This is a genomic window from Alloalcanivorax marinus (assembly GCF_016785095.1).
Lineage (GTDB): Bacteria > Pseudomonadota > Gammaproteobacteria > Pseudomonadales > Alcanivoracaceae > Alloalcanivorax > Alloalcanivorax marinus_A.
Genome location: NZ_JAEKJB010000009.1, coordinates 1 through 57,671, shown reverse-complemented (window position 1 = coordinate 57,671; position 57,671 = coordinate 1). Strand labels below are relative to the sequence as shown.

Below are 57,671 nucleotides of genomic sequence, written 5' to 3'. Positions count from 1 at the left end.
GGGTTTGAGTTCGCCGTTCTGTTCCGCCACCGAGCCGGAGAAAATCGCCATGATGGTCGGGTAGCCGTCCTGGGCATGGAGGCTGGCGCCGATGGCGCCCGGCGCCATTGGCGGGGTGGTGGCGCAACCGCTCAACTGGGCGAGCAGGAGGACAGCCGGCAGGCAATGGAGCAATCGGAAAAGGCGTACGGTCATCGTCGTTCCTTGGTGGTTCATTTATTTGTTCATTTTTTCCATGGTGCGCAGGGCCAGCTCGCGGCCCACTTCAGCCAGGGCCAGTGGCTTGTCCCGTTTCTGATACCCGTTGGCGGTGGCCACCCACTGGTAGTCGCGCTGTTCCTCCGGGGGCCGGCCACTGGTCACGAAGGTGGTCAGTACCCGGGCGTTGTCGGTGGCCAGCACCCGCACCCGGTAGCTGGGCTGGTCCTCGAAGCGCGGGCCGGCGGTGAGTTCCAGCACGTAGTCGGCGTGCTCCGCCAGGGCGCGCATTTCCAGCCGCGCCCGGTCCGGCGACAGCCGTGAGAAGGTGCCGTCCTCCAGGGCGTTGTCGGTGAGGCGTTGGGCCAGGCTCTGGTCGATCACCCGCGCGCCGCCTTCCTGGAAAGCGCTGATCAGGCCGTCCTGAAGTTCGAAGGCGGCGCCGGGGCCGGTGACCGCCGGGCGCGGGCCACGGGTTTCCGCCTGGGCGCCGGCGCTGGCCCGGCCTTTCAGGTCCACGGTCTCGCCGTTGGCCTGGCCGCTGATCGAGGCGCTCTGGCCGAGGCTGGCGCGGTAGTGGCCGTACCAGTCACTGACCCGGTCCGGCAGGGCCCGATTCCACAGCACCGCGATGCGGGGCGCGTCGAAGCGCTGGCGAAAGGCGGCGAGGATGGCTTCGGGCTGCCCCTGGCGGCCTTCCGGCCCCTGGCCTTCGCGGTAGGCCTCTTCGGTGAGCGGTGCCTGGGCGGGGGCCATCATGGGCGCCGCGTCATGGTCCGAAGCGGCGAGGGCGGGGCCACTGATCAGCACCAGGGCCAGTAAGCCGGGCGCTTTCATCGGGTCTGCCTCACTTCCACGACGTATTGAAGCCGCTCGGTGCCGACGGATTTTTCCCGGTATACGGCGTTGCCGTTGGCGGGCACCGTCAGCCGCCGCCACACCGGCTCCGCGTCCGTGGGCATGCCGCCCTCGGTGTAGAAGCGGGTGCGCGCTTCCACCCGGTAGTCGTAGTCGGTGTGGTTGCGCAGCTCCACCCACACCTGGGAGGTGCCGGTGTCGGTGCGCTGGATGCCATGGCCGGTGCTGGTCAGGCGGATCACCTTGTTGGGGCCGATCAGGCCGTCCTTGAAGTCGCGGTTCAGGTCGTAGTCGGTGAACAGCACGGTGTTGTAGCCGTGGTCCTCGGTGCGCTGCTGGTATTCCTTCTTGCTCATGCCCGACTGACAGCCGGTGATGAGCGCGGCGCCCAGCAACAGGGCGGCCATAAACAGGTTGGGCATAAAAAAGGGCTTCGCGGTCATGGCGCGGTTCCTTCCTCCGGGGGGCGATGGCTGGCGAAGGCCAGGCCGTTGCCGTGGTCATCGAAATGCACGGGGGCTTCCTGGTCGGCGCCGGCCAGGGGCTGGCCCTGCTGGTCCAGGAAGCGTATCCGCAGCGGGCCGTCCGCCGGCGCATGGTGCACGGTGGCCAGATGCAGGCCGTCCGGCAGGCGGTGCCAGTAACGGGTGTCGGCGCGGGTGCGCGAACGGGCGGACAGCCCCTCCGCCGCCACGCCGATGGCGGTGATGGTGTGGAAGCCGGCGGCCACCGCGCCGCCGGCGGCGGCGCTCAGGCCGGCCACGGCGCTGTTCTGGCTGGCGGCGGTGAGCACGTCGCCGGTGGCCTGGGTGTTTTTCTTGAAGCGCACCTGGCCCTCGATGATGCGGTCCACGGTGCGCCCGCCCCGGGTGGAAGCCTGGAAGAACACGTCCTCCGCCGGGAACAGCGGCTGGGAGTCATCGCCGGCCAGGCGGGCGCCGTGAGCGCGGATGTTCTTGCCGCGCCGGTACACCAACTGGTAGTGGCCGACGCCGTCGGCCAGCTTGCGTGGGGCGCTGCCGGTTTCCGCCACCACCAGCAGGTTGTCGCCGGCCTCCGGGATCGGCCCGTCCGGGCGGAACAGCCGGTATTCCTGGAAATGCCGTTCGGCCAGGGTGGCGTTGCCATCCAGCCGTGCCGCCCAGCCGGCCAGGAAGATCAGCGAGGCGAAATCCGTGGTGTGTTGTTCTTCCTCGGCGAAGGCGTCCTGCAGCAAACCGCTCAGGAAGCTGGCCCGGGCGTTGCCGTAATCGCCATCGCGCAGGAACAGCAGCCCCCGGTAATAGAACACCATGGCCCGTTCATAGGGCTCGCCCTTGAAGTCCTTCTCGCCTTCCTCGTACCACAGGCTGCGGGCCCGCCGCGCCGCGTCGTTGTCGGCGTAGACGCTCTCGATATTGAGGATCGCTTCGTCCAGGGCGGCGCGGGCCAGATCGTAATGGCCGGTGCGCCAGGCGGCGGCGCCGATTTCCATCAGGTTGAGCACTTCGTTGCGGCGGCCCTCCTCGAACAGCTCCCGGTACAGGGGCTGAAGCTCGGCGGGCTTGTCCGCCACCAGGTCCTGTTGCCCGGCGGACAGGTCACGGGTCTGGTACTGGGTGGGGCCGGTGGCGCAGCCACCCAGCAGCGAGGCCGCCACCAGTGCCGCCGCGCCCCGTTTAGCGATAGAGCACATTGTCCTGGGCCGCCTTGCGCATTTCGTAGGCGCCGCTCCAGACGATGGTGCCGAGCTCGAGATCCACCATCTCGAAGGTCACCTGGTGGTAGCGGGAGCGGGTCTGGGTGTTCCGGTCGATGGCGTCCAGGGAGGCGATGCGCCCGCCCAGCCGGTAATCGCCGCCGGCGGTGGCCTGGGTCTTGCGGATGGTGCCGCCGTCCACGGCGCCGTCGCGCTTGAGCTGGCGTTCCTTCTCCACCATGTCCGCGTAGTGGCGGCCCACGAACACCATGCGGCCGTTGGCGGCCCGGTTCAGCTCCACCCGCAGCCGGTCGGTAAGCAGGTTGGTGTTGATGATCGAGCTGCTTTCATTACGGAAGTATTCGTTGTCGATGATGATGCGCGGCGGCGTGGCGCGGGCCGCCAGAATCTGGTTGGCGAGCATGTCGCGCATCATTTCGTCGGTCATCGCCACCACGTCCTGGGATTCGATGCCCACGCCTTGCACCCGGCCGGCGGACTGCGGGTCTTCGTACACCGTGGCCTGGCCACGTACATTGTCCACCTGGCTGGGCGCGCAGCCCGCCAGCAGGGCCACGGCCACCGCCGCCGCGCTCAGGGTCCGGATCGTCATGCTCCGCCTCTCGTCGTCTTCGTGTTGGGGGAAGGGTCAGGGAGGATGCTAGACAGGCCGCGCATCGGCGGCATGCCCCATATGGGGTATAAGGCCCGGCCGGTGTGACCCGGGGCGGCCGCTGTGCCATACTCCGCCGGCTTTTTGACCCCCCATTCCTTACCTGGCTGGACTCCAACCTTGCTCACCACCGCCAACATCACCATGCAGTTCGGCGCCAAGCCGCTGTTCGAGAACGTTTCCGTGAAATTCGGTGACGGCAACCGCTACGGCCTGATCGGCGCCAATGGCTCCGGCAAGTCCACGTTCATGAAGATTCTCGGGCGCGATCTGGAGCCGTCCGCCGGCAATGTGTCCAAGGACCCCAACGAGCGGGTCGGCAAGCTGCGTCAGGATCAGTTCGCCTACGAGCAGTACTCGGTGGTGGACACCGTGATCATGGGCCACGAGGAACTGTGGGCGGTGAAGGAAGAGCGCGACGCCATCTACGCCAAGGCGGAGATGAGCGAGGAAGACGGCATCCGCGCCGGCGAGCTGGAAGCGGAGTTCGCCGAGCTGGACGGCTACACCGCCGAATCCCGCGCCGGCGATCTGCTGCTCGGCGTGGGCATTCCCGTGGAGCAGCACTTCGGCCCCATGAGCGAGGTGGCGCCGGGCTGGAAGCTACGCGTGCTGCTGGCCCAGGTGCTGTTTTCCGACCCGGACATCATGTTGCTGGACGAGCCCACCAACAACCTGGACATCAACACCATCCGCTGGCTGGAAGACGTGCTCAACCAGCGCCAGTGCACCATGATCATCATTTCCCACGACCGCCACTTTCTGAACAGCGTGTGCACGCACATGGCGGATCTGGACTACGGTGAGCTGCGCGTTTACCCGGGCAATTACGACGAGTACATGACCGCCGCCACCCAGGCCCTGGAGCGCAAGCGCGCCGACAACGCCAAAAAGAAGGCGCAGATCGCCGACCTTCAGCAGTTCGTCAGCCGCTTCTCCGCCAACGCGTCGAAATCCAAGCAGGCCACGTCCCGCGCCAAGCAGATCGACAAGATCAAGCTGGAAGAGATCAAACCGTCCAGCCGCCAGAACCCCTACATCGTGTTCGAGCAGGACAAGAAACTGTTCCGCAACGCCCTGGAAGTAAAAGGGCTGGCCAAATCCTTTGACGAGGAGGAGCTGTTCTCCGGCCTGGACCTGCGCGTGGAAGTGGGCGAGCGCATCGCCATCATCGGCCCCAACGGCGTCGGCAAATCCACCCTGCTGCGCTGCCTGGTGGGCGACCTGGACCCCAGCGCCGGCGAGGTGAAATGGTCCGAGAACGCCACCCTGGGCTACTACGCCCAGGACCACGCCGCGGATTTCGAGCAGAAGCTGAACCTGTTCGACTGGATGAGCCAATGGGGCAAACCCAGCGACGACGAACAGGTGATTCGCGGCACCCTGGGCCGGCTGCTGTTTTCCTCCACGGAGATCAACAAAACCGTGGATGTGATCTCCGGCGGCGAGCAGGGCCGCATGCTGTTCGGCAAGATCATGCTGCAGCGCCCCAACATCATGCTGCTCGACGAGCCCACCAACCACCTGGACATGGAGTCCATCGAGTCGCTCAACCTGGCCCTGGAAAACTACCCCGGCACGCTGCTGTTCGTCAGCCACGACCGGGAATTCGTGTCGTCCCTGGCCACCCGCATCATCGAGCTGACCCCCACCGGCATCGTCGACTTCCACGGCAGCTACGAGGACTACCTGAAGAGCCAGGGCGTGGCGTAAGCGGCTGGAAAGTGTTTGATAGGCAATTCATGAATTGCTTTTGGCGATTCTTGCCTCTCTGCTTTTTGGAAAGCAATAATTAAATTGCTTGATATGTAATAAGAAACCTATATATTTCTTATTAAGCAGAAAGCAACCCAGGAGACGCTTTTATGGCTTCTCTCCGTCAGCAGATCAAACAGCGCCGTAAGGCGCTCGGCTTGCGCCAGGAGGACATGGGCCAACGGATTGGCATGCTCCGGCAGCAATATCAGTACCTGGAAGCCAAGGGTAACCCCCGCCTGGACACCCTGGAGCTGGTCGCCAAAGGGTTGGACAGTGAAGTGATGCTTATTCCCAGGGAAAAACTCCTTGAGGTGCGGGCATTGCTGGACGGCAAATTGCTGGACGGCAAGGGGCGGTTGACCCAAAGCGAAGTGTATGGCCAAGTCGGCAAGCCCACCCTGTCCATCGTCGAGGACCCGTGGGCGGGGCTTCTGGACGACGACCCATGAACGAGGCCCGGGTCCTTGCGCTTTCGTTGCATGGCCGCCTGGTGGGTTATCTGGTGGGGGCCAGGGACGGTCGCAATATCCTGGCCTTCGATGCCGGCTTCCGGGACGATCCGCTTCGCCCGACCCTTAGCTTGATCACCAGCCCTGTCTTCCCAAACTCGCAGCCATTATTGTCCACACCCTGGGTGACCCGGCAGAGGCTTCACCCGGTGTTGTCCAACCTGCTCCCGGAAGGGGCGTTGCGGGCCTTCATCGCGCAATCGCTCAAGATTCACGAGAACAATGAATTCGAGATGATGGCTTATCTCGGTGCTGATCTGCCCGGTGCCCTCGTTGCCGAGCCCGCCGATCCGGATGATCTGCCGCCGGGGCTGAAAGCGGCGTTGGGTAAGGTCGCGCCTTTGACGCTGGTGCCGGGGAAGGGCGAAAAAAAATTCTCGCTGGCCGGCGTGCAAATGAAGTTTTCCATGAAGGAGCGGGATGGCCGTTTCAACGTGGCGGTCGGCGATGAACTGGGTGATTGGATTATCAAGACACCCTCGACCGCTCATCGTCGGGTTCCCGAGAACGAATACAGCGCCATGACGCTGGCCGCGATGGTCGGCGTGGAGATTCCGGACATTCGACTGGTGTCGCTGGATAAACTGGACAACCTTCCCGATATCAACCTGCCCGATGAAGAACTGGCGTTCGCCATCCGCCGTTTCGACCGCGACGGCGCGGAGCGAATCCACATGGAGGACTTCGCCCAGGTTCTGGTCAAGTACGCCCACGAAAAATACCGGTCCGCCAACTACGAACAGATTGGTCGTATCCTGTATCAGTATTCCGGGCAGGCGCTGACGGATGTTCAACAGCTTGCCCGGCGCCTGTTGAGCAACGCGCTTCTGGCTAACGGCGATGCCCATCTGAAGAACTGGAGCCTGTTGTACCAGGACCGGCGGACGCCCATCCTCGCCCCTGCCTATGACATCGTCACCACCCGGGCCTATATCGCCAACGAGAGCGAGTTCGCCTTGAACCTGGGCAAGACCAAATCCTGGTACGAACTGACGCTGGTGCATTTTCAGGCCTGGGCATTGAAAGCCGGGGTGCCCTGGCGCGCGATCCGGCCGGTGTTGCTGGAGGTCATGGAGAAAGCGCGAACTCTCTGGCCGGCGGCGCTGGATGAACTGCCCATGGACGAAGGTCATAAAAAAACGCTGCGGGCCCATTGGCGCGCGCTCCACGACGACTTCCGTCTTTGACCAGGCACGGTGCCCGATAACATTTGCTTGGGCGCTCCCGGCGGAACCTGTGTTAGGGTTCCCTGAAACAAAGGTTTCACGGCCACCGTTTCAGAGAACCCGATGCAATCACTGGATGAGCGCCTGCGCGCCCACTACCAAAGCCTGTCCCCCCAGGAGCGCCGGGTGGCGGACTTTATCCTCGACCACTACGACGACCTGATCAGCTACAACAGCGCCGAGCTGGCGCGGCTGAGTGGCGCCTCCAAGCCCACCGTCAGCCGCCTGTTCAAACGCCTCGGCTACAGCGGCTACAAGGCCCTGCGCGACGAGCTGCGCGCCCTGCGCCAGAGCGGCGTGCCGCTGGCGGACGCCCGCACCCTGGCGGACGGCGACACCCTGCCGGCCCGCCATTACCAGCAGGAACTGGCCAACCTGAACCGCTGCCTGGCCGGGCTGGACGCCACTCGTTTGGGGGAGGCGGCGGCGGCCCTGGCCACCGCCGGCCAGGTGCTGATCATCGGCCAGCGCAATGCCTACCCGGTGGCCCTGCACCTGCGCCAGCAGTTGATTCAGGCCCGTGGCCGGGTGCGTCTGGCGCCGCAGCCGGGGCAGACCCTGGCGGAAGAACTGGTGGACCTGACCCCGGACGACGTGGTGGTGGTGGCGGCGTTCCGCCGCCGGCCCCGGCTGATGGCGCCGCTGCTGAAAAACCTCAAGCAGCGGCAGGTGCCGGTGCTGCTGCTGTGCGAACCGGAAGCCCGGGAGCTCACGGCCCTGGCCCGCTGGCCCTTCCCGGTGCCGCTGGACAGCCTGTCCGCCTTCGACAGCTACGCCGCCGCCATGAGCCTGGCCAGCCTGCTGGCCAACGCGGTGCTGCACCAGGCACTGGCCGTCGGCCGCCGGCGCATCCACGAAATCACCGACCTCTACGACGACCTGGGCGAACTGGAAAAACCCTCCCCCTAGCGGCGCCGCCCGGCGGCCCACGGCTTTCCCGCCACAAGCGTTGGAACAATCGTTTCTTGTGTGTATTATTGAAACTATTGTTTCTTTAATCCGAGCCGCCACCCACTTTGTTGTAGGAGCGGCTTCAGCCGCGATGCCGCTACCCCCACAGAGGACGCCATGCTGGACATCAGCCAGTTCGACCAGATCAACCCACCGGCCCGTCTGCTAATGGGGCCCGGCCCGATCAACGCGGACCCCCGGGTACTGCGCGCCATGGCCGCCCAACTGGTGGGCCAGTACGACCCGGCCATGACCGGCTACATGAACGAGGTGATGGCGCTCTACCGGGCCCTGTTCCGTACCGAAAACCGCTGGACCATGCTGGTGGACGGCACCTCCCGGGCCGGCATCGAGGCGATCCTGGTGTCGGCGATCCGCCCCGGCGACCGGGTGCTGGTGCCGGTGTTCGGGCGCTTCGGCCATCTGCTCTGCGAGATCGCCCGCCGCTGCCGGGCAGAGGTGCACAGCATCGAGGTGCCCTGGGGGGAAGTGTTCGAACCCCAGGCCATCGAGGACGCCATCAAGCGCGTCAAACCCCGGCTGCTGCTCACCGTGCAGGGCGATACTTCCACCGGCCAGTTGCAACCGCTGGCGGAGCTGGGCGACATCTGCCGCCGCCACGGCGTGCTGTTCTACACCGACGCCACCGCCTCCTTCGGCGGCAATACTCTGGAAACCGACGCCTGGGGCCTGGACGCGGTGTCCGCCGGCTTGCAGAAATGCCTGGGCGGCCCCTCCGGCAGCGCCCCGGTCACCCTGGGGCCGAACATGGAAGAAGTGATCCGCCGCCGCAGGCATGTGGAGCAGGGCATTCGCACCGAAGCCCACCAGGACGGCGAGGACGAGATGATCGCCTCCAATTATTTCGACCTGGGCATGGTGATGGACTACTGGGGCCCGGAACGCCTCAACCACCATACCGAAGCCACCAGCATGCTGTTCGCCGCCCGCGAATGCGCCCGGCTGATCCTCCAGGAAGGGCTGGACCACACCATCGCCCGCCACGCCCTGCACGGCGCCGCCTTGCTCCACGGCGTCCAGGGCATGGGCCTGGAAACCTTCGGCGATCTCAACCACAAGATGAACAATGTGCTGTGCGTGCGCATTCCCGACGGCATTCCCGGTGAACAGGTGCGCGGCCTGCTGCTCAATGATTTCGGCATCGAGATCGGCACCTCCTTCGGCCCGCTGCAGGGCAAGATCTGGCGCATCGGCACCATGGGCTACAACGCCCGCAAGGACTGCGTGCTGCAAACCCTCACCGCCCTGGAAGCGGTGCTGCACCGTCTCGGCTTCCGCGCCCCCCAGGGCGCCGCCGCCCAGGCCGCCTGGGACTACTACGACCAGCAAGCCGGCGGTGCCTCATGAGCGCCGCCGCGATGACCCCGGACCAGGCCCGCGCCGCCGCCGAGCGGGTGATGGCCCACTGCGATGAACTGGCGGCCCTCAGCGAAACCCCGGACGCCCTGACCCGCGTCTACCTGTCGCCGGAGCATCAGCGCGCCAACGCCCTCACCGGCGACTGGATGCGCGAAGCGGGCATGACCGTGTGGCAGGATAGCGTCGGCAATATCTGCGGCCGCTACGAAGGCACCACCCCGGACGCCCCGGCGCTGTTGCTCGGCTCGCACCTGGACACGGTGCGCGACGCCGGCCGCTACGACGGCATGCTCGGCGTGCTCACCGCCATCGAAACCGTGCGCCACCTGCACCAGCAAAACCGGCGCCTGCCCCTGGCCGTGGAAGTGGTGGGTTTCGGCGACGAGGAGGGCACCCGCTTCGGCATCACCCTGCTGGGCAGCCGTGGCCTGGCCGGCACCTGGCCGGGGGAGTGGCTGGAGAAGGAGGACGAGCAGGGCACCCGCGTCGTCGATGCCCTGCGCGACTTCGGCCTCGACCCGCACCGACTGAGCGACGCCGCCCGCCCGCTGGGCGAGATCGCCGCCTACCTGGAGCTGCACATCGAACAGGGCCCCTGCCTGGAACAGGCCGACCTGGCCCTGGGCGTGGTCACCGCCATCAACGGCGCCCGCCGACTCAACTGCACCTTCACCGGCCAGGCCGGCCACGCCGGCACCGTGCCCATGGGCCAGCGCCGCGACGCTCTGGCCGGTGCCGCCGAATGGATGACCGAGATCGAGCGGACCACCCGGGCGGCCGGCCAGGACCGGGTGGCCACCGTGGGCGCACTGCAGTGCAAACCGGGAGCGGTCAACGTGATCCCCGGCCAGGCGCGGTTGAGCCTGGACATCCGTGGACCGGAGGAAGAACCGCTGGAAGCCCTGCTCGAAGACCTGCTGGCCCGCGCCCACGCCATTGCCGAACGCCGCGGCCTGACCTTCGACGCGGACGAGTTCTACCGCATCGCCGCCACCGCCTGCGACACCAGCCTGCAACAACACCTGGCCAACGCCGTCACGGACGTGCAAGGCAGCGCCCCCCACCTGCCCAGCGGCGCCGGCCACGACGCCATCGCCCTGGCCGACCACTGGCCGGTGGCCATGCTGTTCGTGCGCTGCAAAGGCGGCATCAGCCACCACCCGGCCGAGTCCGTCACCACCGAGGACGTGGCCCAGGCTATTCGCGCCTACACCCAGGCCGCCACCGATGTAGCCACCCACTCCCCAAGGAGCCCGTAGGAGCGACCGGGCGGCGTACCGCTTCAGTCGCGACCCACCGCCTTTCGTCGTGATCGATCCGATACAACAGGCTTGACCTGAACCACGCTTAAGGTCCCAGACTTCCCGCTCTTTCACCCAGCGAGGAAGCACCATGACCACCCCAACCCCGGCGCCGCTACCGCGCCGCGCCCTGGCCGGCATGATCACCGTGGCCGTACTGGTGGGCCTGAACCTGCGGCCCTCCATGGCCGCCGTCGGCCCCCTGGCCGACCGCATCCAGGCAGAGCTGGGGGCCAGTTATACCGGCCTGGCCCTGCTCACCACCCTGCCGGTGCTGGCCATGGCCGCCGGCTGCTTTCTCGGCGGTGGCCTGGCGCGTCGCTTCGGCGATCCGGTCCTGGTGGTGGCCTCGCTGCTGATGATCCTGCTGGCGGACCTGGCCCGCCTGGCCAACCAAACCCTGGCCGGCCTGATGCTCACCGCCCTGGTCGCGGGCTTCGGCATCGCCTTCCTGCAGGTACGCCTGCCGGCCCTGATCAAACACCGCTCCGGCGGCTACACCGCCCTGGTCATGGGCTGGTACATCGCCGCCGTCATGGCCGGCGCCGCCCTGGCCTCGTCCCTGGCGCCGTCGCTGGCCACCCAGGCCGGCGGCTGGCGCGCCGGCCTGGCGGTGTGGGCCCTGCTCGCGGTGCTCGCCCTGCTGGCCTGGTGGCGGGGCAGGGCCGTGTTCGGCGCGCCCCCGGCCCGGGGCAACGCCGCCTCCACCGCCGGTCTCTGGCGCCGCCCGCGCACCTGGACCCTGGCCCTGTTCTTCGGCCTCGGCACCGCCGGCTACACCTGTGTGCTCGCCTGGCTGCCGCCGTACTACGTGGCCCGTGGCTTCAGCCCCAGCCAGGCCGGCGGCCTGCTCGGCTTTCTCACCGCCATGGAAGTGGTGGCCGGCCTGCTGCTGCCGCCCCTGGTCCTGAAAAGCCCGGACCGCCGCCCTGCGCTGCTGCTGGTACTTGCCAGCGCCCTGGCCGGATTCATCCTGCTGGCCGGCTGGCCCCTGGGCTCGCCGCTGCTAGTGGCCACCCTCCTGGGCCTGGGCATCGGCGGGCTCTTCCCGCTCAGCCTGATCGTCGCCATGGACCACCACGACAACGCCGAAATCGCCGGCGCCCTGGCCGGCATCGTCCAGGGCATCGGCTACCTCATCGCCGCCTTCTCGCCCTTCCTCGCCGGCCTGATCCGCGACCGCCTCGGCGACTTCGCCCTGGCCTGGATCGGGCTGGGCGCGCTCTACGTGCTGCTCATCGCCATGGCGCTGCGCTTCAACCCGCGCCGCTACGCCCGGCACTATCCGCTACGGCTGGCAATGGATCAGGCTTAGATGCGAACCATTCTCGATATGGCGCGTCCAAACGGGTTCATGCATCCACGGACCAGGACCCGCCGCCATGCCCGCTCCCGCCCTCAAACTGCTGGACCCCGATGATTTTCCCCTTGTGTACCTGGACGCCACGGACTGGCGCCCGGCCCACGGCCGCGCCCTCATCGACGATCTGGAAACCCTGATCGAACACGGCCAACCCTTCGTGCTGATCATCCAGAACAGCGCCGGCGGCAACCAGAAGCGCACCGAGGACGACAAAGCCCGCATGCTCTGGTTCAAGGCCAACAGCCCGCGCCTCGCCGCCTGCTGCCGGGGCATCTTCACCGTGCTCACCGACCCCACCCAACAACCCAAAGCCGAAAAACAAACCGCAGGCCTCAGCGCCGCCATGGGGCTGCGCTTCCAGGTCTTCGCCGACGCCGAGGAGGCCGAAACCCAGGCCTGGCGGGCGCTGGATCGTGCCTGACATCAAGAGACCCGGTGTGTGCCGGCTAAACCTGCGAGCCAGAGCAACCAATAAAAAGGGGACAAATAAGCTCTTTGCTTGATGTCCTCCTTGTCTTGCATTTATTTGCGGCACAGGTAAATTCGGAACTGTTTCACATAAAAAGCCGGCCTGGAGAGCCCGGCTAATAAGGGGATAAAAGGGGAAACGGATGTCTGATTACCTAGGCCCGGACTGGGCTCCGCACGGGGGATAAACCGCATGGCGACGGTGATCCCAAACCTCGGCACCCTCCGTAATATGAAGCCCGGTGAGCGCCGTCTGGGTCAGCGCGATGATTTGAAAATGATTGTGACACCAGTACGTCGCTCCCGTATATCCGTCGGTATGTCTTTCTGCGGTGAACGATCTGATATCCCAAGCTGATCTGGACGGTATGTATACCAGGTCTTGAGTATGTTCGGTTTTTCGTATGAAAACAGCCTTGGTCTTATATGTGGTTGACTATATAAGAATATTTTTATTTTCGCAGCGGGGGGGTATGGAATTTATGATTAATTTTTTCGTTTGATGAAGATATTTTATTTTGGTGGCCGAAATGAAGAGACTGAAGTCGATAAATTTAAAAAATTTCAAGAGTATATTGAGTCAGAAGATAGAATTTGGTGAGTTCAATGTTTTGGTTGGCGCTAATGGATCAGGAAAGTCCAATTTGGTCAAGGCTATTGAGATGATAGCGGATATAAAAAACTATGGCGCAACTGCTGCGGTAGCAAACCAAGGATGGGGTGGGTCTATAGTGCCTCGCCGCTATGCAGAAGATGAAATAAAAGATCAGAATGTAACCATTGAATATGAAATAGACTTGGGGTCTCCGTGGCCTAATAATGATAAAACGAAGAATTTAAAGAATCCAACTGTGTTTCATTCAATAGAACTTAATTTTCCCAAGCCTGATGAGGTTGTTGTCAATAAAGAAAAGATAAGGCTAGATAGTCTTGAGGTTTTGGGTGCATTTTTTTATGGCGCAGGTAAAGAAAATAATAACGTAAGTAAAGAGGTTTTTTCTGCTGGATCTTTCAAGCTGGTTTTTGAGAAAACAAAGACTGGCAAGGTTCGATATAGAAAACTGGGAGAGCTTACGGAAGATAATCGAGGAAAGATTTTTAAGGGGCTGGGGATAGACTTTTTGGTTGATGCCGATGATTGGCAGGATAAATTTGACGAGATGATGAAGAGGTCTTTTGGGGATCAGGGGAAAATAAGTAAGTCAGAAAGGATTAGGAAGTACTGTTCGAGAAGCTTTTTTGAATTGGGTGGGACATCTTTCCTCTTTCCTTCCTATGGGAGGTTTCTGGATGTTGTCTCCAAGATTTCAAGATTCGATATATTGCTATCTAATATAAGGCTTGAGCAGAAGGCGCAGTTTTCTAGTGGGCTTTATGGTGATGGTAGTAATTTGCCTAGTGTTATAAAAGCACTGAAAGATGAAACTGATGATGCTGTATGGGGTGAGATTTTTGAGACTATAAGTGAAATCGCCCCTCATATCGTTGATCTCGAGACCTCCACGCTTGCTACTGGGAAGCAATACATAGAATTTGAGGAAAAAAATAGTGAAAGACGAGTTGAGTCTTGGGATACCTCTGATGGTACCTTGAGAGCTGTCTCTATATTGGCAGCTGTTGAGGGGGCGCCGGAGGGGGCTATTCTAATAATTGAGGAGCCAGAGCAGAATCTCCATCCCTGGGCGGTATCCAGTCTTATAAGCCATATAAGAAGAGCTATTAAAAGGAAGGGCTTGCAGGTTTTTGTTACCACACACTCTCAGCAGGTCCTAGAGTCTGTCGATCCGGGTGAGGTTTTGGTGGCGAGTCGCTGTTTTGATCAAGGTACGCAAATATTTAGACTGGATCAGTTGGTTTCTAATATGGAATTTATTGACATGGGCGATGTTGGTCGTCTTTGGGTCAAGGGGCTGCTTAAGGGGGTTCCTGGTGATGGCTTTTAAATATCAATTTCCTGTTGGTTTTATCGTTGAAGGAAAAGGGGAGTACAATTCTTTTAATGCCCTGTTTTACGGAATAACAGGTGTTTCAGCTAGGACCCCATGTAGTCGCCCTCAAGGGTATGGTAGAATTTTGAAGTCATTGGAAGCGGAGCTAACAGACTTGGTGGTGACGCATTCTGTTGCTAGAGTGGTGGTTTGCATAGATTTAAAAGATGTTGTTAGTAACAAGAATCACGGCTTTGAAGATTGTGCTGCGCTCAGGATTAGTTTACAAAAAAGGGCTGATGAGTGGCTAAAAAAAATAAAGGATGACCCGAGAGTTCGTTTCCCTCCTGAAGAGGTGGTGGTTATTATCCAGGTGAAGAAATTTGAAAGTTGGATGATTGCTGATCTGGATGCATTGAATCAAGCAGGGCTTTTGGAGCGAACAATAAAACAAGTGAAGAATGTTGATGAAATGAGTAAGGACCCTGGTTCTGTTATAAAAGGTGTTTTGAAAAAGGGCCTTACTACGAAAAACCCAAATACGGCTCGAGATATTTGCAGAGCAATACGGCCAGATATCGCGAAGAAAAACTCTAGGTCATTCCGGAAATTTGACAAGGAAATGCGTCTGGCTGCTAAAGAGTGGTTGAATCATTGTTTATGTTGATGTGATTTGTCGATTTTTGATTTTATTTATGTTGTGGGTTTAATGGTTTGTTGGGGATTGCATTCTTGCTCTCCTGAGGATTAGGGGCAAGGTTACGCTATGTTAACTGGCCAAGTTTGTCCATCTTCCAAAGTGGATTTGGGAGCGATGGTTTAGGGGGGAGCATTGCCTTAAGCTGCTCCTGCAGCGATATTTGAGTACTGAAAATAAAAAAGCCCCGGCGGGCGAACCCGCCGGGGCTTTTCAGCTCTCGGCAACGGTGAAGAGAGGGGTTACACCCGCTCGATCACCGTGGCAATCCCCTGACCCAGGCCGATGCACATGGTGGCGAGGCCGATCTGGCCGTCGTTGCCTTCCAGTACGTTCAGCAGGGTGCCGGTGATGCGGGCACCGGAGCAGCCCAGGGGGTGGCCCAGGGCGATGGCGCCGCCGTTGAGGTTGACCTTCTCGTTCATCTTGTCGAGCAGTTTGAGGTCCTTGAGCACCGGCAGGGATTGCGCGGCGAAGGCTTCGTTGAGCTCCACGTAGTCGATGTCGTCGATGGTCAGGCCGGCGCGGGCCAGGGCTTTCTGGGTGGCCGGGACCGGGCCGTAGCCCATGATGGCGGCGTCGCAGCCGGCCACGGCCATGCTGCGGATTTTGGCCCGCGGCTTGAGGCCCATGGCCTGGGCTTTTTCGGCGCTCATCACCAGCATGGCCGCCGCGCCGTCGGAGAGGGCGGAGGAGGTGCCGGCGGTGACGGTGCCGCTGACCGGGTCGAAGACGGGGCGCAGTTTCTGCATGTCTTCGAGGCTGGCGTTGGGACGGATGGTTTCGTCGATTTCGCACAGCACCTTGCGGCCTTCGGCGTCGTGGCCTTCGATCGGCACGATTTCGTTTTTCCAGCGGCCTTGTTGGGTGGCTTCCCAGGCTTTGTGGTGGGAGCGCACGCCGAACTCGTCCTGCTGTTCACGGGTGATGCCGTGCATGCGGCCGAGCATTTCGGCGGTGAGGCCCATCATGTTGGAGGCCCGGGCGGTGTATTTGGACAGCTCGGGGTTGAGGTCCACGCCATGGTCCATGGCGACGTGGCCCATGTGCTCCACGCCGCCGATGACGAACACGTCGCCGTTGCCGGTCATGATCGCTTGCGTGGCGGCATGCAGGGCCTGCATGGAGGAGCCGCACAGGCGGTTGACGGTTTGTGCCGCGGTGGTGCGGGGCACGCCGGCGAGCATGGCGATGTTGCGGGCAATGTTCATGCCCTGTTCCTTGGTCTGGTTGACGCAGCCCCAGATCACGTCTTCGGTTTGCTCGACGCTCCAGTCCGGGTTGCGCGCCATCAGCGCCTGGATCAGCAGCGCGGAGAGTTTTTCCGCGCGCACGTTGCGGAACATGCCGTTTCTGCTTTTGCCCATCGGGGTGCGCACGGCATCGACGATGACCACGTCTTTCGGATTCAAACTCATTTCCAGATCTCCTTTGCCCGTGCCTTAGCCGAAGAAGGACTCGCCTTTGGCGGCTTTGTCCTTGAGCATTTGCGGCGCTTCGTAAAGGGCGCCCAGGTGCGCGTATTTGTCGCACAGTTCGGCGAATGCCTTGGTGCCGATGCTGTCGATGTAACGCAGCGGGCCGCCGCGGAACGGCGGGAAGCCGATGCCGTAGATCATCGCCATATCGGCTTCGGCGGGGGAGCCGACGATGTTGTCTTCCAGGCAGCGGACGGTTTCGGTGCACATCGGGATCATCATGCGGGCGATGATCTCGTCGGCGTCGTAGTCCTTCGGCTCGCTGGTGACGGCGGGCTTGATCAGCTCGTAGGTCTTTTCGTCGACCACTTTCTTGGGCTTGCCCTTCTTGTCTTCCTCGTACTTGTAGAAGCCGATGCCGTTCTTCTGACCATAGCGTTCGTTTTCGAACATGATCTCGGTCGGGTCCTTGAAGTCGTGGTCCATGCGGTCGGGGAAGCCTTCCGCCATCACCTGGGCGGCGTGCACGCCGGTGTCGATGCCGACCACGTCGAGCAGGTAGGCGGGGCCCATGGGCCAGCCGAATTTCTGCATCACCTTGTCGACTTGCTGGAAGTCGGCGCCGTCACGCACCAGCATGCTGAAGCCGGCGAAGTAGGGGAACAGCACGCGGTTCACCAGGAAGCCGGGGCAGTCGTTCACCACCACCGGGTTCTTGCCCATTTTCTGGGCGTAGGCGACCAGGGTGGCGACGGTTTCGTCGGAGGTTTTCTCACCGCGGATCACTTCCACCAGGGGCATCATGTGCACCGGGTTGAAGAAGTGCATGCCGCCGAAGTTTTCCGGCTTCTTGAGCGCTTCCGCCAGGCGGGTGATGGAGATGGTGGAGGTGTTGGAGGCGAGCACCGCGCCGTCCACTTTCTGCTCGGTTTCGGCGAGCACGGACTGCTTGATCTTGGGGTTCTCGACCACCGCCTCGACCACCACGTCGATGCCCTTGAAGTCGTCATAGCTGAGGGTGGGACGGATGGCGGAGAGCACCTTGCCCATGCCGGCGGCGTCCATCTTGCCCTTGCTGACGCGCTTGGCGAGCAGTTTGGAGGCTTCGTTCATGCCCAGGTCCAGCGCCTTGTCGGCGATGTCCTTCATGACGATGGGCGTGCCTTTGAGGGCGGACTGGAAGGCGATGCCGCCGCCCATGATGCCCGCGCCCAGCACGGCGGCGTGTTTGATCTCGGGGGCACCCTTGGCGGTTTTGCCGTTGACCTTCTTGACCTGCTGATCGGCCAGGAACAGGCCTACCATGGCGGTGGCCTGGGAGGTCTTGGCCAGTTTGGCGAAGCCCTTGGATTCCACGTCGAGGGCGTCGTCGCGCTTCATGCCGGCGGCCTTCTGCATGGATTTCACGGCTTCCACCGGGGCCGGGTAGTTCTTGCCGGCTTGCTGCTGGACCATGGCCATGCCGGTCTGGAACGCCATCATCTGCTCCATGGGGGGCATGGGCAGCGGTTCCAGTTTTTCCTGGCGCTTGGCGCGGAAGTCGATCTTGCCGGCCAGGCACTGCTTGACCAGGTCGAGGGCGGCGTCACGCTCGTCGCCGGCTTTCACCACGGCGTCGACGATGCCCACTTTCAGGGCCTTGTCCGCTTTGTTCTGGCTGCCGGTGGCGATCCATTCCACGGCGTTGTCCACGCCGATGATGCGCGGGGTGCGCACGGTGCCGCCGAAGCCCGGGTAGATGCCCAGCTTCACTTCCGGGAAGCCCACCTGGGCCGCTTCGCCCATGACGCGGAAGTCGCAGGCCAGGCACATTTCCAGGCCGCCGCCCAGGGCGAAGCCGTTGATGGCCACCACCTTGGGTACGTCCAGGTCTTCAAAGGCGTTGAAGATGTCGTTCGCCTGACGGGACCATTTGGCGATCTCGGCCTCGTCCTGGGCGAACATTTCGGTGAATTCGGTGATGTCGGCGCCGACAATGAAAACCTTCTTGCCGGAGGTGACCACGATGCCCTTGACCTGGTCGCTGCCCTTGAGGGCCTCGGTGGCCTTGCTCAGGTCTTCCAGGGTGGCACGGTTGAACTTGTTCACGGATTCGCCCTGAAGATCGAACTTCAGTTCGGCGATGCCGTCGTCAAGCAGTTCTACGCTTACGGCGTTGCCTTGGTAAATCATAACGATTGCTCTCCAGTCCCAAAGTACGCGGCGGAGCCGCTTTGGTGAGCCTGCTTTAACCTCCTTGGAGGTGTGCGTCACCGTTCATGTGAGCGTTTGCTTACATCAACGGCCAAACCGCTCAGGGCTGCCAAGTATAAGAATCACGGCGCCGTGATGTTAGCCCCTTTGCGTGACTTGCGGGTCGGTACCCTTGACGGCGGCCATGGATACGCGGACGCTTGCCGCCATCGCTTCCTGTGATGGCTCCCATGACCGCAAGTTCCTACCCCCGTATTCGCCGCCGTCCTTCGGTGCCCGTGGACTGGCCCGGCGTGCCGCCGCTGCTGGCGCGTATCCTCGCCAACCGGGGGCTGACCTCGGCGGAACAACTGGAGTTGACCCTGGGGCGGCTGCCCCATCCGGATGGTTTCCGGGGGCTGGCGGCGGCGGTGGAGCTGCTGCTGGCCGCCCGTGAACGGAATTGGCGCATCTGCATCGTCGGCGACTACGACGCCGACGGCGCCACCGCCACCGCGTTGATGGTGCGCGGCCTGGAGTCCCTGGGCTTCCCCCGCCCGGATTACCTGGTGCCGAACCGTTTCGAGTACGGCTACGGCCTGTCGCCGGCGATCGTCGAGCTGGCCCGGGATACGGTGGCGCCGGATCTGATCATCACCGTGGACAACGGCATCGCCAGCGTGGATGGGGTGGCGGCGGCGCGGGCGGCGGGCATGCGCGTGCTGATCACCGATCATCACCTGCCCGGCGATCGCCTGCCGGACGCCGACGCCATCGCCAACCCGCGCCTGGAAGAGCAGGGTTTCCCGGCGCCCAATCTGGCCGGGGTGGGTGTGGCCTTCTACCTGCTGATGGCGGTGCAGCGTGCCCTGGGCGTGCGCCGGGGCGTGGTCGATCTGCTCGACCTGGTGGCCCTGGGCACGGTGGCGGACGTGGTCGCCCTGGACGACGCCAACCGCATCCTGGTGGAGCAGGGCCTGCGCCGGCTGCGTGCCGGCAAGGGCAACCCGGGGCTGCGCGCTTTGCTGCAGGTGGCCGGCCGCGACCCGTCCCGGGCCCTGGCCGCGGATCTTGGTTTCGCCGCCGGGCCCCGGCTCAACGCCGCCGGCCGGCTGGCGGACATGGGCCATGGCATTGAGTGCTTGCTGGCGGACAGCGTTTCCGAGGCACGCCAGTACGCCGAAGAGCTGGACGCCATCAACCGCGAGCGGCGTGGCATCGAGCAGGGTATGCGCGATGCCGCCATGGCCGAGGTGGAGCGCCTGCGCGGCCAGATCCTGCCGCCGGCGCTGTGCCTGCATGGCCGGGACTGGCACGAGGGCGTGGTGGGCATTCTCGCCTCGCGGGTGAAGGAGGCGGTGCACCGGCCGGTCATCGCCTTCGCTCCGGCTCGCGAGGCCGGGCTGGTGAAAGGCTCCGGGCGTTCGATCACGGGGTTGCACCTGCGCGACGTGCTGGACGCGGTGGCCACCCGCCACCCGGGGCTGCTGCACAAGTTCGGCGGCCACGCCATGGCCGCCGGCATGACCCTGCGCGCCGACGATCTGGACGCCTTCCGCGAGGCCTTCCAGGCGGCGGTGGCCGAGGCCGCCAGCGAGGAGCTGTTCGATCAGGTGGTGGACAGCGACGGCGGCCTGAGTGAGCAGGACATTACCCTGGCCACCGCCGAGCTGCTGTCGCACCGGTTTCCCTGGGGGCAGGGCTTTCCGCCGCCGCGCTTCGACGGCGAGTTCGAGGTGCTTAACCATCGGGTGGTGGGCGAGCGGCACCTGAAGCTGACCCTGGGGCTGCCGGCGGTGAACGGCGTGGTCGATGGCATCCACTTCAACGCCGACCCGGCGCTGCTGGGAGCGCGCCTGAGCCGCATCGAAGGGGTTTACCGGCTGGAGGTCAACGAGTTCCGGGGCCGGCGTTCGCCGCAGATGATGTTCGAGCACCTGCGGCCGCTATAACCCCGGAACCGCCTGGAGTTGTGACAAAACTTGGCCACCGGATGCGGGCGCGCCCCAGGCGCAGTACACTCGAGGATCACCACGAAACGATGTACACGTCCGATCCTTGAAGGAGACCCGCCTTGGCCACCGACAGCCGCCGCGCTGCACTTGATTACCACGAACACCCCGTCCCCGGTAAAACCGCCATCGTCGCCACCAAGCCCCTGACCAACCAGAACGATCTGGCGCTGGCCTATTCCCCCGGGGTGGCCTGGGCCTGCGAGGAGATCGTCGAGGACGCCAACAATGTGTTCCGCTACACCGGCCGCGGCAACCTGGTGGCGGTGATCAGTAACGGCAGCGCCGTGCTGGGGCTGGGCAACATCGGCGCGCTGGCGTCCAAGCCGGTGATGGAAGGCAAGGCGGTGCTGTTCAAGAAGTTCGCCGGCCTGGACGTGTTCGATATCGAGATCAACGAGAGCGACCCGGACAAGCTGGTGGACATCATCGCCGCCCTTGAACCCACCTTCGGCGGCATCAACCTGGAAGACATCAAAGCCCCGGAGTGCTTCATCGTCGAGCGCAAGCTGCGCGAGCGCATGAGCATCCCGGTATTCCATGACGACCAGCACGGCACCGCCATCACCGTGAGCGCCGCCTTCATCAACGGCCTCAAAGTGGCTGGCAAGCCCATCGACCAGGTCAAGGTGGTGGTGTCCGGCGCCGGCGCGGCGGCGCTGGCCTGCCTGGACCTGATGGTGGACCTGGGCCTGCCCCAGGAAAACATCTGGGTCACCGACATCGAAGGCGTGGTCTACCAGGGCCGCAAGGAGCTGATGGACCCGGACAAGGCACGCTTCGCCCAGGCCACCGACGCCCGTGCCCTGGGCGAGGTGATCGACGGCGCCGACGTGTTCCTGGGCCTGTCCGCCGGCGGCGTGCTCAAGCCGGACATGGTGCAGCGCATGGCGGCACGACCGCTGATCCTGGCGCTGGCCAACCCGCACCCGGAGATCCTGCCCGAGGACGCCAAGGCGGTGCGCGACGACCTGATCATCGCCACCGGTCGCTCCGACTACCCGAACCAGGTCAACAACGTGCTGTGCTTCCCGTACATCTTCCGGGGCGCCCTGGACGCCGGCGCCAGCACCATCACCCGGGAGATGGAAAAGGCGGCGGTGTATGCCATCGCCGGCCTCGCCCAGGAGGAGCAGAACGAAGTGGTGGCCGCCGCCTACGGCACCTATGAGCTGAGCTTCGGGCCGGAGTACCTGATTCCCAAGCCGTTCGATCCGCGCCTGATCGTGCGCATCGCGCCGGCGGTGGCCAAGGCGGCCATGGCCGACGGCGTGGCGGCCCGGCCGATCGCCGACCTGAACGCCTACGCCGAGCAGCTCAAGCAGTTCGTCTATCATTCCGGTGCCTTCATGAAACCGCTGTTCTCCGCCGCCAAGGCGCTGGTGCGCGACGGTGGCAAGGCGCGCATCGTGTTCACCGAGGGCGAGGAAGAACGTGTGCTGCGCGCCGTCCAGGTGGTGGTGGACGAGGGCCTGGCGTTCCCGATCCTGGTGGGCCGGCCGGACGTGCTGGCGATGCGCATCGAGCGCTACGGTCTGCGCCTGAAGCTGGGCGAGGACGTGGAGGTCACCAATCCGGAGCAGGACGACCGTTTCCACCGCTACTGGAACGCCTATTGGGAAATGCGCGGCCGCCACGGCGTCACCAAGGAAGTGGCGCGCACCGAGATGCGCCGTCGCATGACCCTGATCGGCGCCATGATGGTCCATCTGGGCGAGGCGGATGGCATGGTGTGCGGCACCGTGGGCCGGTTCGCCGAGCACCTTAACTTCGTTGACCAGGTGATCGGCCTGCGTCCGGAGGCGCGCACCTACGCGGCGATGAACGTGCTGCTGCTGCCCGAGCGCACCGTGGCGGTGGTGGACACCCACGTCAACGAGGACCCCAGCGCCGAGCAGATCGCCGAGTTCACCATCGCCGCCGCCGAGGAAATGCGGCGCCTGAACCTGGAGCCCAAGGCGGCGCTGCTGTCGCGCTCCAATTTCGGCTCCGAGCGCTGCCAGGCCAGCGACAAGATGCGTCGCGCCCTGGCGTTGATCCGCGAGTGGTCGCCGGAGCTGGAAGTGGATGGCGAGATGCACGGCGACGCCGCTCTGGAGGCGTCGATCCGCAAGGAGATCCTGCCGGATTCCACCCTCACCGGTTCCGCCAACCTGCTGGTGTGCCCGAACGGCGATTCCGGCAACATCGCCTACAACCTGCTCAAGACCGCCGCCGGCAGCAACGTGGCCATCGGCCCGTTCCTGCTGGGCGTGGACGCGCCGGTGACCATCCTCACCGCCAGCGCCACGGTGCGCCGCATCGTCAATATGGCGGCGCTCACGGTGCTGCGCGCCAATCTGGAACCGCGCGGCTGAGCGGCGTGGCTTCCCCTCCGTGACCCGGGGGTGGGCATCGCGGTTAATGCCAGCCTCCCGGGTCTTTGCTAGGATTGCGCCGATCATCACTGCCCGGCCCAAAAGGCCGGGTCCCTGAATGCGCCGGCGGCCACCGCCGCCGGGGCGCGGTTCTCCCTGACGGAGGGACAGCATGAAAACAATTCACAAGCATCGCCTGGAAACCGGTACCGAGGTGCAGGAAATCCGCCTGCCGGAAGAGGGCGACGTGCTCCGCGTGGACTACATCCAGCAGGAGCGTCTGATCTACATGTGGGTGGAAGTGGACGCCGACACCGTGATCGACACCCCCAAGGAGGTGCGCCGCTTCAAGGTGTTCACCACCGGCAGCGGCATTCCCGACAACGCGGTGTACATCGGCACCACCCTGGACGCCCTCAAACCCGAGGCGTTCCACGTCTACGAACTGGTCGATTAACGCCCCAGCCGGTAGAATGCGCGCCCTTTCACCCACCGGGATTTGAGACCTTTTATGGAAGTGAATCCGCTGAGAACCCACCTCTCCGACCTGGCCGAGCGCATCGAAGCGCTGAGGGGGTATCTTTGACTACGACCAGAAGAGTGAACGACTGGTCGAAGTAGAACGCGAACTGGCGCTCCCCGACGTCTGGAACGAGCCCGAGCGGGCCCAGGCGCTGGGCAAGGAGCGCGCCCAGCTGGAAAGCGTGGTGACTACCCTGCGTGACGCCGATCAGGGTGTCGGCGACACCCGCGACCTGCTGGAGCTGGCGGTGGAAGAGGGCGACGAGGCCACCGTCGCGGAAGTGGAAGCGGACCTGGAGCGCCTGGAGCGCATGGTGGCGGACCTGGAGTTCCGGCGCATGTTTTCCGGCGAGATGGACACCGCCAATGCCTACCTGGATATCCAGGCCGGTTCCGGTGGCACCGAGGCCCAGGACTGGGCGGAAATGCTGCTGCGCATGTACCTGCGCTGGGGCGAGGCCCACGGTTTCAAGACCGAGCTGGTGGAAGCCTCCGACGGCGACGTGGCCGGCATCAAGTCCGCCACGGTGCGCTTCGAGGGCGACTACGCTTACGGCTGGCTGCGCACCGAAACCGGCGTGCACCGGCTGGTGCGCAAGAGCCCGTTCGATTCCGGCGGTCGCCGCCATACCTCGTTCAGCTCGGTGTTCGTGTCCCCGGAAGTGGATGACGACATCGACATCGAGATCGATCCCGGCAAGCTGCGCACCGACACCTACCGGGCCTCCGGCGCCGGCGGCCAGCACGTGAACCGGACCGACTCCGCGGTGCGGCTGACCTATACCTTCACGGACCCGGACAACGGCAAGGAGCACATCGTGGTGACCCAGTGCCAGTCCGAGCGCAGCCAGCACCAGAACCGGGACAAGGCCACCAAGATGCTGCAGGCCAAGCTCTACGAACTGGAAATCCAGAAGCGCAATGCCGAGAAGCAGGCCCAGGAGAACGCCAAGGCGGACATCGGCTGGGGCAGCCAGATCCGTTCCTACGTGCTCGACGACGGTCGCATCAAGGACCTGCGCACCAACGTGGAAAGCCACAACACCCAGCAGGTGCTGGACGGCGATCTGGATCGTTTTATCGAGGCCTCGCTGAAAAGCGGGCTGTGAAGATGCCGGACGCCGGACGCCGGACGCCGGACGCTGCCACCCAAAAAAGCGTCCGGCGTCCGGCGTCCGGCGTCCGGCGCTGCATCGGAACCGAAATGCTATGAGTAAAGACGAATCAACCCCGAATGCGGAAGCCGGTCAGAACGATGAAAACCGCCTGATCGCCGAGCGCCGCGCCAAGCTGGCGGAATGGCGTGACAGCGGCGAGGCCTTCCCCAACCACTTCCGCCGCGACAGCCTGGCCGCCGGCCTGCAGGCGCGCTACGGCGAGTTGAGCAAGGAAGAACTGGAAGAAAAGAACATCCAGGTGGCCGTGGCCGGCCGTCTGATGCTCGACCGCAAGGCATTCAAGGTGCTGCAGGACATGTCCGGCCGCATCCAGATTTATGCGCCGAAGGAAGTGCAGAAAGCCACCAAGCACTGGGACCTGGGCGACGTGGTGGGCGTGCGCGGCAAGCTGTGCAAGTCCGGCAAGGGCGACCTGTACGTGATGATGGACGAGTACCTGCTGCTCACCAAGTCGCTGCGGCCGCTGCCCGAGAAACACAAGGGCCTGACCGACACCGAAGCCCGTTACCGCCAGCGCTACGTGGACCTGATCGTCAACGAGGACAGCCGCGAGACCTTCAAGATCCGTTCGAAAATCGTCGCCGGCATCCGCGACTATCTGGTCGCCCACGACTTCATCGAGGCGGAAACGCCGATGCTGCAGGTGATTCCCGGCGGCGCCACGGCACGGCCGTTCATCACCCACCACAACAGCCTGGACCTGGACATGTACCTGCGCATCGCGCCGGAACTGTACCTCAAGCGGTTGGTGGTGGGCGGCTTCGAGAAGGTGTTCGAGATCAACCGCAACTTCCGCAACGAGGGCCTGAGCACCCGGCACAACCCGGAATTCACCATGCTCGAGTTCTACCAGGCCTACGCGGACTATCACGACCTGATGGACCTCACCGAGGACATGCTGCGCACCCTGGCCCGGGACGTGCTCGGCGACACCCTGGTGCGCAACACCCTGCTTGACGAGCACGGCGAGCCCGCCGGCGAGGTGACCTACGATTTCGGCAAGCCATTCCGCCGGCTCACCGTGTTCGACGCCATCCTCGAATACAACCCGGACATCGACGCCAAGGACCTGGCGGACGAGCAGGGCGCCCGGCGCATCGCCGAGGGCCTGGATATTCCGCTCAAGGACGGCTGGGGCCTGGGCAAGGTGCAGATCGAGATCTTCGAGAAAACCGCCGAGCACCGCCTGCGGGAGCCGACCTTCATCACCGACTACCCCACGGAAGTCTCGCCCCTGGCGCGGCGCAAGGACGACGACCCGTTCGTTACCGAGCGTTTCGAGTTCTTCGTCGGCGGCCGCGAGATCGCCAACGGTTTCTCCGAGTTGAACGACGCCGAGGACCAGGCCGAGCGTTTCCGCGCCCAGGTGGCGGAGAAGGAGGCCGGTGACGACGAGGCCATGTTCTACGACGAGGATTACATCACCGCCCTGGAACACGGCCTGCCGCCCACCGCCGGCGAGGGCATCGGCATCGACCGGCTGGTGATGCTGCTGACCGATTCGCCCACCATCAAGGACGTGATCCTGTTCCCGCACATGCGCCCCCGCGCGCAGTAGGCCTGCTCCCCGTGGCGGCGTTCGCCGCCACGGAAAGGGCAACCCGCCTGCCACGAACTCCCACAAATCCGCGCTGCCTGTTAGGCTATCGACGATTACCAAACAACAAAGCAGACCGCACATGACCACGGCAATCCGCTATCAGGGACGCAAGACCCGACGCGCGGGCAGCGAGCAGCGCCGCCAGGCGATTCTCGACGCGGCGCTCAACATCATCGTCACCGACGGCATCCGGGCGGTGCGTCACCGCGCCGTGGCCCGGGAAGCGGACGTGCCCCTGTCCGCCACCACCTATTACTTCAAGGACATCTCGGATCTGATCGCGGACGCCTTCACGCTGTTCGCCGAGCGCGCCCTGGAGAACGTGGTGCGCCCGTTCCGCGATCAGGCCTTCGCGCTGATCCAGGAATTCCAGGGCGACGGCGCCAGCCGCGAGACGCTGATCGAATCCCTGGCCCAGGTGACCACCGCCTTCATGCTCGATGAACTCAACCACCGCCGCGACCATCTGATCGCGGAGCAGGCCTTTCTGCAGGAAGCGATTCTCGACCCGCGCCTGCGCGAGCTGGCCGACCACTACCTGGAGGAGATGGGCATGCTGTTGGTGGACGCCTGCCGGGCCATCGGCTCGCGTACTCCGGAGCTGGACGCGGAAGTGATCCACGCCCGTATAATGGCGCTGGAAGTGCGGTTGCTCACCCACCCGGAACTGGCCAGCGAGGCCAGCGTGAAGTCCCGCATGCGACACCTTCTGGAGAAACTGGTCCCCCATGACTGACGCACCATCGATGGAGTCAAGGGCCGAACAGGACGTACAGCTCGAGCCCGGCTGGAAGCAGGTCCTTGGCGGCGAATTCGCCCAGCCCTACATGCATGAACTCAAGACCTTCCTGCGCGATGAAAAGCAGGCCGGCGAAACCATCTACCCGCCGGGGCCGGACATTTTCCGCGCCTTCAACGAAACCCCCTTCGACCAGGTCAAGGTGGTGATCCTCGGCCAGGACCCCTACCACGGCCCCAACCAGGCCCATGGCTTGTGTTTCTCGGTGCAGCCCGGGGTGCGGGTACCGCCGTCGCTGGTCAACATCTTCAAGGAGATCGAGCGCGACCTGGGCATCCCGGCGCCCAACCACGGCAACCTGGACCACTGGGCCCGCCAGGGCGTGCTGCTGCTCAACGCCACGCTCACGGTGCGCGCCGGCCAGGCCGCCTCCCACCAGGGCCATGGCTGGGAACGCTTTACCGACCAGGCCATCGAACACATCAACCGCGAGCGCCAGGGCGTGGTGTTCCTGCTGTGGGGCAGCGCCGCCCAGAAGAAGGGCAAGCTGATCGACCGTCAGCGCCACTGCGTGCTGACCGCGCCGCACCCGTCGCCGCTGTCCGCGCACCGTGGTTTCATCGGCTGCGGCCATTTCTCCCGCGCCAATCAGTATTTGCTGCAACAGGGCCAGGACCCCATCGACTGGTCCCTCCCGAATTCCTGAGAGCCCCTTTATGACCGATTCCGTACTGTTCGAAGAACTGAACACCGCCTGTGGCCGCGTGATCGGCCGCGCGACCCTCAACACGCCCCGTTCCCTGAACGCCCTGAGCCTGGAAATGATTCAGTTGCTGGACGCCCGGGTGGCGGACTGGCAGGGCCGGGACGAGGTCGTGGCGATCTGGCTGGAAGGGGCCGGTGGCCGGGCGCTCAGCGCCGGTGGCGACGTGGTGGCGCTGCACGGCGCCGCCGTCAAGCATGCCGGCCACGAGCGGAATCCGTTCGCCGAGCAGTACTTCGCCGAGGAATACCGTCTTGATTACCGCCTGCACACCTCCGTCACGCCGGTGATCTGCTGGGCCGATGGCGTGGTCATGGGCGGCGGCATGGGGCTGATGCAAGGCAGCCAGTTCCGCCTGGTGACGCCGCGCAGCCGGCTGGCCATGCCGGAGATCACCATCGGCCTGTTCCCGGATGTGGGCGCCAGCTGGTTCCTCAACCGGCTGCCTGGCCACACCGGATTGTTCCTGGGGCTCACCGGCGTGCATCTGAACGCCCGCGACGCCCTGGACCTGGGCCTGGCCGACCGCTTCCTCGACGCGGACCCGGAAGACGTGCTCAAGGCCCTGCTGGAAAACCACTACGACGGCGACCGGCAAGCGGATCGCGCCCGTCTGCATCACCAGCTCCGTGATCTTTCCATCTCGCCCACCGGGCTGCCGGCGGCGATCAGTGATCATCGCGACACCATCGAGTCGCTGTGCGACGGTGCCTCCGTCAACGAGGTGGTGGCCCGCATTCTCGGCCACAAGCAATGCGACGGCTGGCTGGACAAGGCCCGCAAGACCCTGGCCGCCGGCTGCCCGCAGACCATGCATCTGGTCTGGGAGCAACTGCATCGGGCCCGGCATCTTTCCCTGGCGGAGGCGCTGCGCATGGAGTGGTGCCTGGCGGTGCAGTGCTGCTTGCACCCGGATTTTCGTGAGGGCGTGCGCGCGCTGTTGATCGACAAGGACGGCAGCCCGCGCTTCCGGCACCGCTCCGTGGACGAGGTGAGCGCCGACTATATCGACGGCTTTTTCCGCTGCCCTGCTGACGCACACCCCCTCGCCGATCTGGGCTGACGCCCATCGCGGCTAAAGCCGCTCCTACGGCAGTTCCGGCCCGTTGTAGGAGCGGCGGGGCGGCATCCCGCTTATCCCCACGGGTGATAGCGAACATCACGGATCATCATTTCCCGCCATCAGCCGGTCTCCCTAGAATCCCCGTAACGGACCACAGGAGACCCGCCATGCCCTTCCAGGACTACACGCTGATCCAGGCCCCCATGGCCGGCGGCATCAACACCACCGAACTGACCGTGGGCGCCGCCCGGGCCGGCGCCCTGGCGTCCATCGGCGCCGGCTACCTGTCCGGCGCCGCCCTGGAAGCGGCGGTGAGCGCGGCCCGTCAGGGTGGCGCCGAGGCGTTCGCCGTGAACCTGTTCATCCCCGGCGAAGCGGGCGCCACCGAGACGCAATGGCGCGCCGCCCGGGAAGCCCTGGTGCCCTGTTATCAAGCCGCCGGCGTGGACCTGCCGGAGGCGTTCGCCGAGCTGCCCGGCTTTGATGAACAGTTCGAGGCCATGCTTGAGGCGCGCCCGGCGTTCTTCAGCTTTACCTTCGGGCGCCTGGACAAGGCCCGCCGGGACGCCTGCCGGGCCCGGGGCATCGGCCTGATCGGCACCGCCACCAACCTGGCGGAGGCCCGTGCCCAGGCGGAGGATGGCGTCAATGCCATCGTGCTGCAGGGCGAAGAGGCCGGCGGCCACCGGGGCAGCGTGGAAGCGCGCGGCGCCGGCCAGCCCCTGGCGGCGTTGCTGGAAGCCTGTGGCGAGGTGGGCCGGCCGCTGATCGCCGCCGGTGGGCTCATGGACGGCGCCGACATGGCGCGGGTGCTGGGGCAGGGCGCCGCCGCCGCCCAGCTCGGCACCGCCTTCCTGAGCTGCCCGGAGGCGGGTACCGCGCCGGCCTGGCGCGAGGCCCTGGCCGCCGCCGGCCCGGATGCCACGGCGGTCACCGCGGCGGTGTCCGGGCGTCTCGCCCGGGGCCTGGCCAATGCCTGGATGGATCAACGGGCCCCCAGGGAGATTGCTCCCTACCCGGACCAGCACCGGCTCACCGCGCCCCTGCGCAAGGCCGCCGGAGCGGAATGGAAAAGCCTGTGGGCCGGCACCGGCGCGCATCGCTCCCGGACCCTGCCGGTGGAAGAGCTGGTGGCGACCCTGCTCGAGGAATGCCGCGCCGCCGGCTGAAGGTTTCTCGCGGCTGAGGCTGAATCGCGACTGAAGTCGCTCCTACAGAAGCTTAGGAGCGACTGGCGGCACCCCGCTTCAGTCGCGATCCGCCACCATGATCGTCACGCCTTCGGCTTGGGAAGCTCGTAGGGCAATGCCCGTGGCTCCGCCCCCAGCGGCGTGTCGTCCACCCACAGCTCGCCCTCATGATCCAGCCGCACCACCGCCAGCATCAGCGCGGAGGGCTGGCCGGGGGCGCTGTCCACCACCTCGCCCACGGCGCGGCCCTGGTCGTTGCGCAGGCTCTGGCCGGCGGCCAGCTCCGGCCCGGAATAGGCGAACAGGGCCATGCGCTGCTTCAGCTTGCCCTTGAAGTGCATCCGCGCCACCACTTCCTGGCCGGTGTAACAGCCTTTCTTGAAGCTGACCCCGCCGAGCACGTCGTAGTTGAGCACCTGGGGCAGAAACAGATCCTCGGCGCCGGGCAGAATCCACCCTTCGCCGGCGAGCAGATCCTGGAAACGGGCGCCGGCGCCATCGGTGACGGCGCGCTCCTCGCTGAGCGCCTGCCAGTGGCTGCTCAACAGCGACGCGGCGGCGACGATCAGGGCGTGGTCGCTGTGGGGGTAGCGCAGCACGGTGACGCCGTCCCGGCTCGCCGCCTGGCCCGGCGCCGGCGCCGGAAGGCCGGCCCGCTCCAGGGTGGCGTCGACGCCGCCGGCCAGTTGCGCCACCACGGTGTCCGGGGCCGGCTGGAAGCTCACCTTGGCGCGCAGCTTGTATTTCTCCAGGCAGCGGATGGTGGCGTCCACCTGGCCGTTGGGCACCAGCAGCAGGTAGCCGCCATCCACTCTGGCGATGCGCAGGCTGACCAGCCCGCGCCCCTTGAGCGACAGGTGCATGGCGGCACGGTGGGCGCCTTCGTCCACCGCCTTCAGGTCGACGGTGAGCTGGCCCTGCAGATAATCACCGGCTTCCTCGCCCTCGGCGAGGATCACCGCCAGGTGCTCGCCGGTGGCCAGAGCCGGCGTCGTCACGCCGCCGTGCCGGGGGTGCTGCGCCTCGATCAGGGATTGCCAAGCGTTCATGGTGCTCCTGTTGTGACTGGTGCGGGTGTTCAGTGGGACCCACGATGATAGATAATCGGGGGCCTTCGTGTCAGTCGATGAAACAAAGAGATTCTATCAATGACGTCTTCCCCGTCCTCTGAAACCGCCGATCTGAAGCGCCGCTATCAGTGGCAATGCCGGCGTGGCGCCTCCGAAGTGGAGGTGGTGCTGTATGCCTACCTGGAGCGTTTCTTCGACCACGACACGGCGGAGCAGCGCGCCACCTTCGGCCGCCTGCTGGAATGCCACGACGTGGATATGCTGGACTGGTTCACCGGCCATGGTGAACCGGAGGACCCGGAGCTGCGCGAGTTCGTGGCCGGAATGCTGCGCCGTGTGGCCGAGACGAATTGAGCCCGGGCCGTCGCGCTACCCGGCGCGGGTGCGCCTGGCCGGCCTGGGCCTGGCCGGGGCGGCGATTCTGGCCAGCGGCCTGCCGCTGAGCCTGGCGGTGCTGCTGGGGCTGGCGGCGCTGGTGATGGCGCGCCGCTGGCGCCCGGCCACGCCGGCGCGGCTGGCGGTGTCGCCGGAAGCGGTGCGGCTGGAGCTTTGCGATGGCCGCCGGCTGGCGGTGCGCCCGCCGTTCCGGGCAATGCTGCGCCAGCGTTGGCTGGCCCTGCATTGCCCCGGCGCCGGCTGGGTGTGGCTGTTCCCCGATCAGCTCGACCCGGCGGCGGTGACGCCACTGCGGCAAGTCCTTTTTTTGCAGCGACGTTGACTGCCGGGGGCGCGCCCTCTCAGCCTCAACAACGGCAAGGAGCAACGATGAGCAACGAATACGGTTTCCACTTCGACAACAGCTATGCCCGGTTGCCGGAGACCCTGTTCGCCCGCACCGATCCGCAACCGGTGGCCGAGCCCTCGCTGCTGCTTTGGAACGCGCCCCTGGCCGAGGCCCTGGGCCTGGATGGCGCGGCGCTGAACAGCGCCACCGGCGCCGAGCTGTTCGGCGGTAACCGGTTGCCCACCGGCGCCGAGCCCCTGGCCCAGGCTTACGCCGGCCACCAGTTCGGTAACCCCACCATGCTCGGCGACGGCCGCGCCATCCTGCTCGGCGAGCAGATCACCCCGGGCGGCGAGCGCCGCGACATTCAGCTCAAGGGCGGCGGTCGCACACCGTTTTCCCGGGGGGGCGATGGCCGCGCCGCCCTCGGCCCGATGCTGCGCGAGTACCTGATCAGCGAGGCGATGCACGCCTTGGGCATCCCCACCAGCCGCAGCCTGGCGGTGGTGGCCAACGGCGAGCCGGTGTTGCGCGATACCCTGGAACCCGGCGCCGTGCTGACCCGGGTGGCCGCCTCCCACCTGCGCGTGGGTACCTTTCAGTACGCCGCCGCCCGCCGTGACCCGGACCTGCTGCGCACCCTGTTCGATTACACCCTGGAGCGGCACTACGCGCCCCTCAAGGACGCGGACAACCCGGCCCTGGCTTTGCTGGAGGCGGCCATGGAGCGCCACCTCGACCTGGTGGTGGCGTGGATGCGGGTGGGCTTCATCCATGGCGTACTCAACACCGACAACGTGACCCTGTCCGGCGAGACCATCGACTACGGTCCCTGCGCCTTCATGGACGTTTACCATCCGGACACGGTGTTCAGCTCCATTGATCAGCGTGGTCGCTACGCCTATGGCAACCAGCCGGCGATCACCCAGTGGAACCTGGCGCGGCTGGCGGAAACCCTGGTACCGCTCATCGGCGACGACCCGGAGGCCGCCGTGGCGCGGGCGGAGGCCCTGCTGGGCGAGTTCGGCGACCGCTATCAGCAGCGCTGGCGGGCGATGATGGCCGACAAGTTGGGCCTGCTCGGCGAGGAAGAAGGCGACCACGCCCTGGTGGATGACCTGCTCGACTGGATGCGCCGGGAGCGGGTGGATTACACCAACACCTTCCATGGCCTGATCGGCCGGGCGCTACCCGATGGCGAAGCGTTTTATCAGGATGCCTTCCTGGACTGGCACCGGCGCTGGCGCGACCGGCTGGGCCGCAACCCGGAACCGGACCATGTGGCCGAGGCCCGCATGCGCGCCGCCAACCCGGCGGTGATCCCCCGCAACCATCAGGTGGAAACGGCCCTCAACGCTGCCGTGCGCGACGACGACCTGGCCCCCACCCGGGCGCTCCTGGACGCCCTGGCGAATCCCTATGAGGACCGAGCCCTGGACGACCCCTACACCCGCCCGCCCACCGACGAAGAGCGGGTCCTGCGCACCTTCTGCGGCACCTGATTACCCGCACTGGGCCTTTTGGGGGGTAGGAGCGCCGCCCGGTCGCTCCTACAACCCCAAAAGGCCCGGACGGCTCCTAGGAGCTTCCGTGTCGGGCGCCACCGGGCCGGACCGTTGGAGGCAGGGATGCCGGAAACGAGCTACAGGGACGTACTTGCCGCGTGTCCGGCCCGGTGGCGCCCGACACGGAAGCGGCCTTGATGGAGCGCCGGGACCTCAAGGCACCAGAATGGTATCGCGCGGCGGCTCCGACGCCTCCGGGAATTCACGCATGAAATGCAGCCCCCGGCTTTCGCGGCGCCGCAGCGCCGAGCGGATGATCAGATCCGCGATCACCACCAGGTTACGCAGCTCCAGCAAGTCGTTGCTGATGTGGTAATTGCTGTAGTACTCGGCGATCTCGCTCTTGAGCAGCTCGACCCGGTGCTGGGCCCGCTCCAGCCGTTTCGCCGTGCGCACGATACCCACGTAATCCCACATGAAGCGCCGCAGCTCGTCCCAGTTGTGGCTGATCACCACGTCCTCGTCGGAATCGGTGACCTGGGAATCGTCCCATTCCGGGGCTTCCCGGGGCACCGGCCATTCCGCCAGGTGGGCGCCGATGTCGTCGGCCACCGCCTGACCGTACACGAAGCACTCCAGCAGCGAGTTGCTGGCCATGCGATTGGCGCCGTGCAGGCCGGTGAAGCTGGTTTCCCCCAGCGCGTACAGCCCGGGTACGTCGGTACGCCCATGCGGGTCGATGACCACGCCGCCGCAGGTGTAATGCGCCGCCGGCACCACCGGAATCGGGTCGCGGGTGATGTCCAGCCCCAGCTGCAGGCACTTGGCGTACACCGTGGGGAAGTGCTCGATGATGAAATCCGCCGGCTTGTGGCTGATGTCCAGATACAGGCAGTCGGCGCCCAGGCGCTTCATCTCATGGTCGATGGCGCGAGCCACCACGTCCCGGGGCGCCAGCTCGGCGCGCTCGTCGAAGCGCGGCATGAAGCGCTCGCCGTTGGGCAGCAAAAGCCGGCCGCCCTCGCCACGGATCGCCTCGGTGATCAGGAAGCTCTTGGCCTTGGGGTGGTACAGGCAGGTGGGGTGGAACTGCATGAATTCCATGTTCCCCACCCGGCAGCCGGCCCGCCAGGCCATGGCGATGCCGTCGCCGGTGGCCACGTCCGGGTTGGAGGTATACAGGTAGACCTTGGAGGCGCCGCCGGTGGCCAACACCACCGAGCGGGCCAGGATCACGTCGGTCTCGCCGGTCTGGATGTTGTGTACATAGGCGCCGCAGCAGCGCTTTTCGGGGCCGTCGGGGCCATCGTGCTCCTGCAGGATCAGATCCACCGCCACCCGGTGCTCGAACAGGTGCACGTTGTCACGCTCGGTGACGCGCTCGATCAGGGTGCTGGAAATCGCCATGCCGGTGGCGTCGGCGGCGTGGATGATGCGCCGGTGGCTGTGGCCACCCTCGCGGGTCAGGTGGTAGGGCAGGGGGTTGTTCTCGCTGCTTTCCATGCCCGCCAGGCGGGTGAAGTCCACGCCCTGGTCGATCAGCCAGCGGATCGCCGCCGGGCCGTTTTCCACCGTGTAGCGCACCGCGTCGTCGTGGCACAGGCCGCCGCCGGCCTGGTGCGTGTCCTGCACATGGCTTTCCAGGGAGTCGTCATCGTCGAGCACGGCGGCCACGCCGCCCTGGGCGTAGTAAGTGCTCGCATGGGTCAGTTTGCCCTTGGAAAGCAGCGCTGCCTGGACGCCGCCGGGCAGGCGCAGGGCGACGGTCAGACCGGCGGCGCCGGAGCCGATGATCAGGACATCGTAACGGTAAGTGGCCATGGATACTCGCTGGATCGGGGTAAATTGTTGAACCAATGTGAAAACCGCCGGCCAGTATAGCGGCGCGGGTCACACCTGTTACAATACCGCGCTTTACCCGCCGCCACGGGATAATACCGTCCTCCAGGGAGCGAGCACCCGGTGTCTTCAGACGAACAATTGGTCAAAAAAGCCAAGACCGGCGATCAGCGCGCCTTCGAAGTGCTGGTGGTCAAGTATCAGCAGCGGATCTTCGCGCTGATCAGTCGTTACGTGCGCGACCATGATGAAGTCCAGGACGTGGCCCAGGAGGCGTTCATCAAGGCGTGGCGCGCGCTGCCCCGGTTTCGGGGCGACAGTGCCTTCTACACCTGGCTGTACCGCATCGCGGTGAACACCGCCAAGAATCATCTGGTGGCCCTGGGCCGCCGTCCACCTGGCTCCGACCTGGATGCCGCCGAGGCGGAACAATACAGTGGCGCGGAAATGCTCCACGAGATTGGAACCCCGGAGTCCCACGTGTTGTCCGAGGAATTGGAGGCGGTTATCCACAAGGCGATCGAGGAGCTGCCCCAGGAGCTGAAGACCGCCGTGACACTGCGTGAATTCGAAGGTCTCAGCTACGAGGATATCGCGGCGGTCATGGAGTGCCCGGTTGGAACCGTGCGTTCCCGGATTTTCCGGGCCCGTGAAGCCATCGATGAAGCGGTGCGCCCCTTGCTGGGTTCGCAGCGCGGAGACAAAGGGTGAGGACATGAGCAGGAATTACGAAGCGCTTTCCGCTTTCCTGGACGGTGAAACCAACGATTTCGAGACCCGGCGCGTGCTGCGCGACCTGGATCGCGACGATCTGGAGACCCTGGGCCGTTGGCAGCAGGTCAGTGACGTCATGCACGGCCACGCCGGCATGGCCGTGCCGGTATCGTTCAACGCCGGCCTGGCCCGGGCGCTGGCCGCCGAGCCCAAGCCGGCGCGCCGCTCCGGGGTGATGCACGGCTTCGCGCGGGTGGCGGTGGCCGCCTCCGTGGCCGCCGTCACCGTGATCGGCTGGCAATACTGGGGCGGTCCGGCGGACACCGGCGCCGCGCCGGTGGTGGCCAGCACCGACGCCGCCAATGACGGCGTCGCCGGCGAGGCCTCGATGACGGCCACGGTGGCCGCTCAGCGGCTCACCCGGCCGTTCGGCGAAACCTCCCTGGTGGCGCAGAGCGCCCAGCGCGCCGCCACCGCCGAACCCCGTGCCGTGGCCAGCGGCGAGCAACCGCGTGTCAACGCCATGCTGCTGCGCCACAGCGAATTCACCGCCCGCCACAGTGGCCAGGGCATGATGCCCTACGCCCGACTGGTTAGCATGGATGCCCGCAACGGAGCGCGCTAACGCATGATGCGTATCCTCGCCCTGGGGCTCACTCTTACCGCCGCCCCTCTCGCGATCGCCGACAGCCTGCCCGCCCAGACGCTCCTTGAGCGGATGACGGAAGCCACCCAGGAGCTCGATTACCAGGGTCGCTTCCTTTATCAACTGGGCGGGGAGGTGAGCACCATGGAAATCCGCCACGCCGTGATCGACGGCGAGCAGTACCAGCGTTTCACCCATCTGGACGGTCGTCTGGTGGAGGTGTTGCGCCTCGGCGACGAGCTGGTCTGCCTGCACCCCAACGGCACCCTCACCCGCATCGAGGACCCGGATCAGAACCTGCTGTCGTTCCGCCAGCGTCTGTCCTCGCGGATTCCCGAGCAATACAACGTGCTGGTGGACGGCGATGGCCGCGTCGCCGGCCGCCCCACCACGCGCATGCGCGTGGCTCCGCTGGACAACCACCGCTACGGGTACCGCCTGTGGCTCGACAACGACAGCCATCTGCTGCTCAAGTCGGAAATGGTGGACGCCAGTGGCCTGGCCCTGGAACGGGTCGAGTTCGTCACCCTGGATCTGGAGCCGGGCCTGGACGAGAGTGATTTCGAGCTGCCCCGGGTGATCGCCGAGCGGGCGCTGGAAACCGTGCCCGCCAGCCGCTCCGATCGTATTCATCTGGAGGCCGGCTGGTTGCCCCGCGGCTTCCACGCCGCCGAGGGCGACTGGCGCCGGGTCACCGCCGAGCGCCGCCCGGTGGCCGCGCAAAGCTACAGCGATGGCCTGGCCACCTTCACCGTGTTCGTGGAACCGGTGGCCAGCGCCGACATCGAGGAAGGCGTGAGCCGCATCGGGCCCACCGTGGCGATCAGCCGCGTGGCCGCCGCCGATGAGCGCACCTACCTGCTCACCCTGGTGGGCGAGATCCCGCAACCCACCGCCGAGCGTGTCATGGAGGCGCTCGGCGTCAAGGTCTCCACCCGGCCATGATCGAGGAGCGCGGGCGTGTGGTGGCACGGGAGCCCGGCGCGATCTGGGTGGAAACCGTGCGCGCCGGCGCCTGCGCGTCCTGCCAGGCCCGCCAGGGCTGCGGCCATGGCCTGATCAACCGCCAGGGCGGCGGCCAGCGCGCGCGCCTGCGGGTACCCACCGACCAGCTTTTCCAGGATGACGATGCCGTGCTGATCGGCGTGCCGGAGAACGCCGTGCTGCACGGCGCGCTCTGGGTGTATGGACTGCCGCTGGTATTGCTGTTCGCCGGCGCGCTGCTCGGCCAGGCACTGATGCCGCGCCCGGGCGGCGTGGACGGCGCCGCTTTGCTGGGCTGCGCCGGCCTGGCTTTGGGGTTCATCATTAATCGTTGGCACGGTCGCCGCGTGGCCCGCGGCGGCCGTTACCAACCGGTGGTGCTGCGGCGCCTTGAGGACCCGTGCGAGACCTTCGCGCGGATCGCGCCGCAACGCTGAATCTTCCGCGAAAAACGGCAGAAGGGAGCCCTCCCATGGGGACATTAAGCAAGTGCTTGTTGCCGCTCGTTATGCTCGGCCTGCTGGCCGGCTGCGGCCAGGATCAGGACCAGGCCGACAAGCAGAGTGGCGCCGCGAACAACCCGCAGGCCCAACAGAGCGACGCCGATAACGGCGGCGAGCAACTGGTCACCGGCCTGCCGGACTTCACCGCCCTGGTGAAGAAGGAAGCTCCGGCGGTGGTCAACATCTCCACCGTCACTCATCGGGATCAGAGCGACGATCCGCGCATGCAGGAATTGCCGGAGATGCTGCGCCGTTTCTTCGACGAATTCGGTGGCGGCCCGGGCGCCCCCGGTGGTCCTGGTGGCGGCGGTCGTGGCGACATGGAGTCCCTGGGCTCCGGCTTCATCATCTCCAGCGACGGTTATGTGCTCACCAACTACCACGTGGTGGGCGAGGCGGACGAGATCGTGGTGCGCCTGCAGGACCGCCGCGAACTGGATGCCGAACTGGTCGGCTCCGATCCGCAGAGCGATCTGGCCCTGATCAAGGTCGAGGCCAGCGATCTGCCGGTGGTGGATATCGGTTCCTCCGAGGATCTCAACGTCGGTGAGTGGGTGCTTGCCATCGGCGCGCCGTTCGGCTTCGACAGTTCGGTGACCGCCGGCATCGTCAGCGCCAAGGGCCGCAGCCTGCCCAGCGACAACTATGTGCCGTTCATTCAGACCGACGTGGCGATCAACCCGGGCAACAGCGGCGGGCCGCTGTTCAACCTGAAAGGTCAGGTGGTGGGCATCAACTCGCAGATCGTCAGCCGCTCCGGTGGCTACATGGGCCTGAGCTTCGCCATTCCCATCGACCTGGCCATGGACGTGGTGGACCAGCTCAAGGAGAACGGCGAGGTGAGCCGGGGCTGGCTGGGCGTGCTGATCCAGGAAGTGGATCGGGACCTGGCGGAATCGTTCGGCCTGGACAAGCCCATGGGCGCCCTGGTGGCCCAGGTGCAGGACGGTTCCCCGGCGGCCAAGGCCGGTTTGCGCGCCGGTGACGTGATCATCGCTTTCAATGGCAAGGACATCCAGCGTTCCGCGCAACTGCCCAAATGGGTGGGCGCGCTCAAGGCCGGCACCGAGGCGGAAATGACCGTGGTGCGCGACGGCGACGAGAAAACCCTGGAGGTGACCGTGGGCGAGTTGCCCGACGATCCCCAGCAGGCGATGAACCAGGGCGGCAAGGGCGGACCCCAGGGCGCCGACCGGCTGGGCCTGAGCGTGCGCGCCGCCAGCCCGGCGGAGCTGTCCCGGGTGGAAGCCGCCAACGGCGTGATGATCACCGGCGTCGAGGACGGCGCCGCCGGCCGCGCCGGCCTGCGCCGTGGCGATGTTCTGGTGAGCCTGAACGGCGAGGACCTGAAGAGCCCGAAGGATTACCGGCGCATCGTCGAGGAACTGCCCGAGAAGGGTTCCGTGCCGGCCCTGGTCAACCGGGGTGGCAACGCCCGCTTCCTGGCCCTCAAGCTGGGTGACTGAGCCCGGCTTTACCCTGTAGGAGCGGCTTCAGCCGCGATCGCGCGGTGTCGGACAGCGCCCGAGGATCGCGGCTGAAGCAGAGCCCCGGGCCGTCCGGGTGTCTCCGCCGGGGGGATTATCCCCGGCGGCTCTAATCCGATAGAATCGCCCTCCATTGTGTCTTTCTTTACGTTTCCACCATTTGGCGGGTATCTGTGACCGACATTACGCACATTCGCAACTTCTCCATCATTGCTCATATCGATCACGGCAAATCCACCCTGGCGGACCGTTTCATCCAGGTCTGCGGCGGTCTCAGTGACCGTGAGCTCAAGGAGCAGGTGCTGGATTCCATGGATCTGGAGCGCGAGCGCGGCATCACCATCAAGGCGCAGAGCGTGACGCTCCACTACACGGCCCGCAACGGCGAGACCTACCAGCTCAACTTCATCGATACCCCCGGCCACGTGGACTTTTCCTACGAGGTGTCCCGCTCGCTGTCCGCCTGCGAGGGCGCGCTGCTGGTGGTGGACGCCGCCCAGGGCGTGGAGGCCCAGTCGGTGGCCAACTGCTACACCGCCATCGAGCAGGACCTGGAGGTGCTGCCGGTGCTCAACAAGGTGGATCTGCCCCAGGCGGAACCGGACCGGGTGGCCGAGGAGATCGAGGAGATCATCGGCCTGGATGCCCTGGACGCCTGCCATGTGTCCGCCAAGACCGGGGTCGGCGTGCCCGACCTGCTGGAGCAACTGATCGAGCGTATTCCTCCGCCTCAGGGCGACCGCCAGGAGCGGCTGCAGGCGCTGATCATCGATTCCTGGTTCGACAACTACATGGGAGTGATCTCGCTGGTGCGGATTCGCCATGGCCGCCTCAAGAAGGGCGACAAGATCCACGTTAAATCCACCGGCCAGAATCATGTGGTGGACAGCCTTGGCATCTTCACTCCCAAGCGCAAGGAAACCAACGTGCTGGAGGCCGGTGAGGTGGGCTGGGTGAGCGCCACCATCAAGGACATCAAGGGCGCTCCGGTGGGCGATACCCTGACCCACGCCAATACCCCGGATGTTCAGATGCTGCCTGGCTTCAAGAAGGTCAAGCCGCAGGTGTACGCCGGCATGTTCCCGGTCAACGCGGACGATTACGAGGATTTCCGCGACGCCCTGGGCAAGCTGGCGCTCAACGACGCCTCCCTGTTCTACGAGCCGGAAAACTCCGACGCCCTGGGCTTCGGTTTCCGGGTCGGCTTCCTGGGCATGCTGCACATGGAGATCATCCATGAGCGCCTGGAGCGGGAATACGACCTGGACCTGATCACCACCGCGCCCACGGTGGTCTACGAGCTGCTGCTCAGCGACGGCGAGACGGTCTACGTGGACAACCCCTCGGAGCTGCCGGAAGGCAACAAGATCGAGGAATTCCGTGAGCCCATCGCGCGGGTCAATATCCTTACGCCCCAGGAATACGTCGGCAACGTGATCACGCTGTGCACCGAGCGGCGTGGCGAGCAGATCAACCTGCAGTACCTGGGCAAGCAGATCTCACTGACCTACGACATCCCGATGGCCGAGGTGGTGCTGGATTTCTTCGACCGGCTGAAATCCGCCAGCCGTGGCTATGCGTCACTGGAGTACGCCTTCGAGCGCTTCCAGCCCAGCAAGCTGGTCAAGGTGGACGTGCTGATCAACGGCGACAAGGTGGACGCACTGGCGATGATCTGTCACCTGGACCACTCCGCCCATCGCGGTCGCGCGCTCACCGAGAAGATGAAGGAACTGGTGCCCCGGCAGATGTTCGACGTGGCCATTCAGGCCGCCATCGGCAGCAAGATCATCGCCCGGCAGACGGTCAAGGCGTTGCGCAAGAACGTCACCGCCAAGTGTTACGGCGGCGATGTGTCGCGTAAGAAAAAACTGCTTCAAAAGCAAAAAGAAGGCAAGAAACGCATGAAGCAGGTAGGCAATGTGGAAATTCCCCAGGCCGCCTTCCTGGCCGTGCTCAAGGTGGATGATTAAATGGATATCGATGTAGGTTTCTGGCTCACCCTGGCGTTGCTGATCACGGTACTGATCTGGCTCGCCGACCGCGCCCTCAAACTGCGCCAGCGCAAGGGCATGATCGGCACCACCGTGGAAACGTCCAATTCGCTGATCTCGGTGCTCTTTATCGTGCTGGTGATCCGCTCGTTCATTGTGGAGCCGTTCACCATTCCCTCCGGTTCCATGTTGCCGACCCTGCAGGTTCATGATTTTATTCTGGTCAACAAGTTCTCCTACGGCCTGCGCCTGCCGGTGACCAATACCAAGATCATTCCGCTGGGCGAGCCGGAGCGCGGTGACGTGATGGTGTTCAAGTTCCCGGAGGACACCAGCCAGAACTTCATCAAGCGCGTGGTGGGCTTGCCCGGCGACCGCGTGGCGGTACGCGACAACGTGGTTTACGTGAACGGCGAGCCGGTGAAGCGGGAACTGGTGGACAGCGGTCGCATCGCGCCACGGGTCTGGCGGCGCGAATACATCGAGCACCTGGGGGAAGCTGAACATCTGATCTGGCAGGAAGGCCTGATCGACCCCTACAACGGTGAACCGCGCATTCCCCAGGGTGGCACCCAGGGTGAGTGGGAGGTGCCCGAGGGCAGTTATTTCGTGATGGGGGACAATCGCGATAACAGTAACGACAGCCGCTTCTGGGGCGTGGTGCCGGAACGGCTGGTGGTGGGGGAAGCCTTCCTGATCTGGATGCACTGGGACCCGATATTCTCGTTGCCCAGCTTCTCCCGTAACGGTTCGATCGACAAAATTTCAACGGAATAAGCGTGGAGACGGAATAATGATAACCCGATCCCGTCAACGGGGGCTGTCACTGCTGGGCTGGGTGGTTGTGCTGATCGTGCTTGCGGTGTTCGGCACCGCCGCGTTCCGCATGGTGCCCGCCTATATGGAATACAACACCATCCGCAGCACCATCAACTCGGTGCTCTCCGACAGCAAGACCGCCTTGATGTCGGAACGCGAGGTGCGCGACGCGCTCAGCAAGCGCTTCACCATCAACCAGGTGGACGCCATCGGCGTCAACGATCTGGCGATCAGCAAGAACGGGGGGCTGCTGGCCGTGGGGGTGGACTATGAGGTGCGCCGGCCGTTGTTTTACAACGTGTCCGTGGTGATGCACTTCGAGGAAACCTTCGACAAGACCATTGGCCGCTGATGGACGATCTGGATCGCCTCAGCCGCCGGCTCGGTTACCGGTTCCAGGACCCGTCGCTGTTCGAACTGGCGCTCAGCCATCGCAGCGTGAGCCGGCGGCGTAATAACGAACGGCTGGAATTTCTGGGCGATGCCCAGCTCAGCCAGATTATTTCCACCGAACTGTTCCAGCGCTTTCCGGACGCCGCCGAGGGCCAGCTTACGCGCATGCGCGCCTACCTGGTGCGCGGCCAGACCCTGGCCGAGGTGGCCCGGGAACTGGGCGTCGGGGAGTACCTGATCCTCGGCGGCGGCGAGCTGAAAAGCGGCGGTAACCGCCGTGATTCGATACTGGCCGACGCTCTGGAAGCGTTGATCGGCGCGATTGTCATCGACGGCGGCGAGGACACCTGTCGCCGGGTGATTCTGGCCTGGTTCGCCGATCGTCTGGAGCGGATTTCCCCGCAATCGGTGCGTAAGGACGCGAAAACCCGCTTGCAGGAATGGCTGCAAGCGCGCAAGCATGAACTGCCCGGCTATGAAGTGGTGTCGGTAACCGGCCAGGCACCGCGCCAGACCTTCGAGGTGGCATGCGCGCTGCCGGATCTGAATCAACGTTTCGTGGCCACCGGGGCCAGCCGCCGCCGCGCCGAGCAACAGGTGGCGGAGCAGGCCCTGACCTGGCTGGAGCAGACCCATGAGTGAAACCCGTTGCGGTGTGGTGGCCATCGTCGGCCGCCCCAACGTGGGCAAGTCCACGCTGATGAACCACCTGATCGGCCAGAAGGTGAGCATCACCTCGCGTAAGCCGCAGACCACCCGTCACCGCATCCACGGCATCCTCAGCCGGGATGACTACCAGATCGTGTTCGCCGATACTCCGGGCATTCACGCCGGCCAGGAACGGGCCCTCAACCGGGCCATGAACGACGCCGCGCTGTCGGCGCTCAACGACGTGGACGTGATCTGCTTCATGGTCGATGGCCTGAAGTGGACCGAGGGCGACGAGCACGTGCTCAAGCTGCTGGAGCGCGCCGGCGATACGCCGGTGCTGCTGCTGGTCAACAAGGTGGATAACCTGGAAGACAAACAGGTGTTGCTGCCGCATCTGCAGGATCTGGCCGGCCGCTTTTCGTTCGCCGAGATCATTCCGGTGTCGGCGTTGCGTGGTCACAACCTGGAGGCGTTGGAAAAGGCCCTGGCGGAGCGCTTGCCGGAAGGGGAGTTCTGGTTCGAGGAAGACCAGCTCACCGACCGCAGCCTGCGCTTCATGGCCGCCGAGATCATCCGTGAAAAGGTGGTTCGCCAGCTTGGCCAGGAAGTGCCCCACCAGATCACCGTGGAGATCGATCTCTGGGAGGACGGCCCCAAGGTGACCGACATCGCCGCTTCCATCCTGGTGGAACGGCGCGGCCAGAAAAAGATTCTGATCGGCGACCAGGGTGCGCGGATCAAGCAGATCGGCACCCAGGCCCGTCAGGACATCGAACGCCTGATCGAGCGCAAGGTGATGCTGAACCTGTGGGTGAAGATCAAGGCGGGCTGGTCCGACGACGAGCGCGCCCTGCGCTCGCTGGGCTATGACCAGCAGCAATGACCGTCACGCCGGTGGCCTGTCGCCGGCCTGGCTGCTGCACCGCCGTCCGTTCCGTAACACCAGCCTGATCATCGATCTGTTCCTGCCCGAACGCGGTCGCGTCGGCGCCGTCGCCCGGGGTGGCCGGCGCGAGGCCGCCCTGGCGCCCTTCATGCCCCTCTGGGTGGACCTCAAGCGCGGCGGCGAGCTGTACACCCTGCGCCAGGTGGAGCCGCGCGGGCCGGCGCCGGGCCTGGCCGGCCGGGCGCTGTACTGCGGCTTCTACGTCAACGAACTGATGATGCGACTGCTGCACCGGGACGATGCCCATCCGGACCTCTGGTCACCCTACGAGCACACCCTGGCCGCCCTGGCCGGGGAGGCGCCGCTGGACGTGACCCTGCGCCGTTTCGAGATGACGCTGCTGGAAGAGGCCGGTTACGGCCTGCCCCTGGACCAGGACGTGGATGGCCGGCCGCTGGACGCCGACGGCCTTTACCGGTGGGAGCCGGAGCAGGGCTTTCTGCCGGACCCGCGCGGCTACCCCGGGGATTTGCTGCTGGCGCTGGGCCGGGATGAATGGAACGGGGACGTGCGGCGCATGGCCAAGGCATTGTTGCGCGCCGCCCTGGAGCCGCACCTGGGTGGGCGGCCCCTGCGCAGCCGGGAATTATTCCGGTAGTTTCAGGCGTCCCGCGCCGCCTCGTCGATCAGCACGCGCATCGCTCGCACCGCCTCGTCCAACCCGGTGAGCAGCGCCCGGGCAATAATGCCGTGGCCGATGTTCAGCTCGTTGATGCCGGGCAGGGCGGCGATCTCCCGGGTGTTGTGATAATGCAACCCGTGACCGGCGTTGACGATCAGGCCCGCCTCGATGGCCAGATCCAGCCCCCGGCGAATGCGCGTCAGCTCCGCCGCCGCCTGCTCGGGGGTGGTGGCGTCGGCGTAATGGCCGGTGTGGATCTCGATGGCCGGTGCCCCGCAGCGGGCCGCCGCCTCGATCTGCGCCGGGTCCGCGTCGATGAACAGGGACACCTCGATGCCGGCCTCGGCGAGCTGCCCGGTGCAGCGTTTGATCCAGTCCTCGTTGCCGGCCACGTCCAGGCCGCCTTCGGTGGTCAGCTCCTCCCGTTTCTCCGGCACCAGGCAACAATGCGCCGGGCGGATACGGCGGGCGATGCCGACCATCTCCTCGGTGGCGGCCATTTCCAGGTTCATGCGCGTCTGCAGGGTTTGCGCCAGCAGCTCCACGTCCCGGTCCTGAATATGGCGCCGGTCCTCGCGCAGGTGCACGGTAATGCCGTCGGCGCCGGCCTGCTCGGCCACCAGCGCCGCCTGCACCGGCTCCGGATAACGGGTGCCGCGGGCCTGACGGAGGGTGGCGATGTGATCGATGTTGACGCCGAGCAGAACGGGCATGGACGGGCTCCAGAACAGGGTTGGGAAAACGGGCGCCCATGGTAGCAGAGCCGCGCGCACCAGGCTGCAAGCGGCCGCGCCGTTGGCGAAGCGTCCCGCGTTCATGCCAGGAGCGGCTTCAGCCGCGATCCCGCCCGGGGCCGGCGGCTAACGCCGGGCGGCCTGCCGCAGGCTCTCGATTTCCGTCAGCAGGGCGGCCACCAGACGGTCCAGCGTATCGCCGTCGGCGTCCAGTTTGAGCGCTTTCTCCAGGGCCCGGGCGGCGGCTTCCAGGCGTGGCGTGCCACAGTAGCGGGTGGCGCCGTGCAGGCGGTGAACCCGTTCCAGAAGGCCCTCCCGGTCGTCGCTTTCGGCCAGGGCGTTAATGCCCGGAGCGTCCTGCTCCAGGCTGGCCAGCAGCATGGCCAGCATGTCCTCGGCCAGTTCCTCGCGATCGCCGGCGCGGCGCAGGCCCAGGGCCGCGTCGAGCACCGGCGCCTGCTCCCGGGCGTTCTCCTCTTCCGGCCCGGCGCCCGGCGCCGGGCTGTCTTCCGGTTCCGCTTCGGGCGGCGCGGTGTCGTCGCCGTGCACCCAGTGGTTGAGGGTATGGCGCAGCTGGGTCTCGGTAATCGGCTTGCTCAGGTAGTCGTCCATGCCGGCGGCCAACAGGGAGCGGCGCTCGCTTTCCAGGGCATGGGCGGTGAGGGCGATGATCGGCGTGCGCGGGCCCTCGCCCTCCCGTTCGCGGAGGCGGCGGGTGGTTTCCAGGCCGTCCAGGCGCGGCATCTGCACGTCCATGAAGACCAGGTCGAAGGTGCCCTTGGCGAAGGCGGTGAGCGCCGCCTCGCCGCTGTCGCAGGCGGTCACCTCGACGCCCATTTCCTCCAGGAACACCCGCGCCAGCTTCAGGTTGCCGGGGTGGTCGTCGACCAGCAGTACCCGGGCGCGTTTGCCCAGTGGGCCGAGGGCGCCGCCCGGTGCCGCCGGCTCCGCCAGACCGCCCAGTTCCAGCAAGCCGTCGCGCAGGCTGCGGCGGGTGGCCGGCTTGCCCAGCACCCGGCACGGGCCGGGCAGGCCGGTCAGGCGGCCGGCCAGGGTGTCCGCGTGGGCGGCCAGAATCAGCAGCGGCTTGCCGGTGGCCTGGCCCAGGCGTTCCATGAGCGGCTCCAGGGCCGCCGGGTCCGGCTGCGAGGCGGGCACCGCCAGCACGTAGAAATCGGTGGGGGCCAGGCTGTCGTTGTCCAGATGGCTTTGCAGAGTGTCCAGGGCCTGCAGTTCGGTGACCCGCATACGCCAGCCACCGAGCATGTGATACAACGCCAGCCGGGCGTGCTCGTTGGCTTCCACCAGGGTCACCGACAGGCCTTCCAGGGCCTTGGGCGACGGCTCCGGCTCGGCGCCCAGGTCACGCTCGGCGCGCAGGGTGAACCAGAAGGTGGAGCCGTGGCCGGTGGTGCTGTCGATGCCGATCTCGCCGCCCATGCCCTCCACCAGCCGCTTGCAGATCGCCAGCCCGAGACCGGTGCCGCCTTCCTGACGGCGGCGGCTCTGATCCAGCTGCGTGAAGGCGTTGAACAGGGTTTTCTGCACCTCCGTCGGCAAGCCGTTGCCGGTGTCGGTGATGGTGATCTTGACCACCGCCTCGGCGCCGCGCTCCTCCTCGAGCATGGCGCGCACCACCACCGAGCCGCGCTCGGTGAATTTGATCGCGTTGCTGACCAGATTGGTGAGCACTTGGCGAATGCGCAGCGGGTCGCCCAGCAGCCGGGTGGGCACGTCGTTGTAGATGATGGCGGCCTGTTCCAGGCCCTTGTCCTGGGCCATCGGCGCCAGCATGGTCTGCACGTCCTCGATGGTGTCGTGCAGATCCAGGGGAATGTGCTCCAGGGACAGCTTGCCGGCCTCGATCTTGGAGAAATCCAGGATGTCGTTGATGATCGACAGCAGCGATTCGGCGCTCTTGCGGATGGTACCCAGGTAGTCCTGCTGGCGTGGCGACAGGCTGGAGCGTTCCAGCAGCCGGGTGAAGCCGATGATGCCGTTGAGCGGGGTGCGGATCTCGTGGCTCATGTTGGCCAGGAATTCCGATTTGATCTGGCTGGCTTTGAGGGCCTCCTTGCGGGCCATGTCCAGCTCGATGTTCTGAATCTCGATGGTTTCCAGGGTTTCGCGCAGATCCTGGGTGGCCTGGTCCACGTTCTGTTGCAGTTCCGCCTGGGCTTCATTCAGCGCCGCCACCATTTCGCGCAGGGCGTCCTCCAGATCGCCGAGTTCGCCCATGGCCCGGGCCCGGGCCGGGGTGGTCAGGTCGCCGTCGCGGACCCGCCGCACGTTGCTGATCAGCGTCTGCACGGGCCGGGTCAGGCGCCGGGAAAAATGCGTCGCCGGCACCACCGCCAGGATCATCAGCAGGGTGACCACGCCGATCATGATCAGCACCGCCTCGAGAATGCGCACGTATTGGCCCTGGCGGGAAAACTCCACCGTCAGCAGGCGTTCGCCGGGGCCGGGCAGCGGGCGCACCAGTTGCCAGCCGGAATCGGTGACCAGCCGGGTGATGCCGCCGTCCAGGTGCTCGGCCTGTTCCACTGGACGCAGTCGCGGGCCGGTGTGCAGTTGCCAGCCGGCGCGGTTGTCGAGCAGGGTGGCGGCGCGCACGTCCGGTTGTTCGAGCAGCTCGCGCAGCAGGGCCTGGTAGGCGTCCTGGCCGTCGCTCTCCAGGGCCGCCAGGCGCGCCGCGTAGCTCGCCACGATCAACTGCTGGCGATGGGCGTTGTCGGCGCGCACGTCCATGACCTGGGTGGCCAGCGTATAGCCGCCAATGATCAGCGCCGCCAGAAAGGCGGGCAGCGCGGTCATCGTCATGACGCGGGTGCGCAGGCTGGTGTGGGCCATGGTCCCCCTGAATGGTCGCTGGTCATCGTTTGCCGGCCTCGGGCCTGGGGCCATTATGACCGACTTGAGCGCCGCTGCCAGAGCCCCCCGCCTTGAGATACAATGCGGGCATGACCTACAAGACCATTGAATCCACGGTGGGCGGCACGCCTCTGGTGCGTCTGCAGCGCCTGCCGGGGAACACGACCAACACCATTCTGGTGAAGCTGGAAGGCAATAATCCGGCCGGCTCCGTGAAGGACCGTCCGGCCCTCAACATGATCACCAAGGCCGAGGCGCGCGGTGAGATCAAGCCCGGCGACACGCTGATCGAGGCGACCAGTGGTAACACCGGCATCGCCCTGGCCATGGCGGCGGCGATGCGCGGCTACCGGATGAAACTGATCATGCCCGCCAACCAGAGCCAGGAGCGCCGCGATGCCATGGCCGCCTACGGCGCCGAATTGATTTCGGTGACCAAGGAGGAGGGCATGGAAGGCGCCCGGGATCTGGCCCAGGCCATGCAGGCCCGGGGCGAGGGCAAGGTGCTCGACCAGTTCGCCAACCCGGACAACCCCATGGCTCACTATGAGAGTACCGCCCCGGAGATCTGGGCGGAGACCGGTGGCGCTATGACCCACTTCGTCAGTTCCATGGGCACCACCGGCACCATCATGGGCTGCAGCCTTTACTTCAAGGAACAGAACCCGGAGGTCCGGATCGTCGGTCTGCAGCCCACCGACGGCGCCTCGATCCCGGGCATCCGCCGCTGGCCCAAGGAGTACCTGCCCAGCATCTTCGACGAATCCCGGGTCGACCGGGTCATCGACATGGGCCAGGAACTGGCCGAACACACCATGCGCCGCCTGGCCCGGGAAGAGGGCATCTTCTGTGGCGTCTCCTCCGGCGGTGCCGTGGCCGGCGCCCTGCAGCTTTCCGAGGAGCTGGAAAACGCGGTGATCGTGGCCATTGTCTGCGACCGGGGCGATCGCTACCTGTCCACCGGCGTGTTCAACGCGGAGGGCGGCCCATGAACGTCCTGGTGTTCGACATCGAGACCATTCCGGACCTGGACGGCGGGCGCCGTCTCTACGACCTCCATGGCCTGAACGACAAGGACACCGCCAGCGCGCTGTTCAACCTGCGCCGTCAGGAGAACGGCTCCGAGTTCCTGCGCCTGCACCTGCACCGGGTGGTGGCGATCTCCGTGGTGCTGCGCTCCGCCCAGGGTATCAAGGTGTGGTCCCTGGGCGACCTGGACGCCGGCGAGAAGGAACTGATCGAGCGTTTCTACGACGGTATCGAGCGCTTCACCCCGCAGATCGTGAGCTGGAACGGTGGCGGCTTCGACTTGCCAGTGCTCAACTACCGGGCGCTCCAGCATGGCGTGGTGGCGCGCCGCTTCTGGGAGACCGGCAGCGAGGACACCAGCTTCCGTTTCAATAACTACATCAGCCGTTTCCATCAGCGCCACCTGGACCTGATGGAGCAGCTGGCCATGTTCAATAACCGCGCCAACGCGCCCCTGGACCAGATCGCCACCCTGCTGGGTTTCCCCGGCAAGATGGGCATGAGCGGCGCCAAGGTGTTCGACGCCTTCCAGGACGGTGACCTCAAGGGCATCCGCGACTACTGCGAAACCGATGTGCTCAACACCTGGCTGGTGTTCCTGCGCTTTCAGCTTATGCGCGGTGAGATCGACGCCACCGGCTACCAGGCCGAGCTGGACCTGCTGCGCGATTATTTGCAACAGGAAGGGCATCCCCACTTCCTGGCCTTCCTGGAAGCCTGGCAAAAGGGCGCCGCCGAAGTCTGACGGCGGCCGCCCAAGCCAGTACAATCCGCCCCCGAATTGCCAACACGCCGCCCCGTGCCGGCGGCGCCTACCCGCGAGCATCGAGATTCCATGGCCCGACGTCGCAAGAAAAAACTGCCTGAAATGCCGGTGGCCGCCACCATCGAGAGCCTCAGCCACGACGGCCGTGGCATTGCCCGGCTGGACGGCAAGACCACCTTCATCGACAACGCCCTGCCCGGCGAGCAGGTGTTCTTCCAGTACACCTACATGCGCCGCAAATTCGACGAGGGGCGGGCGGTGGACATTCTGGAGGCCTCCCCGGACCGGGTCGAGCCGCCCTGCGCCCATGCTCTGATCTGCGGCGGCTGCAGCCTGCAGCACGTGGCGCCGGCCAGCCAGATTCAGCGCAAGGAGGCGGTGCTGGCCGAGCAACTGGCGCATTTCGGTGGCCTGCAACCCGATCGCTGGCTGGCGCCGCTCACCGGGCCGGTCACCGGCTACCGGGGCAAGGCGCGGCTGGGCGCCAAGTTCATCGAGGCGCGGGGGGAAACCCTGGTGGGCTTCCGCGAGAAGCGCAACAGCTTCCTCGCCGACCTGCACCGCTGCGAGGTGCTGATCCCGGAAGTGGGCCACCGGCTGGACGACCTGCGCGCGCTCATGGACAGCCTGGAAAGCCGCCGCCGTATTCCGCAGATCGAGGTGGCCCGGGGCGACGACGCCATCGCGCTGATGTTCCGGCACCTGGACCCGCTGCCCGCCGGCGATCTGGAAAAGCTGGTCCGTTTCTGCCGCGAACGGGATCTGCAGCTTTACCTGCAGCCCGGCAACGAAAGTACCGTGCACCGGGTCTGGCCGGAGCAGGGCGAGGAGCGGCTTTACTACCGCCACGGGCCCCACGGGCCGGATACGGAAGGCGCCGAACTGGCTTTTCATCCCACCGATTTCACCCAGGTCAATGCGGAGATCAACCGCCGCATGGTTCCCTTGGCATTGGATTTGCTGGAGGTCGAGGCGCATCATCAGGTGCTTGATCTGTTCTGCGGTCTCGGCAACTTCACCATTCCGGCGGCGCGCCGCGCGGGCCGGGTGGTGGGCGTGGAAGGCAGCGAGGCCATGGTGGAGCGTGGTTACGAGAATGCGCGCCGCAATGGCCTGGAAAACCTGGAATTCCACGCCTGGGACCTGAGCCGCGAGCCGGACGGGCAACCCTGGGCCCGACAGGCCTACCACAGGGTGCTTCTGGACCCGCCCCGCAGTGGTGCACTTGAAATGGTGCGGCGAATGCCCCATTTCGGTGCGGATCGCCTGGTGTATGTCTCCTGCAATCCGGCCACCCTGGCCCGGGATGCCGGGGAACTGGTGGCGCGGGGCTACCGTCTGAAAGCGGCGGGTGTCATGGATATGTTCCCGCACACCGCCCACGTCGAGTCGATCGCCGTGTTCGACCGACGCTAGCGAAAGGACAGGAATTGCAATGGTAACCGTACGCCGGCAACAGCCCGACGAGGTCGAAGCCCGGGACTGGCGCGCATGGCTGGAACAACTTACCGCCCGTGTCCCGGTCCGTGACCGGGACACCCTGGAGCGCGCTTGCGCCCGGGCGGAACAATGCGAACGCGCCGGCGAGGCCGCCGGCGGCCACTGGCCCTATGGCAAGGGTTGCCTGGCCATTGGCCTGGAGATGGCGGACGTGCTCGCTGACCTGGGCGCCGACGCCGAGGCCCTACCCGCGGCGGTGCTGTACCGGGCGGTCCGCGAGGGCCAGCTCTCCCTGCTGGAAGTGGAGAAGGAATTCGGCGCGCCGCTGGCCACGCTGATCGAGGGCGTGCTGCGCATGGCCGCCATCAGCACCTCCCTGAACCCCACCCGCAAGGCGGTGCTCGGCCAGCAGGATGGGCAGCTTGATAACATCCGCAAGATGCTGCTGGCCATGGTCGACGATGTGCGCGTGGCCCTGGTCAAGCTGGCCGAGCGGACCGTGATCATCCGCGCGGTGAAGGAGTCCGATCCGGAACGCCAGCAGAAGGTGGCCCGGGAGGTCTTCGACATCTACGCGCCTCTGGCTCACCGCCTGGGCGTCGGTCAGCTCAAGTGGGAGCTGGAGGACCTGTCGTTCCGTTACCTGCAGCCCGGTGCCTACAAGAAGGTGGCCCGGCTGCTTGACGAGAAGCGGCTTGATCGCGAGCACTACATCGACGAGGTGATCTCCAGCCTGCGCGGCCACCTGGAGCGCAATGGCATCAAGGGCGCCCAGGTGTACGGCCGCGCCAAGCACATCTACAGCATCTGGCGGAAGATGCAGAAGAAGCACCTGGATTTCGGCGAGGTCTACGACGTGCGCGCGGTGCGCGTGCTGGTGCGCGAAATGCGCGACTGCTATGCCGCCCTGGGCATCGTCCACTCCCTGTGGAAACACGTGCCCAAGGAATTCGACGACTACATCGCCAGCCCCAAGGAAAACGGCTACCAGAGCCTGCACACCGCGGTGGTGGGCCCGGGCCGCAAAATGCTGGAAGTGCAGATCCGTACCTTCGATATGCACGAAGAGGCGGAGCTGGGCGTGTGCGCCCACTGGCGCTACAAGGAAGGCAGCAAGGCGGGCCGGCGCACCCAGTCCTACGAGCAGCGCATCGCCTGGCTGCGCCAGGTGCTGGAGTGGCACGAGGAACTGGGCGACAACGCCACCACCATGATCGATGAGCTCAAGCACGGGCTGGTCAGCGACAGGGTTTACGTGTTCACCCCGGACGGGCACGTGGTGGATCTGGAAGCCGGCGCCACGCCGGTGGATTTCGCCTACCACATTCACACCGAGGTGGGGCATCGCTGCCGGGGCGCCAAGGTGAACGGCCAGATCGTGCCGCTTAACTACAACCTGCAAACCGGTGAGCAGGTGGAAATTCTCACCGCCAAGGAAGGTGGCCCGAGCCGCGACTGGCTGACGCCGTCGCTGAATTACGTGGCCACTTCCTCGGCGCGGGCGCGCATCCAGCAATGGTTCAAACGCCAGGACCGGGAAGTGCACATCGCCCAGGGGCGCGCCATCCTGGAGCGGGAAATGTCGCGCCTGGCCCTGGATCGCATCGATCTGGATCTGCTCGCCCCGCAGCTCAATCTGAAGGCCGGCAACGACGTGCTGGCGGCCCTGGGCGCCGGCGATCTGCGCCCCGGCCACGTGGTCAACCAGGCTCAGGCGCTGATGCCCGAGGACCCGCAGCAGCAGCTGGAATTCGTGCCGGCGCGCTCCAAGGCCTCGGAATCCGGCGACGTCACCATCCAGGGGGTGGGCAACCTGCTCACCCACATGGCGGCTTGCTGCAAGCCGGTGCCCGGCGACCCGGTGATGGGGTTCATCACCCAGGGGCGCGGTGTCACCGTGCATCGCGCCGACTGCCATAACCTGCTGGCGATGCAGGGCGAGGACCCGAACCGGGTGATCGAGGTGAGCTGGGGCGAGGCGGACCGCATCCTTTACCCGGTGGATATCTTCCTGCGTGCGTGGGACCGTCAGGGCCTGCTGCGTGACGTGATCGCGGTGCTCGCCAACGAGAAGGTCAATGTCACCGCCGTGCACACCCAGTCGCACACCGAGGACAACACCGCCACCATGCTGCTGACCCTGGAGATCGCCTCCCTGGGAGGGCTGGGCAAGGTGCTGGCCAAGATGGACCAGCTCAAGGGTGTTCTCGAAGTGCGCCGCTACAAGAAGTAGGCGTGACTTGTAGGAGCGACTTCAGTCGCGACCAGCGCGGATAATCGCGACTGACGTCGCTCCTACAAATCGCCGCCACGGAAAGTCGCCCCTGTATCCTGAATCGTCTTTTTACCCGGAGCGTTCCCATGTCCGATCACTCCCGACCTTCCTCCGAAACCGCCATTGCCGAACTGCTCGCCATCATGGCGCGCTTGCGCGATCCGGACGGTGGCTGCCCTTGGGATCTTGAGCAGACCTTCGACACCGTGGTGCCCTACACGGTGGAAGAAGCCTTCGAGGTGGCCGAGGCGGTGGCCCGCCGGGACTATCCGGAGCTGCGCGAGGAACTCGGCGACCTGCTGCTGCAGGTGGTGTTCCATTCGCAGATGGCCCGGGAACAGGGATTGTTCGACTTCACCGACGTGGTGGCGGTGCTGAATGAGAAGATGATTCGCCGCCACCCCCATGTGTTCGGCGAGCAGGGGGTGTCTGGCGATGACGGCGCCGTCGACGCCGAGGCGGTGAAGGTCAATTGGGAGGTCATCAAAGCCGGGGAGCGGGCCCGCAAGGGACGTGAACACGCCTCCGCCCTGGATGGCGTGCCCGAGGGGCTGCCGGCGCTGCAAAGGGCTCATAAGCTGCAGAAGAAAGCCTCCAAGGTGGGCTTCGACTGGCGCCAGCGCGGCCCGGTGCGTGACCAGGTGGGCCTGGAGCTGGCGGAACTGGACCGGGCCCTGGAAGAGGGCGACCGGGACGCCATCGAGGACGAGCTGGGCGATGTGTTCTTCACCCTGGTGAATCTGGCGCGGCACCTCAAGCTTGATCCGGACCTGGCTCTGCGCCGGGCGTCGGACAAGTTCGAGCGGCGCTTCCGGCGGGTCGAGCACCTCGCCGAGGCGCCCCTCGGTGATTACGACGAAGCCGGCCTCGACGCGCTCTGGCGCGAGGCCAAGAAAACCTCCTGAAGTCCGTCCCTCCGGCCCCTCCGGGGGCTGCCATAAAATCTTAACATTACAGAAACTTTTCGGTCATCGAGCCTCCCCATACTCCACGCCCAAGCACTCAGGATGTTTCGGGCGCGGCCCGGCGCATCCCCTGCTTTTCAATATTGCCTGATTGAAGGAGATGCTCCGATGAAAAAGAACCTGCTTGCGATCGCTGTGGGGGCGGCTCTCGCTGCACCGATGGTGCCGGGGATGGCCCAGGCCGACGGTCCGAAAGTGTACGGCAAGGTCAACGTTTCCCTGGAAAACCAGGACTACGATCCGGGTCCCGGCGCGCCGAATAACGACGACGAGTGGGAGCTGAACAGCAACGCTTCCCGTATCGGCGTGAAAGGCGACTTCGATCTGGACGTGGCCGATCTGAAAGCGATTTATCAGGCTGAATTCGAAATCAGCGTGGACGATGGCGACAAAGGCGGCCAGACCTTCGCCCAGCGCAACATCTTCGGTGGTTTCAAAGGCGCTTTCGGTACCCTGAAAGCCGGTAAATTCGACACCCCCACCAAGCTCGCGCAAATGGACGTGGATCAGTTCAACGACCTGAGCGGTGACATCAAGAACATCGCCGCCGGCGAGAACCGGGTGTCCAACATCATTCAGTACAGCACCCCGAAGCTGGCCGACATGGTTACCCTGAATCTGGCCTTTATCCCCAACGAAGACAGCGATGACTTCGACGGCGACGGCGAGAATGAAAACGGCCTGGCCGACAGCACCTCCATCTCCCTGGTGCTGGAAAAAGACGCCTTCTACGCCGCCGTGTCCCGCGACACCGACATGCAGGACGAACTGATCGTCGACGAAACCGGCACTTCCCCGGTCATCGACGTAACCCGACTGGCCGCCGGCCTGGCCATCAGCCAGTTCGAGCTGGGTGCTCTGTACCAGCTGGCCGAGGAATCAGAAGGCGACGGTGAAGAGACCAGCTATGTGGTCAGCGGCGCGTTCAAGATCGATCGCGTCAAACTGAAAGCTCAATACGGCATGGTTGATGGCGACCAGACCGACAATGAAGGCACCCAGTACGCCTTCGGCGCGGACTACAAGCTGGCCAAGAACAGCAAGGTTTACGCCTACTTCAACAACCTGACCTACGAAGACGGCGCCACCGGTGACGAAGAAGAGCAGCGCACCCTGGGCGTGGGCATGGAACACAAGTTCTAAGCCACTTTAAGTGCAACCTTTACCGGGCGGGCCCACCGCCCGGTGTTTTCCTCGACGCAAGTGACAGCGTGGCCCGCCTTGGCGGGCCTTTTTTTGCATGGACGTTCGGGCCATTTCGTCGTCGGCGGGGCTGGAATGTTCTTATACCCCTTCCTTCTTTGGTTTTGTCATGTAACGGTCATATAGTTGGCCACCCTGAAAACCAGCGAAAAGAGGGAAGGGAAATGCGATCAGTGACCTGGCTGGGGCTCTCCGCTCTGGCAATCGGCTTGCCGTTGTCCGCCGCCGCCGCGCCGGAATTCTACGGACGTATCAATATCAGCCTGGACCGCCTGTCGGATTATCGTGAAGGTGGGCTGCCGGGAGCCTACAACGACGTCGCCGCCGGTGACACGCCGCTGGAAGACGGCTGGTTCGTGGGCAGCAATGCCTCGCGGCTGGGCATCCGTGGCCGCGAGGCTCTGGACGTGACGCCGCTGAGTGTCATCTATCAGCTCGAAGTCGGCTACAACGCGGACGGCGATGGCGACACCTTCAACACCCGTAACAGCTTCGTTGGCCTGGGCACGCCGTTCGGTGATGTGTTCGCCGGCCGCTACGACAGCCCGGTGAAAATGGCCGAGGGTCGGGTGGACCAGTTCAACAACACCGCCGCCGACCTGGGTCACTACTTCTATGGTCAGCGTCGCAACGACGACACCCTCAACTGGAAAAGCCCGAACTGGGGTGACCTGGTGCTGCGCGCCCAGATCGCGCCCGGCGAAGCCGATGAAGTGGGCGACGAGGAAAAGGACGGCCTGGCGGATACCTGGGCGCTGTCCGCCACCTGGAATCCGGACAATCTGTACGCCGCCGTGGCCTACGAAAGCAGCTATCTGGAAGTGGATAACCCGGCCGCGCCGCCGGCGGCGGTGGCCGCCGACCTGGAGTTGCTGCGCGGCGCCCTCGGCGTGACCGTGGGCGCGGTGGACCTGGGCGCCCTGGTGGAACGTGTCCGGCTGGACCCGGATCAGGCCGGCCTGGACCGCGCCGACAGCACCTCCTACCTGGTCAGCGCCGGCTGGCGCCTGCCGCCGCGTCTGACCCTCAAGGCACAGGCCGGTCGCGTGGACGGCGACGACTTCGGCTACGAGAGCGATATTCTGGTGGTGGGCGCCGACTACAAGCTGGCCCGTGGCACCAAGGTGTACGCGCTGCTTTCCGGCTCGGACGCCACCGTCACCTACCCGGGCGGTGTCGACAGCGATGACAGCGGCAACCTGTTCTCCGTGGGCATGGAGCACAAGTTCTAGGGTTTGCGGTGAATCTCGGCTGAAGCCGCTCCTGCCGCGCTGGAGCCGTAGATACCGTCTCTCCTATCCGGACTCAACCCCCGAGGGGTTGGGTCTGGAATGGGGTTTGTCGATTCAGTACGCCGAAGGCGATGCGCACCAGTTTGCGCATGGCGGCGCCGAGGGCAGACATCGGGGGCTTTCCGGCCTGACGCAATCGGGCGTAAAACGCACCCACCACCGGGTTGTGACGACTCGCGACCACCGCCGCCATA

51 protein-coding genes and 1 pseudogene (1 of these 52 running past the window's edge) are annotated in these 57,671 nt (G+C 65.3%); 40 read left to right on the top strand and 12 right to left on the bottom strand.

All coding sequences use genetic code 11. The annotated features are described in order from the left end of the window. The 5 genes in view from JF515_RS12050 to JF515_RS12030 are tightly spaced (at most 21 nt apart) and all read right to left on the bottom strand, a layout consistent with a single transcriptional unit that may run on beyond the window. Positions 1–195 carry the 5' end (the start) of a hypothetical protein gene (locus tag JF515_RS12050; RefSeq protein ID WP_203104675.1) on the bottom strand. 717 nt of this gene lie to the left of the window's left edge, so 195 of the gene's 912 nt are visible here — the first part of the coding sequence; its start codon is at positions 193–195; its stop codon lies off the left edge, out of view. Between the two features lie 21 nt (positions 196–216). Continuing rightward, positions 217–1,035 (bottom strand): hypothetical protein, encoded by an 819-nt coding sequence (locus tag JF515_RS12045; RefSeq protein WP_203104673.1) that lies wholly within the window; start codon positions 1,033–1,035, stop codon positions 217–219. Continuing rightward, on the bottom strand, positions 1,032–1,499 hold the full coding sequence (locus JF515_RS12040; protein ID WP_203104671.1) for a hypothetical protein: 468 nt from the start codon (positions 1,497–1,499) through the stop codon (positions 1,032–1,034). The genes JF515_RS12045 and JF515_RS12040 overlap by 4 nt, the downstream gene beginning before the upstream one ends. Further along, positions 1,496–2,731 carry a hypothetical protein gene (locus JF515_RS12035; RefSeq protein ID WP_203104669.1) on the bottom strand — a complete coding sequence of 412 codons (1,236 nt, stop codon included), beginning with the start codon at positions 2,729–2,731 and terminating at the stop codon, positions 1,496–1,498. The genes JF515_RS12040 and JF515_RS12035 overlap by 4 nt, the downstream gene beginning before the upstream one ends. After that, positions 2,715–3,347 carry a penicillin-binding protein activator LpoB gene (locus tag JF515_RS12030; protein WP_203104667.1) on the bottom strand — a complete coding sequence of 211 codons (633 nt, stop codon included), beginning with the start codon at positions 3,345–3,347 and terminating at the stop codon, positions 2,715–2,717. The genes JF515_RS12035 and JF515_RS12030 overlap by 17 nt, the downstream gene beginning before the upstream one ends. A gap of 180 nt (positions 3,348–3,527) precedes the next feature. Between JF515_RS12030 and JF515_RS12025 the strand changes: the two genes are divergently transcribed. The 10 genes from JF515_RS12025 (at position 3,528) to JF515_RS11980 (ending at position 14,958) form a co-directional block, all read left to right on the top strand. After that, the gene (locus tag JF515_RS12025) at positions 3,528–5,120 is read left to right on the top strand and encodes an ABC-F family ATPase (protein ID WP_203104664.1); all 1,593 of its coding nucleotides are present in this window, start codon (positions 3,528–3,530) and stop codon (positions 5,118–5,120) included. Between the two features lie 152 nt (positions 5,121–5,272). After that, positions 5,273–5,614 carry a helix-turn-helix transcriptional regulator gene (locus JF515_RS12020; protein WP_203104662.1) on the top strand — a complete coding sequence of 114 codons (342 nt, stop codon included), beginning with the start codon at positions 5,273–5,275 and terminating at the stop codon, positions 5,612–5,614. Next, complete coding sequence (locus JF515_RS12015) at positions 5,611–6,861, top strand: type II toxin-antitoxin system HipA family toxin (protein ID WP_203104660.1); 1,251 nt, start codon at positions 5,611–5,613, stop codon at positions 6,859–6,861. The genes JF515_RS12020 and JF515_RS12015 overlap by 4 nt, the downstream gene beginning before the upstream one ends. A 102-nt stretch (positions 6,862–6,963) precedes the next feature. Then, entirely contained in the window at positions 6,964–7,809 is an 846-nt protein-coding gene (locus tag JF515_RS12010) for a MurR/RpiR family transcriptional regulator (protein WP_203104658.1), read from the top strand. Between the two features lie 159 nt (positions 7,810–7,968). Further along, positions 7,969–9,219 (top strand): pyridoxal-phosphate-dependent aminotransferase family protein, encoded by a 1,251-nt coding sequence (locus JF515_RS12005; RefSeq protein ID WP_203104656.1) that lies wholly within the window; start codon positions 7,969–7,971, stop codon positions 9,217–9,219. After that, positions 9,216–10,490, top strand: coding sequence for an allantoate amidohydrolase (hpxK, locus tag JF515_RS12000; protein WP_238401042.1), 1,275 nt, complete (start codon positions 9,216–9,218; stop codon positions 10,488–10,490). The genes JF515_RS12005 and hpxK overlap by 4 nt, the downstream gene beginning before the upstream one ends. 133 nt (positions 10,491–10,623) lie before the next feature. Further along, on the top strand, positions 10,624–11,847 hold the full coding sequence (locus tag JF515_RS11995; RefSeq protein WP_238401041.1) for an MFS transporter: 1,224 nt from the start codon (positions 10,624–10,626) through the stop codon (positions 11,845–11,847). Positions 11,848–11,914: 67 nt separating this feature from the next. Beyond that, positions 11,915–12,316 carry a hypothetical protein gene (locus JF515_RS11990; RefSeq protein WP_203104654.1) on the top strand — a complete coding sequence of 134 codons (402 nt, stop codon included), beginning with the start codon at positions 11,915–11,917 and terminating at the stop codon, positions 12,314–12,316. Between the two features lie 577 nt (positions 12,317–12,893). Further along, positions 12,894–14,306, top strand: a complete 1,413-nt coding sequence (locus tag JF515_RS11985) for an AAA family ATPase (protein ID WP_203104652.1) — start codon at positions 12,894–12,896, stop codon at positions 14,304–14,306. Continuing rightward, a complete protein-coding gene (locus tag JF515_RS11980) occupies positions 14,296–14,958 on the top strand; it encodes a DUF4276 family protein (protein WP_238401059.1) in 663 nt (220 codons plus the stop codon). Before JF515_RS11985 ends, JF515_RS11980 begins: the two co-directional genes overlap by 11 nt. A 272-nt stretch (positions 14,959–15,230) precedes the next feature. On the opposite strand, the gene fadA is transcribed toward JF515_RS11980, so the two are convergent. Both fadA and fadB read right to left on the bottom strand, forming a co-directional pair. Beyond that, positions 15,231–16,406: an acetyl-CoA C-acyltransferase FadA gene (gene fadA, locus JF515_RS11975; protein ID WP_203104648.1), complete on the bottom strand. Its 1,176-nt coding sequence runs from the start codon at positions 16,404–16,406 to the stop codon at positions 15,231–15,233. Between the two features lie 24 nt (positions 16,407–16,430). Continuing rightward, on the bottom strand, positions 16,431–18,578 hold the full coding sequence (fadB, locus tag JF515_RS11970; RefSeq protein WP_203104646.1) for a fatty acid oxidation complex subunit alpha FadB: 2,148 nt from the start codon (positions 18,576–18,578) through the stop codon (positions 16,431–16,433). A 251-nt stretch (positions 18,579–18,829) separates the two neighbouring features. Here fadB and recJ point away from each other — a divergent pair, with 251 nt between their 5' ends. The 9 genes from recJ to JF515_RS11925 all read left to right on the top strand — a co-directional run bounded on the left by recJ (position 18,830) and on the right by JF515_RS11925 (position 29,981). Further along, positions 18,830–20,530 (top strand): single-stranded-DNA-specific exonuclease RecJ, encoded by a 1,701-nt coding sequence (gene recJ, locus JF515_RS11965; RefSeq protein ID WP_203104644.1) that lies wholly within the window; start codon positions 18,830–18,832, stop codon positions 20,528–20,530. 122 nt (positions 20,531–20,652) lie between these two features. After that, positions 20,653–22,947 (top strand): NADP-dependent malic enzyme, encoded by a 2,295-nt coding sequence (locus JF515_RS11960; RefSeq protein WP_203104642.1) that lies wholly within the window; start codon positions 20,653–20,655, stop codon positions 22,945–22,947. Positions 22,948–23,119: 172 nt separating this feature from the next. Beyond that, positions 23,120–23,404 (top strand): DUF7352 domain-containing protein, encoded by a 285-nt coding sequence (locus tag JF515_RS11955; protein WP_161383512.1) that lies wholly within the window; start codon positions 23,120–23,122, stop codon positions 23,402–23,404. Between the two features lie 54 nt (positions 23,405–23,458). After that, positions 23,459–24,578, top strand: a protein-coding gene (prfB, locus tag JF515_RS11950; protein ID WP_203104640.1) for a peptide chain release factor 2 whose coding sequence is annotated in 2 segments (ribosomal slippage) — positions 23,459–23,530 and positions 23,532–24,578 — 1,119 coding nt in all. Because the reading frame shifts where the segments join, the coding sequence is not laid out codon by codon here. Positions 24,579–24,678: 100 nt separating this feature from the next. Continuing rightward, on the top strand, positions 24,679–26,205 hold the full coding sequence (gene lysS, locus JF515_RS11945; RefSeq protein WP_203104638.1) for a lysine--tRNA ligase: 1,527 nt from the start codon (positions 24,679–24,681) through the stop codon (positions 26,203–26,205). Positions 26,206–26,326: 121 nt separating this feature from the next. Beyond that, positions 26,327–26,983 carry a TetR/AcrR family transcriptional regulator gene (locus JF515_RS11940; protein ID WP_203104636.1) on the top strand — a complete coding sequence of 219 codons (657 nt, stop codon included), beginning with the start codon at positions 26,327–26,329 and terminating at the stop codon, positions 26,981–26,983. Continuing rightward, entirely contained in the window at positions 26,976–27,692 is a 717-nt protein-coding gene (gene ung / locus JF515_RS11935) for a uracil-DNA glycosylase (protein WP_203104634.1), read from the top strand. The genes JF515_RS11940 and ung overlap by 8 nt, the downstream gene beginning before the upstream one ends. Before the next feature lie 10 nt (positions 27,693–27,702). Continuing rightward, entirely contained in the window at positions 27,703–28,812 is a 1,110-nt protein-coding gene (locus JF515_RS11930) for an enoyl-CoA hydratase/isomerase family protein (RefSeq protein ID WP_203104632.1), read from the top strand. A 167-nt stretch (positions 28,813–28,979) separates the two neighbouring features. Continuing rightward, positions 28,980–29,981, top strand: a complete 1,002-nt coding sequence (locus tag JF515_RS11925; RefSeq protein ID WP_203104630.1) for an NAD(P)H-dependent flavin oxidoreductase — start codon at positions 28,980–28,982, stop codon at positions 29,979–29,981. 104 nt (positions 29,982–30,085) lie between these two features. Here JF515_RS11925 and JF515_RS11920 read toward each other — a convergent pair whose 3' ends face one another. Next, complete coding sequence (locus JF515_RS11920) at positions 30,086–31,051, bottom strand: YgfZ/GcvT domain-containing protein (protein ID WP_203104628.1); 966 nt, start codon at positions 31,049–31,051, stop codon at positions 30,086–30,088. Positions 31,052–31,150: 99 nt separating this feature from the next. On the opposite strand from JF515_RS11920, the gene JF515_RS11915 reads away from it, so the two are divergent. From JF515_RS11915 to JF515_RS11905, 3 genes are read left to right on the top strand one after another with little or no spacing between them, the layout of a single operon-like run. Then, positions 31,151–31,426: a succinate dehydrogenase assembly factor 2 gene (locus JF515_RS11915; RefSeq protein WP_203104626.1), complete on the top strand. Its 276-nt coding sequence runs from the start codon at positions 31,151–31,153 to the stop codon at positions 31,424–31,426. After that, entirely contained in the window at positions 31,407–31,790 is a 384-nt protein-coding gene (locus tag JF515_RS11910; RefSeq protein ID WP_203104624.1) for a hypothetical protein, read from the top strand. The genes JF515_RS11915 and JF515_RS11910 overlap by 20 nt, the downstream gene beginning before the upstream one ends. Before the next feature lie 47 nt (positions 31,791–31,837). Further along, positions 31,838–33,298: a protein adenylyltransferase SelO gene (locus tag JF515_RS11905; protein WP_203104622.1), complete on the top strand. Its 1,461-nt coding sequence runs from the start codon at positions 31,838–31,840 to the stop codon at positions 33,296–33,298. Between the two features lie 216 nt (positions 33,299–33,514). Here the strand turns inward: JF515_RS11905 and nadB are convergent, their stop codons facing one another. Continuing rightward, entirely contained in the window at positions 33,515–35,122 is a 1,608-nt protein-coding gene (gene nadB / locus JF515_RS11900; RefSeq protein ID WP_203104620.1) for an L-aspartate oxidase, read from the bottom strand. A gap of 141 nt (positions 35,123–35,263) precedes the next feature. Here nadB and rpoE point away from each other — a divergent pair, with 141 nt between their 5' ends. The 11 genes from rpoE to recO all read left to right on the top strand — a co-directional run bounded on the left by rpoE (position 35,264) and on the right by recO (position 44,875). Continuing rightward, the gene (gene rpoE / locus JF515_RS11895) at positions 35,264–35,851 is read left to right on the top strand and encodes an RNA polymerase sigma factor RpoE (RefSeq protein ID WP_194298458.1); all 588 of its coding nucleotides are present in this window, start codon (positions 35,264–35,266) and stop codon (positions 35,849–35,851) included. 4 nt (positions 35,852–35,855) lie between these two features. Next, complete coding sequence (locus tag JF515_RS11890) at positions 35,856–36,479, top strand: sigma-E factor negative regulatory protein (RefSeq protein ID WP_203104618.1); 624 nt, start codon at positions 35,856–35,858, stop codon at positions 36,477–36,479. A 3-nt stretch (positions 36,480–36,482) separates the two neighbouring features. Continuing rightward, complete coding sequence (locus JF515_RS11885) at positions 36,483–37,445, top strand: MucB/RseB C-terminal domain-containing protein (RefSeq protein WP_203104616.1); 963 nt, start codon at positions 36,483–36,485, stop codon at positions 37,443–37,445. After that, the gene (locus tag JF515_RS11880; RefSeq protein WP_203104614.1) at positions 37,442–37,921 is read left to right on the top strand and encodes a SoxR reducing system RseC family protein; all 480 of its coding nucleotides are present in this window, start codon (positions 37,442–37,444) and stop codon (positions 37,919–37,921) included. Before JF515_RS11885 ends, JF515_RS11880 begins: the two co-directional genes overlap by 4 nt. Before the next feature lie 35 nt (positions 37,922–37,956). Then, positions 37,957–39,453: a DegQ family serine endoprotease gene (locus JF515_RS11875; protein WP_203104612.1), complete on the top strand. Its 1,497-nt coding sequence runs from the start codon at positions 37,957–37,959 to the stop codon at positions 39,451–39,453. A 194-nt stretch (positions 39,454–39,647) separates the two neighbouring features. Beyond that, positions 39,648–41,447, top strand: coding sequence for a translation elongation factor 4 (gene lepA / locus JF515_RS11870; RefSeq protein ID WP_203104611.1), 1,800 nt, complete (start codon positions 39,648–39,650; stop codon positions 41,445–41,447). Further along, on the top strand, positions 41,448–42,245 hold the full coding sequence (gene lepB, locus JF515_RS11865; RefSeq protein ID WP_203104609.1) for a signal peptidase I: 798 nt from the start codon (positions 41,448–41,450) through the stop codon (positions 42,243–42,245). It begins immediately after the preceding gene. A gap of 16 nt (positions 42,246–42,261) precedes the next feature. Beyond that, complete coding sequence (locus tag JF515_RS11860) at positions 42,262–42,639, top strand: DUF4845 domain-containing protein (RefSeq protein WP_203104607.1); 378 nt, start codon at positions 42,262–42,264, stop codon at positions 42,637–42,639. Continuing rightward, positions 42,636–43,322, top strand: a complete 687-nt coding sequence (gene rnc, locus JF515_RS11855) for a ribonuclease III (RefSeq protein ID WP_203104980.1) — start codon at positions 42,636–42,638, stop codon at positions 43,320–43,322. Before JF515_RS11860 ends, rnc begins: the two co-directional genes overlap by 4 nt. Next, the gene (gene era, locus JF515_RS11850; RefSeq protein ID WP_203104606.1) at positions 43,315–44,214 is read left to right on the top strand and encodes a GTPase Era; all 900 of its coding nucleotides are present in this window, start codon (positions 43,315–43,317) and stop codon (positions 44,212–44,214) included. The genes rnc and era overlap by 8 nt, the downstream gene beginning before the upstream one ends. Further along, complete coding sequence (gene recO, locus JF515_RS11845) at positions 44,198–44,875, top strand: DNA repair protein RecO (RefSeq protein WP_203104604.1); 678 nt, start codon at positions 44,198–44,200, stop codon at positions 44,873–44,875. The genes era and recO overlap by 17 nt, the downstream gene beginning before the upstream one ends. Before the next feature lie 2 nt (positions 44,876–44,877). On the opposite strand, the gene pdxJ is transcribed toward recO, so the two are convergent. After that, positions 44,878–45,612, bottom strand: coding sequence for a pyridoxine 5'-phosphate synthase (pdxJ, locus tag JF515_RS11840; protein WP_203104601.1), 735 nt, complete (start codon positions 45,610–45,612; stop codon positions 44,878–44,880). A 147-nt stretch (positions 45,613–45,759) separates the two neighbouring features. Further along, positions 45,760–48,486 carry a response regulator gene (locus JF515_RS11835; protein ID WP_203104599.1) on the bottom strand — a complete coding sequence of 909 codons (2,727 nt, stop codon included), beginning with the start codon at positions 48,484–48,486 and terminating at the stop codon, positions 45,760–45,762. A gap of 110 nt (positions 48,487–48,596) precedes the next feature. On the opposite strand from JF515_RS11835, the gene cysM reads away from it, so the two are divergent. From cysM to JF515_RS11800, 7 genes are all read left to right on the top strand, one after another. After that, the gene (gene cysM / locus JF515_RS11830; protein ID WP_203104979.1) at positions 48,597–49,499 is read left to right on the top strand and encodes a cysteine synthase CysM; all 903 of its coding nucleotides are present in this window, start codon (positions 48,597–48,599) and stop codon (positions 49,497–49,499) included. Further along, a complete protein-coding gene (locus tag JF515_RS11825) occupies positions 49,496–50,281 on the top strand; it encodes a 3'-5' exonuclease (RefSeq protein WP_203104597.1) in 786 nt (261 codons plus the stop codon). Before cysM ends, JF515_RS11825 begins: the two co-directional genes overlap by 4 nt. Positions 50,282–50,371: 90 nt before the next feature. Beyond that, on the top strand, positions 50,372–51,718 hold the full coding sequence (gene rlmD / locus JF515_RS11820; RefSeq protein ID WP_203104595.1) for a 23S rRNA (uracil(1939)-C(5))-methyltransferase RlmD: 1,347 nt from the start codon (positions 50,372–50,374) through the stop codon (positions 51,716–51,718). A 19-nt stretch (positions 51,719–51,737) separates the two neighbouring features. Beyond that, on the top strand, positions 51,738–53,975 hold the full coding sequence (relA, locus tag JF515_RS11815) for a GTP diphosphokinase (RefSeq protein WP_203104593.1): 2,238 nt from the start codon (positions 51,738–51,740) through the stop codon (positions 53,973–53,975). Positions 53,976–54,103: 128 nt separating this feature from the next. Beyond that, positions 54,104–54,922, top strand: a complete 819-nt coding sequence (gene mazG, locus JF515_RS11810; RefSeq protein WP_203104591.1) for a nucleoside triphosphate pyrophosphohydrolase — start codon at positions 54,104–54,106, stop codon at positions 54,920–54,922. A gap of 168 nt (positions 54,923–55,090) precedes the next feature. Continuing rightward, on the top strand, positions 55,091–56,125 hold the full coding sequence (locus JF515_RS11805) for a porin (protein WP_203104589.1): 1,035 nt from the start codon (positions 55,091–55,093) through the stop codon (positions 56,123–56,125). Positions 56,126–56,349: 224 nt separating this feature from the next. Beyond that, a complete protein-coding gene (locus tag JF515_RS11800; RefSeq protein ID WP_203104587.1) occupies positions 56,350–57,417 on the top strand; it encodes a porin in 1,068 nt (355 codons plus the stop codon). Positions 57,418–57,490: 73 nt separating this feature from the next. Here JF515_RS11800 and JF515_RS19400 read toward each other — a convergent pair. Then, positions 57,491–57,671: pseudogene (locus JF515_RS19400) on the bottom strand (IS110 family transposase); the annotation flags it as partial.

Coding starts and splice junctions, on each gene's coding strand:
- JF515_RS12045 (WP_203104673.1), bottom strand. CDS start 1,035: ATGAAAGCGCCCGGCTTACTGGCCCTGGTGCTGATCAGTGGCCCCGCC.
- JF515_RS12040 (WP_203104671.1), bottom strand. CDS start 1,499: ATGACCGCGAAGCCCTTTTTTATGCCCAACCTGTTTATGGCCGCCCTG.
- JF515_RS12035 (WP_203104669.1), bottom strand. CDS start 2,731: ATGTGCTCTATCGCTAAACGGGGCGCGGCGGCACTGGTGGCGGCCTCG.
- JF515_RS12030 (WP_203104667.1), bottom strand. CDS start 3,347: ATGACGATCCGGACCCTGAGCGCGGCGGCGGTGGCCGTGGCCCTGCTG.
- JF515_RS12020 (WP_203104662.1), top strand. CDS start 5,273: ATGGCTTCTCTCCGTCAGCAGATCAAACAGCGCCGTAAGGCGCTCGGC.
- JF515_RS12015 (WP_203104660.1), top strand. CDS start 5,611: ATGAACGAGGCCCGGGTCCTTGCGCTTTCGTTGCATGGCCGCCTGGTG.
- JF515_RS12010 (WP_203104658.1), top strand. CDS start 6,964: ATGCAATCACTGGATGAGCGCCTGCGCGCCCACTACCAAAGCCTGTCC.
- JF515_RS12005 (WP_203104656.1), top strand. CDS start 7,969: ATGCTGGACATCAGCCAGTTCGACCAGATCAACCCACCGGCCCGTCTG.
- hpxK (WP_238401042.1), top strand. CDS start 9,216: ATGAGCGCCGCCGCGATGACCCCGGACCAGGCCCGCGCCGCCGCCGAG.
- JF515_RS11995 (WP_238401041.1), top strand. CDS start 10,624: ATGACCACCCCAACCCCGGCGCCGCTACCGCGCCGCGCCCTGGCCGGC.
- JF515_RS11990 (WP_203104654.1), top strand. CDS start 11,915: ATGCCCGCTCCCGCCCTCAAACTGCTGGACCCCGATGATTTTCCCCTT.
- JF515_RS11985 (WP_203104652.1), top strand. CDS start 12,894: ATGAAGAGACTGAAGTCGATAAATTTAAAAAATTTCAAGAGTATATTG.
- JF515_RS11980 (WP_238401059.1), top strand. CDS start 14,296: ATGGCTTTTAAATATCAATTTCCTGTTGGTTTTATCGTTGAAGGAAAA.
- fadA (WP_203104648.1), bottom strand. CDS start 16,406: ATGAGTTTGAATCCGAAAGACGTGGTCATCGTCGATGCCGTGCGCACC.
- fadB (WP_203104646.1), bottom strand. CDS start 18,578: ATGATTTACCAAGGCAACGCCGTAAGCGTAGAACTGCTTGACGACGGC.
- recJ (WP_203104644.1), top strand. CDS start 18,830: ATGACCGCAAGTTCCTACCCCCGTATTCGCCGCCGTCCTTCGGTGCCC.
- JF515_RS11955 (WP_161383512.1), top strand. CDS start 23,120: ATGAAAACAATTCACAAGCATCGCCTGGAAACCGGTACCGAGGTGCAG.
- lysS (WP_203104638.1), top strand. CDS start 24,679: ATGAGTAAAGACGAATCAACCCCGAATGCGGAAGCCGGTCAGAACGAT.
- JF515_RS11940 (WP_203104636.1), top strand. CDS start 26,327: ATGACCACGGCAATCCGCTATCAGGGACGCAAGACCCGACGCGCGGGC.
- ung (WP_203104634.1), top strand. CDS start 26,976: ATGACTGACGCACCATCGATGGAGTCAAGGGCCGAACAGGACGTACAG.
- JF515_RS11930 (WP_203104632.1), top strand. CDS start 27,703: ATGACCGATTCCGTACTGTTCGAAGAACTGAACACCGCCTGTGGCCGC.
- JF515_RS11925 (WP_203104630.1), top strand. CDS start 28,980: ATGCCCTTCCAGGACTACACGCTGATCCAGGCCCCCATGGCCGGCGGC.
- JF515_RS11920 (WP_203104628.1), bottom strand. CDS start 31,051: ATGAACGCTTGGCAATCCCTGATCGAGGCGCAGCACCCCCGGCACGGC.
- JF515_RS11915 (WP_203104626.1), top strand. CDS start 31,151: ATGACGTCTTCCCCGTCCTCTGAAACCGCCGATCTGAAGCGCCGCTAT.
- JF515_RS11905 (WP_203104622.1), top strand. CDS start 31,838: ATGAGCAACGAATACGGTTTCCACTTCGACAACAGCTATGCCCGGTTG.
- nadB (WP_203104620.1), bottom strand. CDS start 35,122: ATGGCCACTTACCGTTACGATGTCCTGATCATCGGCTCCGGCGCCGCC.
- JF515_RS11890 (WP_203104618.1), top strand. CDS start 35,856: ATGAGCAGGAATTACGAAGCGCTTTCCGCTTTCCTGGACGGTGAAACC.
- JF515_RS11885 (WP_203104616.1), top strand. CDS start 36,483: ATGATGCGTATCCTCGCCCTGGGGCTCACTCTTACCGCCGCCCCTCTC.
- JF515_RS11880 (WP_203104614.1), top strand. CDS start 37,442: ATGATCGAGGAGCGCGGGCGTGTGGTGGCACGGGAGCCCGGCGCGATC.
- JF515_RS11875 (WP_203104612.1), top strand. CDS start 37,957: ATGGGGACATTAAGCAAGTGCTTGTTGCCGCTCGTTATGCTCGGCCTG.
- lepB (WP_203104609.1), top strand. CDS start 41,448: ATGGATATCGATGTAGGTTTCTGGCTCACCCTGGCGTTGCTGATCACG.
- JF515_RS11860 (WP_203104607.1), top strand. CDS start 42,262: ATGATAACCCGATCCCGTCAACGGGGGCTGTCACTGCTGGGCTGGGTG.
- era (WP_203104606.1), top strand. CDS start 43,315: ATGAGTGAAACCCGTTGCGGTGTGGTGGCCATCGTCGGCCGCCCCAAC.
- recO (WP_203104604.1), top strand. CDS start 44,198: ATGACCAGCAGCAATGACCGTCACGCCGGTGGCCTGTCGCCGGCCTGG.
- pdxJ (WP_203104601.1), bottom strand. CDS start 45,612: ATGCCCGTTCTGCTCGGCGTCAACATCGATCACATCGCCACCCTCCGT.
- JF515_RS11835 (WP_203104599.1), bottom strand. CDS start 48,486: ATGGCCCACACCAGCCTGCGCACCCGCGTCATGACGATGACCGCGCTG.
- cysM (WP_203104979.1), top strand. CDS start 48,597: ATGACCTACAAGACCATTGAATCCACGGTGGGCGGCACGCCTCTGGTG.
- JF515_RS11825 (WP_203104597.1), top strand. CDS start 49,496: ATGAACGTCCTGGTGTTCGACATCGAGACCATTCCGGACCTGGACGGC.
- rlmD (WP_203104595.1), top strand. CDS start 50,372: ATGGCCCGACGTCGCAAGAAAAAACTGCCTGAAATGCCGGTGGCCGCC.
- relA (WP_203104593.1), top strand. CDS start 51,738: ATGGTAACCGTACGCCGGCAACAGCCCGACGAGGTCGAAGCCCGGGAC.
- mazG (WP_203104591.1), top strand. CDS start 54,104: ATGTCCGATCACTCCCGACCTTCCTCCGAAACCGCCATTGCCGAACTG.
- JF515_RS11805 (WP_203104589.1), top strand. CDS start 55,091: ATGAAAAAGAACCTGCTTGCGATCGCTGTGGGGGCGGCTCTCGCTGCA.
- JF515_RS11800 (WP_203104587.1), top strand. CDS start 56,350: ATGCGATCAGTGACCTGGCTGGGGCTCTCCGCTCTGGCAATCGGCTTG.